General features: G+C 65.0%; 61 protein-coding genes and 1 pseudogene. 34 read left to right on the top strand and 28 right to left on the bottom strand.

Annotation, left to right across the window (positions count from 1 at the left end; genetic code table 11):
• Positions 1–213: 213 nt before the first annotated feature.
• The 4 genes from flgH to flgF are packed head-to-tail and all read right to left on the bottom strand — an operon-like array spanning position 214 to position 3599.
• Entirely contained in the window at positions 214–966 is a 753-nt protein-coding gene (gene flgH, locus Q2M23_RS25260; protein WP_028337175.1) for a flagellar basal body L-ring protein FlgH, read from the bottom strand.
• 5 nt (positions 967–971) lie between these two features.
• A complete protein-coding gene (flgA, locus tag Q2M23_RS25255; RefSeq protein ID WP_316397395.1) occupies positions 972–2027 on the bottom strand; it encodes a flagellar basal body P-ring formation chaperone FlgA in 1056 nt (351 codons plus the stop codon).
• A 2-nt stretch (positions 2028–2029) separates the two neighbouring features.
• Complete coding sequence (flgG, locus tag Q2M23_RS25250; protein ID WP_028337173.1) at positions 2030–2818, bottom strand: flagellar basal-body rod protein FlgG; 789 nt, start codon at positions 2816–2818, stop codon at positions 2030–2032.
• Positions 2819–2834: 16 nt separating this feature from the next.
• Positions 2835–3599 carry a flagellar basal-body rod protein FlgF gene (gene flgF / locus Q2M23_RS25245; protein WP_057018627.1) on the bottom strand — a complete coding sequence of 255 codons (765 nt, stop codon included), beginning with the start codon at positions 3597–3599 and terminating at the stop codon, positions 2835–2837.
• A gap of 382 nt (positions 3600–3981) precedes the next feature.
• On the opposite strand from flgF, the gene fliL reads away from it, so the two are divergent.
• From fliL to Q2M23_RS25225, 4 genes are read left to right on the top strand one after another with little or no spacing between them, the layout of a single operon-like run.
• Complete coding sequence (gene fliL, locus Q2M23_RS25240; protein ID WP_316397394.1) at positions 3982–4470, top strand: flagellar basal body-associated protein FliL; 489 nt, start codon at positions 3982–3984, stop codon at positions 4468–4470.
• Between the two features lie 18 nt (positions 4471–4488).
• Positions 4489–5691, top strand: a complete 1203-nt coding sequence (gene fliM, locus Q2M23_RS25235; RefSeq protein ID WP_316397393.1) for a flagellar motor switch protein FliM — start codon at positions 4489–4491, stop codon at positions 5689–5691.
• Entirely contained in the window at positions 5688–6152 is a 465-nt protein-coding gene (locus tag Q2M23_RS25230; RefSeq protein WP_316397392.1) for a DUF6468 domain-containing protein, read from the top strand. Before fliM ends, Q2M23_RS25230 begins: the two co-directional genes overlap by 4 nt.
• Positions 6149–6961: a flagellar protein FlbB gene (locus Q2M23_RS25225; protein WP_316397391.1), complete on the top strand. Its 813-nt coding sequence runs from the start codon at positions 6149–6151 to the stop codon at positions 6959–6961. Before Q2M23_RS25230 ends, Q2M23_RS25225 begins: the two co-directional genes overlap by 4 nt.
• 39 nt (positions 6962–7000) lie before the next feature.
• Here the strand turns inward: Q2M23_RS25225 and Q2M23_RS25220 are convergent, their stop codons facing one another.
• Positions 7001–8221 carry a glycosyltransferase family 87 protein gene (locus Q2M23_RS25220; protein WP_316397390.1) on the bottom strand — a complete coding sequence of 407 codons (1221 nt, stop codon included), beginning with the start codon at positions 8219–8221 and terminating at the stop codon, positions 7001–7003.
• Between the two features lie 394 nt (positions 8222–8615).
• Between Q2M23_RS25220 and Q2M23_RS25215 the strand changes: the two genes are divergently transcribed.
• The 3 genes from Q2M23_RS25215 (at position 8616) to Q2M23_RS25205 (ending at position 11058) form a co-directional block, all read left to right on the top strand.
• Entirely contained in the window at positions 8616–9833 is a 1218-nt protein-coding gene (locus Q2M23_RS25215; RefSeq protein WP_316397389.1) for a glycosyltransferase family 87 protein, read from the top strand.
• 382 nt (positions 9834–10215) lie between these two features.
• Positions 10216–10440, top strand: coding sequence for a hypothetical protein (locus Q2M23_RS25210; RefSeq protein ID WP_316397388.1), 225 nt, complete (start codon positions 10216–10218; stop codon positions 10438–10440).
• A 90-nt stretch (positions 10441–10530) separates the two neighbouring features.
• Positions 10531–11058, top strand: coding sequence for a c-type cytochrome (locus Q2M23_RS25205; protein ID WP_316397387.1), 528 nt, complete (start codon positions 10531–10533; stop codon positions 11056–11058).
• A gap of 99 nt (positions 11059–11157) precedes the next feature.
• Here the strand turns inward: Q2M23_RS25205 and Q2M23_RS25200 are convergent, their stop codons facing one another.
• Both Q2M23_RS25200 and Q2M23_RS25195 read right to left on the bottom strand, forming a co-directional pair.
• A complete protein-coding gene (locus Q2M23_RS25200) occupies positions 11158–11448 on the bottom strand; it encodes an addiction module antidote protein (protein ID WP_028339801.1) in 291 nt (96 codons plus the stop codon).
• 1 nt (position 11449) lies between these two features.
• Positions 11450–11740 carry a type II toxin-antitoxin system RelE/ParE family toxin gene (locus Q2M23_RS25195; RefSeq protein WP_316397386.1) on the bottom strand — a complete coding sequence of 97 codons (291 nt, stop codon included), beginning with the start codon at positions 11738–11740 and terminating at the stop codon, positions 11450–11452.
• Between the two features lie 186 nt (positions 11741–11926).
• On the opposite strand from Q2M23_RS25195, the gene Q2M23_RS25190 reads away from it, so the two are divergent.
• Complete coding sequence (locus Q2M23_RS25190) at positions 11927–15736, top strand: tetratricopeptide repeat protein (protein WP_316397385.1); 3810 nt, start codon at positions 11927–11929, stop codon at positions 15734–15736.
• A gap of 12 nt (positions 15737–15748) precedes the next feature.
• On the opposite strand, the gene Q2M23_RS25185 is transcribed toward Q2M23_RS25190, so the two are convergent.
• The gene (locus Q2M23_RS25185; protein WP_410469760.1) at positions 15749–16558 is read right to left on the bottom strand and encodes a glyoxalase superfamily protein; all 810 of its coding nucleotides are present in this window, start codon (positions 16556–16558) and stop codon (positions 15749–15751) included.
• Positions 16559–16858: 300 nt separating this feature from the next.
• Here Q2M23_RS25185 and Q2M23_RS25180 point away from each other — a divergent pair, with 300 nt between their 5' ends.
• From Q2M23_RS25180 to Q2M23_RS25160, 5 genes are all read left to right on the top strand, one after another.
• Positions 16859–17095, top strand: coding sequence for a hypothetical protein (locus Q2M23_RS25180; RefSeq protein WP_316397383.1), 237 nt, complete (start codon positions 16859–16861; stop codon positions 17093–17095).
• Positions 17096–17120: 25 nt separating this feature from the next.
• Positions 17121–18086, top strand: a complete 966-nt coding sequence (locus Q2M23_RS25175; protein ID WP_316397382.1) for a LysR family transcriptional regulator — start codon at positions 17121–17123, stop codon at positions 18084–18086.
• Between the two features lie 87 nt (positions 18087–18173).
• Positions 18174–18884, top strand: a complete 711-nt coding sequence (locus Q2M23_RS25170) for an SDR family NAD(P)-dependent oxidoreductase (RefSeq protein ID WP_316397381.1) — start codon at positions 18174–18176, stop codon at positions 18882–18884.
• A gap of 22 nt (positions 18885–18906) precedes the next feature.
• Positions 18907–19158: a 4-oxalocrotonate tautomerase family protein gene (locus Q2M23_RS25165; protein ID WP_316397380.1), complete on the top strand. Its 252-nt coding sequence runs from the start codon at positions 18907–18909 to the stop codon at positions 19156–19158.
• A 121-nt stretch (positions 19159–19279) separates the two neighbouring features.
• On the top strand, positions 19280–20524 hold the full coding sequence (locus Q2M23_RS25160; protein WP_316397379.1) for a YbfB/YjiJ family MFS transporter: 1245 nt from the start codon (positions 19280–19282) through the stop codon (positions 20522–20524).
• Here Q2M23_RS25160 and Q2M23_RS25155 read toward each other — a convergent pair.
• From Q2M23_RS25155 to Q2M23_RS25140, 4 genes are all read right to left on the bottom strand, one after another.
• Entirely contained in the window at positions 20521–21672 is a 1152-nt protein-coding gene (locus Q2M23_RS25155; RefSeq protein ID WP_316397378.1) for an aminotransferase class V-fold PLP-dependent enzyme, read from the bottom strand. The genes Q2M23_RS25160 and Q2M23_RS25155 overlap by 4 nt on opposite strands.
• 55 nt (positions 21673–21727) lie before the next feature.
• A complete protein-coding gene (locus Q2M23_RS25150) occupies positions 21728–22615 on the bottom strand; it encodes a hypothetical protein (protein WP_316397377.1) in 888 nt (295 codons plus the stop codon).
• An 87-nt stretch (positions 22616–22702) separates the two neighbouring features.
• Complete coding sequence (gene fliP / locus Q2M23_RS25145) at positions 22703–23455, bottom strand: flagellar type III secretion system pore protein FliP (protein ID WP_253607883.1); 753 nt, start codon at positions 23453–23455, stop codon at positions 22703–22705.
• Positions 23452–24396, bottom strand: coding sequence for a flagellar biosynthetic protein FliO (locus tag Q2M23_RS25140; RefSeq protein WP_316397376.1), 945 nt, complete (start codon positions 24394–24396; stop codon positions 23452–23454). The genes fliP and Q2M23_RS25140 overlap by 4 nt, the downstream gene beginning before the upstream one ends.
• Positions 24397–24755: 359 nt before the next feature.
• Here Q2M23_RS25140 and flgB point away from each other — a divergent pair, with 359 nt between their 5' ends.
• From flgB to Q2M23_RS25095, 9 genes are all read left to right on the top strand, one after another.
• Positions 24756–25166 carry a flagellar basal body rod protein FlgB gene (flgB, locus tag Q2M23_RS25135; protein WP_076825629.1) on the top strand — a complete coding sequence of 137 codons (411 nt, stop codon included), beginning with the start codon at positions 24756–24758 and terminating at the stop codon, positions 25164–25166.
• Between the two features lie 39 nt (positions 25167–25205).
• A complete protein-coding gene (gene flgC, locus Q2M23_RS25130; protein ID WP_018272466.1) occupies positions 25206–25631 on the top strand; it encodes a flagellar basal body rod protein FlgC in 426 nt (141 codons plus the stop codon).
• Between the two features lie 26 nt (positions 25632–25657).
• On the top strand, positions 25658–25969 hold the full coding sequence (gene fliE, locus Q2M23_RS25125) for a flagellar hook-basal body complex protein FliE (protein WP_057018333.1): 312 nt from the start codon (positions 25658–25660) through the stop codon (positions 25967–25969).
• Positions 25970–26114: 145 nt separating this feature from the next.
• Positions 26115–26378: a flagellar biosynthesis protein FliQ gene (gene fliQ / locus Q2M23_RS25120; RefSeq protein ID WP_016844766.1), complete on the top strand. Its 264-nt coding sequence runs from the start codon at positions 26115–26117 to the stop codon at positions 26376–26378.
• Positions 26379–26396: 18 nt separating this feature from the next.
• Positions 26397–27167 carry a flagellar biosynthetic protein FliR gene (gene fliR, locus Q2M23_RS25115; protein WP_016844767.1) on the top strand — a complete coding sequence of 257 codons (771 nt, stop codon included), beginning with the start codon at positions 26397–26399 and terminating at the stop codon, positions 27165–27167.
• Between the two features lie 11 nt (positions 27168–27178).
• Positions 27179–28252: a flagellar biosynthesis protein FlhB gene (gene flhB, locus Q2M23_RS25110; RefSeq protein WP_316397375.1), complete on the top strand. Its 1074-nt coding sequence runs from the start codon at positions 27179–27181 to the stop codon at positions 28250–28252.
• A 142-nt stretch (positions 28253–28394) separates the two neighbouring features.
• On the top strand, positions 28395–30965 hold the full coding sequence (gene cckA, locus Q2M23_RS25105; RefSeq protein WP_316397434.1) for a cell cycle histidine kinase CckA: 2571 nt from the start codon (positions 28395–28397) through the stop codon (positions 30963–30965).
• A 242-nt stretch (positions 30966–31207) separates the two neighbouring features.
• Positions 31208–32170 (top strand): Tim44 domain-containing protein, encoded by a 963-nt coding sequence (locus tag Q2M23_RS25100; protein ID WP_057018337.1) that lies wholly within the window; start codon positions 31208–31210, stop codon positions 32168–32170.
• A gap of 151 nt (positions 32171–32321) precedes the next feature.
• A complete protein-coding gene (locus Q2M23_RS25095) occupies positions 32322–32999 on the top strand; it encodes a hypothetical protein (RefSeq protein WP_018272461.1) in 678 nt (225 codons plus the stop codon).
• A 119-nt stretch (positions 33000–33118) separates the two neighbouring features.
• Here Q2M23_RS25095 and Q2M23_RS25090 read toward each other — a convergent pair whose 3' ends face one another.
• Complete coding sequence (locus Q2M23_RS25090; protein ID WP_229191792.1) at positions 33119–33526, bottom strand: DUF3606 domain-containing protein; 408 nt, start codon at positions 33524–33526, stop codon at positions 33119–33121.
• Positions 33527–33679: 153 nt separating this feature from the next.
• Here Q2M23_RS25090 and Q2M23_RS25085 point away from each other — a divergent pair, with 153 nt between their 5' ends.
• Positions 33680–34387 (top strand): glutathione S-transferase, encoded by a 708-nt coding sequence (locus tag Q2M23_RS25085; RefSeq protein ID WP_316397374.1) that lies wholly within the window; start codon positions 33680–33682, stop codon positions 34385–34387.
• A gap of 101 nt (positions 34388–34488) precedes the next feature.
• Here the strand turns inward: Q2M23_RS25085 and Q2M23_RS25080 are convergent, their stop codons facing one another.
• A complete protein-coding gene (locus tag Q2M23_RS25080; protein WP_057018339.1) occupies positions 34489–34845 on the bottom strand; it encodes a GFA family protein in 357 nt (118 codons plus the stop codon).
• A 9-nt stretch (positions 34846–34854) separates the two neighbouring features.
• Positions 34855–35529, bottom strand: a complete 675-nt coding sequence (locus tag Q2M23_RS25075; RefSeq protein WP_057018340.1) for a methyltransferase family protein — start codon at positions 35527–35529, stop codon at positions 34855–34857.
• 146 nt (positions 35530–35675) lie between these two features.
• Here Q2M23_RS25075 and Q2M23_RS25070 point away from each other — a divergent pair, with 146 nt between their 5' ends.
• Together Q2M23_RS25070 and Q2M23_RS25065 are read left to right on the top strand one after the other, a co-directional pair.
• Positions 35676–36002: a metalloregulator ArsR/SmtB family transcription factor gene (locus Q2M23_RS25070; RefSeq protein ID WP_316397373.1), complete on the top strand. Its 327-nt coding sequence runs from the start codon at positions 35676–35678 to the stop codon at positions 36000–36002.
• The gene (locus Q2M23_RS25065) at positions 36002–36442 is read left to right on the top strand and encodes an SRPBCC family protein (protein WP_057018341.1); all 441 of its coding nucleotides are present in this window, start codon (positions 36002–36004) and stop codon (positions 36440–36442) included. The genes Q2M23_RS25070 and Q2M23_RS25065 overlap by 1 nt, the downstream gene beginning before the upstream one ends.
• Here Q2M23_RS25065 and Q2M23_RS25060 read toward each other — a convergent pair whose 3' ends face one another.
• Together Q2M23_RS25060 and Q2M23_RS25055 are read right to left on the bottom strand one after the other, a co-directional pair.
• Positions 36443–36898, bottom strand: a complete 456-nt coding sequence (locus Q2M23_RS25060; protein WP_371852106.1) for a hypothetical protein — start codon at positions 36896–36898, stop codon at positions 36443–36445. It abuts the gene before it with no gap.
• A 109-nt stretch (positions 36899–37007) separates the two neighbouring features.
• Positions 37008–37325 (bottom strand): Kazal-type serine protease inhibitor family protein, encoded by a 318-nt coding sequence (locus Q2M23_RS25055; protein WP_057018342.1) that lies wholly within the window; start codon positions 37323–37325, stop codon positions 37008–37010.
• Between the two features lie 231 nt (positions 37326–37556).
• On the opposite strand from Q2M23_RS25055, the gene Q2M23_RS25050 reads away from it, so the two are divergent.
• A complete protein-coding gene (locus tag Q2M23_RS25050) occupies positions 37557–39212 on the top strand; it encodes a fumarate hydratase (protein ID WP_038386003.1) in 1656 nt (551 codons plus the stop codon).
• A 9-nt stretch (positions 39213–39221) separates the two neighbouring features.
• Entirely contained in the window at positions 39222–39893 is a 672-nt protein-coding gene (locus Q2M23_RS25045) for a DUF429 domain-containing protein (RefSeq protein ID WP_316397372.1), read from the top strand.
• Here the strand turns inward: Q2M23_RS25045 and Q2M23_RS25040 are convergent.
• From Q2M23_RS25040 to Q2M23_RS25020, 5 genes are all read right to left on the bottom strand, one after another.
• Positions 39890–40834 (bottom strand): hypothetical protein, encoded by a 945-nt coding sequence (locus Q2M23_RS25040; RefSeq protein WP_057018344.1) that lies wholly within the window; start codon positions 40832–40834, stop codon positions 39890–39892. The genes Q2M23_RS25045 and Q2M23_RS25040 overlap by 4 nt on opposite strands.
• 19 nt (positions 40835–40853) lie before the next feature.
• Complete coding sequence (locus tag Q2M23_RS25035) at positions 40854–41150, bottom strand: hypothetical protein (protein ID WP_028337138.1); 297 nt, start codon at positions 41148–41150, stop codon at positions 40854–40856.
• A gap of 118 nt (positions 41151–41268) precedes the next feature.
• Entirely contained in the window at positions 41269–41823 is a 555-nt protein-coding gene (locus Q2M23_RS25030) for an inner membrane-spanning protein YciB (RefSeq protein ID WP_316397371.1), read from the bottom strand.
• A 46-nt stretch (positions 41824–41869) separates the two neighbouring features.
• The gene (locus Q2M23_RS25025) at positions 41870–42445 is read right to left on the bottom strand and encodes a hypothetical protein (protein WP_176936999.1); all 576 of its coding nucleotides are present in this window, start codon (positions 42443–42445) and stop codon (positions 41870–41872) included.
• A 243-nt stretch (positions 42446–42688) separates the two neighbouring features.
• Positions 42689–44092 (bottom strand): carotenoid oxygenase family protein, encoded by a 1404-nt coding sequence (locus tag Q2M23_RS25020; protein WP_092085002.1) that lies wholly within the window; start codon positions 44090–44092, stop codon positions 42689–42691.
• A 112-nt stretch (positions 44093–44204) separates the two neighbouring features.
• Here Q2M23_RS25020 and Q2M23_RS25015 point away from each other — a divergent pair, with 112 nt between their 5' ends.
• Entirely contained in the window at positions 44205–44927 is a 723-nt protein-coding gene (locus tag Q2M23_RS25015) for a TetR/AcrR family transcriptional regulator (protein ID WP_316397370.1), read from the top strand.
• A 178-nt stretch (positions 44928–45105) separates the two neighbouring features.
• Here the strand turns inward: Q2M23_RS25015 and Q2M23_RS25010 are convergent.
• Positions 45106–45677: pseudogene (locus tag Q2M23_RS25010) on the bottom strand (hypothetical protein).
• Positions 45678–45871: 194 nt separating this feature from the next.
• Here Q2M23_RS25010 and Q2M23_RS25005 point away from each other — a divergent pair.
• A complete protein-coding gene (locus tag Q2M23_RS25005) occupies positions 45872–46543 on the top strand; it encodes an SET domain-containing protein (RefSeq protein WP_057018454.1) in 672 nt (223 codons plus the stop codon).
• A gap of 19 nt (positions 46544–46562) precedes the next feature.
• On the opposite strand, the gene Q2M23_RS25000 is transcribed toward Q2M23_RS25005, so the two are convergent.
• Positions 46563–46853 carry a DUF6522 family protein gene (locus Q2M23_RS25000; protein ID WP_057018349.1) on the bottom strand — a complete coding sequence of 97 codons (291 nt, stop codon included), beginning with the start codon at positions 46851–46853 and terminating at the stop codon, positions 46563–46565.
• Positions 46850–47284, bottom strand: coding sequence for an RrF2 family transcriptional regulator (locus tag Q2M23_RS24995; RefSeq protein WP_057018350.1), 435 nt, complete (start codon positions 47282–47284; stop codon positions 46850–46852). Before Q2M23_RS24995 ends, Q2M23_RS25000 begins: the two co-directional genes overlap by 4 nt.
• Positions 47285–47367: 83 nt before the next feature.
• Here Q2M23_RS24995 and Q2M23_RS24990 point away from each other — a divergent pair, with 83 nt between their 5' ends.
• Together Q2M23_RS24990 and Q2M23_RS24985 are read left to right on the top strand one after the other, a co-directional pair.
• On the top strand, positions 47368–47829 hold the full coding sequence (locus Q2M23_RS24990) for a group III truncated hemoglobin (protein ID WP_283070352.1): 462 nt from the start codon (positions 47368–47370) through the stop codon (positions 47827–47829).
• On the top strand, positions 47826–47984 hold the full coding sequence (locus Q2M23_RS24985) for a hypothetical protein (protein WP_194295321.1): 159 nt from the start codon (positions 47826–47828) through the stop codon (positions 47982–47984). Before Q2M23_RS24990 ends, Q2M23_RS24985 begins: the two co-directional genes overlap by 4 nt.
• 55 nt (positions 47985–48039) lie before the next feature.
• On the opposite strand, the gene Q2M23_RS24980 is transcribed toward Q2M23_RS24985, so the two are convergent.
• The gene (locus tag Q2M23_RS24980) at positions 48040–48438 is read right to left on the bottom strand and encodes a hypothetical protein (protein ID WP_316397369.1); all 399 of its coding nucleotides are present in this window, start codon (positions 48436–48438) and stop codon (positions 48040–48042) included.
• A gap of 31 nt (positions 48439–48469) precedes the next feature.
• Positions 48470–48694, bottom strand: coding sequence for a hypothetical protein (locus Q2M23_RS24975; RefSeq protein WP_076825597.1), 225 nt, complete (start codon positions 48692–48694; stop codon positions 48470–48472).
• Between the two features lie 94 nt (positions 48695–48788).
• Here Q2M23_RS24975 and Q2M23_RS24970 point away from each other — a divergent pair, with 94 nt between their 5' ends.
• The 3 genes from Q2M23_RS24970 (at position 48789) to Q2M23_RS24960 (ending at position 51065) form a co-directional block, all read left to right on the top strand.
• The gene (locus tag Q2M23_RS24970) at positions 48789–49613 is read left to right on the top strand and encodes a helix-turn-helix domain-containing protein (protein WP_038385984.1); all 825 of its coding nucleotides are present in this window, start codon (positions 48789–48791) and stop codon (positions 49611–49613) included.
• Positions 49614–49674: 61 nt separating this feature from the next.
• Positions 49675–50340, top strand: coding sequence for a DsbA family protein (locus Q2M23_RS24965; RefSeq protein WP_168854962.1), 666 nt, complete (start codon positions 49675–49677; stop codon positions 50338–50340).
• Between the two features lie 86 nt (positions 50341–50426).
• Positions 50427–51065: an NIPSNAP family protein gene (locus Q2M23_RS24960; RefSeq protein ID WP_057018355.1), complete on the top strand. Its 639-nt coding sequence runs from the start codon at positions 50427–50429 to the stop codon at positions 51063–51065.
• 278 nt (positions 51066–51343) lie between these two features.
• Here the strand turns inward: Q2M23_RS24960 and Q2M23_RS24955 are convergent, their stop codons facing one another.
• On the bottom strand, positions 51344–52528 hold the full coding sequence (locus Q2M23_RS24955; protein WP_316397368.1) for a GNAT family N-acetyltransferase: 1185 nt from the start codon (positions 52526–52528) through the stop codon (positions 51344–51346).
• Positions 52529–52777 lie beyond the last annotated feature (249 nt).

Below are 52777 nucleotides of genomic sequence, written 5' to 3'. Positions count from 1 at the left end.
CTTTCGTAAAGCGGTATCGGACTGGTGCACGGCGATCGCGCCGGCGCACGCCACCGGTCACAAAAAGCCACGACCCTCGCCAGGGGAGCTAGCGAGGGCCGTGTTGGTACACCGCGCCGCGCCTAGGTTCGCGACGAGATGTGGGAGCTCGTAAAAGTCCTACTCAGGCATGGTCCGTTTCCGAAAACCGGTTTCCACTCTTGGATCATGCCGTTAGAAGGGCAGCAGCACGTCGAGAACCTGCTGTCCGTAGCGCGGCTGTTGCACGTCGGTGATCTGGCCGCGGCCGCCATAGGCGATGCGGGCCTGGGCGATCTTCGAGGAATCGATGGTGTTGTCGCTCTGGATGTCCTCCGGGCGCACGATGCCGGCCACGATCAGCTCGCGGATTTCGAAGTTGACGCGGATCTCCTGCTTGCCTTCGACCACGAGATTGCCGTTCGGCAGCACCTGGGTGACGACCGCGGCGACGTTGGTCTGCAACGCTTCCTGGCGGTTCACCGAGCCCTTGCCGTCGCTGGAGGCGGTGGAGTCGGCGGTCAGGATGCGGCCGGGCAGGATCTTGTTCGGCTGCGTGATGGTCTGCGAGCCCAGGAAGTTGGTGACGCCCGAATCCTCGGAGTTGGTGCGGCTGCGCTGGGTCTCGTTGGCGATCGCGGCCTTGTCGGTGAAGTTCACCGTGATGGTCAGGATGTCGCCGACGCGCGCGGCGCGCTGGTCCTTGAAGAAGGCGCGGGAGCCGCTGCGCCACAGCGAGTTCGGGCTGTAGGAGGCGACCTCGGGCTTCGGCATCGGCATCTGCACCGGCTTGTAGCCGGGCTGGGTGGTCGGATTGTCGATCGACGACAGCTTCGGCTGCTCGCCGATCTGGGAGAGACGGTCGATCGACGAGCAACCGCTGGCGATCGTTCCGAGCGCGAGCAGTGCACCGGTCAGGACGAGGCGGTTGATGCGGTACTGGGACATGAACTTTACTCGGCGTTTGGTGCGACTGAACTCAGCTTGACGGAAGCGGAATTGGATTCGGTGGCGTCGGCGGTCGGCGCCGGGCGCGGGGTCGCGACCGAGATTGAGACCTCGCCGCGGCCGGTGACGACGCCGGAAACGGCGCGCTTCGACTGCATATTCATCACGCTGACGGTGTCGCCCTCGGCGCCGCCATCCATCGCCTTGCCGCGGATCGTCAGGTAGAGGCCGGCGGTGCGATAGATCAGCGTGACGTTCTGGTCGCGGGTGACGAGATCGGGCTTCGCGAGGTCGGCAACGCGCAGCGCCTGGCCGGGGCGGAGCTGGCGGCGGACCTGCATGCCGACGGCGCTGTCGCGCACCGCCGCGTCGTTGCCGATCTCGGCTTTCGGACGGCGCTCGACGATCACGTCGGAGGCCTTCAGCACGTCGCCGCGCTCCACATTGCGCGTCAGCACGGCGGCCTCGATGGTTTCGATCGCGGTTCCGGTGAAGCGCAGCTTCGACGGCGCGGCGCCGGCGTCGTTGCCGATCTCGAAGGTCAGGTCGAAACGCGTCGAGCGCGGGTCGTAGCGCACGGCGATCGGCTGCATCGCGCCGGTATTGGTGGCCTCGAGGCGGATGTCGCCGGGATCGCGGTCGAAGGTCAGCGCGATGTTGCCGGCCCTGCCGAGCCCGTGGCGGCCCTCCAGCGCGCGCGACACCTGCTGCTCGATCTCCTTGCTGTCGATGGTGCGCGCCAGCCGGGTGACGGTGATCTCCTTCAGCTCGCGGGTATCGACGCCGATCACCTGGTGCGAGCGCAACACGTTGAGCACTTGCGCGACCGGCAGCGTGCCTGTCGTGCCGAGGTCCGGCGCGCGGTAGACCGCGACGCTGCCGGCGCTGCCGGCGTTGTCGATGAGGTCGCCGACCCGCACGATGTCGTCGGCGACCGTGATGCTGGCGCGCAGCGTCGGCACCGCGATGGTCTCGCGGCGGCTTTGCGCGGCCGACGGCGCCACGGTGACCGCGAGGAGCGCGGCTGCGATCAGGAGGGAGCGGGCGATCATCGACATCATCCTCAGCGGAACAGGTTGGAGGTCGACTGCATCATCTGATCGGCGGCGGAGACCACCTTCGAGTTCATCTCATAGGCGCGCTGCGCGGCGATCAGGTCGGAGATTTCCGAGACCACCTCGACATTGGCCTGTTCGAGGTTGCTCTGCTGCATGTCGCCATAGCCGTCGGTGTTGGCGGTGCCGTCCTGCGGCTGGCCGGAGGCCGGCGTTTCCTGGAACAGATTGTCGCCGATCGGCATCAGGCCGGCCTTGTTGATGAATCGGGTCAGGCCGATCTGGCCGATGTTGGTCGATGCGGTCTGGCCCGGCAGGGTCACCGAGACCTGGCCTTGCGCATTGATGGTGAGGCCGGACGCGTTCTGCGGGATCGTGATCGTCGGCTGCAGCAAATTGCCCTGCGCATTGACGATGCGGCCCTGATTGTCCATCTGGAACGAGCCGTCGCGGGTGTAGGTGAAGGTGCCGTCCGGCATCAGGATCTTGAAGAAGCCTTCGCCGCGGATCGCGATGTCGAGATCGTTGCCGGTCGGCGACAGCGTGCCCTGGGTCATCATGCGCGGCGTGCCGACGGTCTTGACGCCGCCGCCGAGGTCGATGCCCATCGGCATGATGGTGTTCTGGTCGGAGGCCTGCGCGCCGACCCGGCGCACATGGTCGTAGATCAGGTCCTGGAACGCGGCGCGCTGCTTCTTGTAGCCGGTGGTGCGCAGGTTCGCGATGTTGTTGGAGATCACCTGAACGCTGAGTTCCTGTGCCGCCATTCCGGTCGCAGCTGTATAAAGTGCGCGCATCGGTCAATCCCCTGGATCAGTTCGGCACGTCGGCGAGTTTCTCGATCGCCGATTTGTGCAGGTCGCTCTGCTGCTGCAGCAGCGAGGCGATTTGGGTGTAGGTCCGCGTGATCTCGATCATGCGGCTCATCTCGACGACGGAATTGACGTTCGACTTCTCGATGAAGCCCTGGCGGATCTGGGCCTTGGTGTCCGGCAGCGCCTGCGTGCCTTCGCCCGGCGCGTAGAGGTTGGAGCCTTCCTTCAGCAGGCGCTGGGCCTGCGCGAACGAGACGAGGCGCAGCTTGCCGCGGATCGAGTCGAGACGGGAGGTGCCCTCGAGCACGGTGATGTTGCCGTCGGCGGCGATCGAGACGTCGTGGTCGGTCTGCTGGAAGGTGATCGGGCCGGCGGTGCCGAGCACCTGGTAGCCCGAAGCGGTGACCAACTGGCCGCGATTGTTGATCTGCAGGCTGCCTTCGCGGGTGTAGCGCTCGCCGCCCGGCGTCTGCACCACCAGGAAGGCATTGCCGTCAATCGCGACGTCGAGCGGGTTCTTGGTCTCTTCGGTCGGACCCTGCGCGAAATCGTGGAAGGTCGCGCGGTCCTGCACGAAGGAGACGCGGCGGTCGGAGGAGGCGAAATTGTCCTCATGCGCGTTCGAGGACAGATATTCCTGGAACAGCGACCGGTCGGCCTTGTAGCCGTTGGTGTTCATGTTCGCGATGTTGTTGGAGACGACATCCATCTGCCGTTCCAGCACCATCTGCTTCGATAGGCCGACCAGAAGCGTATTCTGCATCGGTGGTTCTCCCCTGTGAGGCGATCCGAATGCAGGTTCTCCCAAACCTTCACGCCGGACCCGTCGGTAACCATTGGGTTCTCCCAAACCCTCAGGTTACGCCGTCCTCTCAGCGAAAGCCGTGCCAACTTGGAATGGCGTGTTATTTGAACGGCTTAGATGTTTGGCCGTGGCGCGCAAGGGGCGGCAGAAAGGTCTTGTTGACCATGTTTGCCCGGCAGTTTTTTCCTAGTGGATGGTAAATCCTAAGCTTCCGTTAACCATTATGACCCCAGTGTTGCCGGCATTGGGGCGCGTGTGCGCCGGCGGCATTTGTATCGCGTCTTCAGGCCAAGGCTGGGGCAAATCGCGTTCGCATCCTTCAGAGTGAAGCGAGCGGACGATGGCGGACGAGGAAAAGACGGACAGCGGCGAGGGCGCGGCCGCACCGAAGGAGGGCAAGCTCAAGCTGATCATTGCCGTCGTTGGCTTCCTCGTCGTGCTCGGCGCGGGCGCCGGCGGCTGGTTCTTCTTCATGCGCGGCCACGGCGAGGAGCAGCACGCCGAAGCGCCGCCGCCGAAGCCGCCGAGCTTCGTCGACGTGCCGGACATGCTGGTCAACCTGGTCGGCGCGCCCGGCGAGCGCGTGCAATATCTCAAGCTGAAGCTCGTGCTCGAGGTCAAGGAAGAGAAGCAGGTCGAGGCGATCAAGCCGGCGCTGCCGCGCGTCACCGACCTGTTCCAGACCTACATGCGCGAGCTGCGCCCGAGCGACCTCAACGGCTCGGCCGGCCTGTTCCGCCTCAAGGAAGAACTGACCAAGCGCGTCAACCTTGCGCTGGCACCCAACCAGGTCAACGCGGTGCTGTTCAAGGAAGTCGTGATCCAGTGACGGGGTGGATGTAAAGCCATGGCCGGCAACGACCAGATGGACCAGGACGCCATTGCGGCCCAGTGGGAAGCCTCGCTCGATTCCGAGGATCCCGCGGCGGCCACGGCGGAAGCCGCCAAGAACGAGCTCACCGAGAACATGGCGCTGCAATGGGCCGCCATGGTCGAGGACGGCAGCCGCGACTTCGGCAGCAAGAGCACCAATGGCGAGCGCGTGCTGTCGCAGGAGGAGATCGACAATCTCCTCGGCTTCACGGTCGGCGACGTTAGCCTCGACGACCATTCCGGCATCCGCGCCATCATCGATTCCGCGATGGTGTCCTACGAGCGTCTGCCGATGCTCGAAATCGTGTTCGACCGCCTGGTGCGGTTGATGACGACCAGTTTGCGCAATTTCACCTCCGACAACGTCGAGGTCTCGCTCGACCGCATCACCTCGGTGCGCTTCGGCGACTACATGAATTCGATCCCGTTGCCGGCGGTGCTCTCGGTGTTCAAGGCGGAGGAGTGGGAGAACTTCGGGCTCGCTACCGTCGATTCCAGCCTGATCTATTCGATGATCGACGTGCTGCTCGGCGGCCGCCGCGGCCAGACCCAGCTGCGCATCGAGGGCCGGCCCTACACCACGATCGAGACCAACCTCGTCAAGCGCCTGGTCGAGGTGGTGCTGTCGGATGCCGAGCAGGCGTTCCGGCCGCTGTCGCCGGTGACCTTCACGATCGACCGGCTCGAGACCAACCCGCGCTTTGCCGCGATCAGCCGTCCGGCCAATGCCGCGATCCTGGTGCGTCTGCGCATCGACATGGAAGACCGCGGCGGCAATGTCGAATTGCTGCTGCCCTACGCCACCATCGAACCGATCCGCAACGTGCTGTTGCAGATGTTCATGGGCGAAAAATTCGGTCGCGACCCGATCTGGGAAGGCCATTTCGCCACCGAAGTGGCGCAGGCCGAGATCTCGGTCGACGCGGTGCTCTATGAAGCGGACATTCCGCTGAAGGAGCTGATGAAGCTCAAGGTCGGAGACACCCTGCCGCTGGATATCCGCTCCGACGCGCTGGTCTCGGTGCGCTGCGGCAACGTCACCCTGACGGAAGGGCGCATGGGCCGGGTCGGCGACCGTGTCGCGATCCGCGTCACCAAGAATTTGCGTAAACCCCAAACCACCTTCGCGATGTTCGAGAAGGCGGACGAGCGGACCAAGATGATGGAGGCACCATGAGTCATGTGCTTGGACTAGCAATCGAGAGTCTGGTAGCCGTGCTGCTGATGCTGACGATCGGCTATTGCTGGCTGCTCAACAGGCGGCTGCAGCGGCTGAAGGCCGACGAACATTCGCTGAAGGCGACGATCGCCGAACTGATCACCGCGACCGAGATCGCCGAGCGGGCGATCGGCGGGTTGAAGCACGCGGTGCGCGACGTCAACGAGAACCTCGGCAATCAGCTCGATGCGGCGACGCAGATGTCGGCGCTGCTGAAGAATCAGCTGGCGGAGGGTGACCACGTGGTGCGCCGCCTGTCCAAGATCGCGATGGCCGCGCGGCCGTCCGAGCCCGCGCAGGCACCGGTGCAAGCAGCCGCGCCGGTGGCGCCGGCGCCCAGGGTCTCGGCCGCGCACGCGGTTGCCGCGGCGGCTGAAGCCTTCACCGAGCGCAGGAGGGCCGGCGGTCTCGCTGCATGAAGTTGCTTCGTGACATCAGAGTGATGCCCGTGGTGCTGGTCGCGATCTTCGGCCTGATGGTGCTGAAGGTCGCCGGCCTCGTGCTCGATGGCGGTTACGTGTTCGCCGACGATACGCCGCCGGCCGGCCCGGCTGGCCCATCTTGGGCGCAACAGAATTTCAACTTCCCCGGCGCCGGCAAGGCGGTGGTGGACAGCAAGATCAAGGCCGATCCCGGCGACATCACGGGATCGGTCGAGCACAAGGACGCCAAGAAGGACGAGGCGCCGAAGCCGGCCGCACCGGCCGCGGAGCCGTCCAAGCCCGATGGCGTTGTCGTCAACCTGGATGCCCCGGCGCCAGTGTCGGCGTCGGAGCGCGCGATCCTGGAGCGGCTGCAGTCGCGCCGCCAGGAGCTCGAGACGCGCGCGCGCGAGGTCGAGATCCGCGAAAGCCTGCTGAAGGCAGCCGAGAAGCGCATCGAGGCCAAGGTCGAGGAGGCCAAGGCCAATGACGCCAAGACGAATGCCGATGCCGCGGCAAAGGCGGAAGCCGATGCCGCGCGCTTCAAGGGCATCGTCACCATGTACGAGAACATGAAGCCGAAGGACGCCGCGAAGGTGTTCGATCGTCTGGAAATGAACGTGCTCTACCAGATCGCCTCGCAGATCCAGCCGCGCAAGATGTCCGATATCCTCGGCCTGATGCAGCCGGAAGCCGCCGAACGGCTCACGGTCGAACTCGCCCGCCGTGCCGGCGGCGACAAGTCGGCCTCGACCGACGATCTTCCCAAGATCGAAGGCAAGATGCTCACGCCGAAGACGAATTGATGGGAGCTATCTGAGAGTCCGTCAATTGGCGGTGGCCCCTCAGCCGTAAGCCAGATCCGACTTAACACCGGGTTGCCTGCATCGCATCCATATCATCGCGATGAGGGTCGCGCACATGAACGGACCGACGGGCACGAGCGCGACCGGGTAGGTAAACCCCGCCAGGACAAGCACGCCGAACCCGATCCGTAGTTCGGAGCGATTCGAGAGAAGCGCGCCATGTTCGGCCATGGGCGCGTTCATGAGAAAGATGAGCGCGAGAGCCAGTAGCGCCGTATCGTAGATCGCGAAGTAGGGAGAGACGAGCAGGGTCGCGACGAGCAGGCACGCGGCCTTGACGGCGAAGCTGACGTTGCGGCGCCATATGATCAGCGTCCACGTCGCGGCTGCCGCAGCGACCGCGACGTGCAGTGCCATGGCCGATCCATAGCCAAAACCGGCAAACCGAAGCACGCCGTAGACGCTCTGCAGTTTGTACCAAGCCAGCGTGCCGGTGAGATGGAACTGCGTCGTTGCGAAGACGGCGGCCTCACGGAACCCCTCAAAAGTGTCCCAGCCGAAGGTAAGCCCGGTAAGCAGCAAGAGCACCGGTGTCACCAAACTGGCTGTGATGAAGACGGTCCAGCGTCCAGTAGCTATCAAAACGAGCGGAAGCAGGACGCCATATTGCGGCTTGAAGATCAGCAGCGCGATCAGGAAGCCGCTGACGATCGGACGCCGGTCCAGCGTCAGCAGAATCGCGCCGAGCAGCGATGCCGCCAGCAAGGAGCTTTGGCCGACGATGAAATCGTACAGGACGGCCGGCACGGCGAATGCCAGCAGCAGTACGGCGAAGCGCGGCCGGATGGCGGAAACAACGAGCGCCCAGCACAGCAGCTTTGCGGTGCTCCAGATCCAGAACGCGGTCGGAAACGGCAATAGTGCCAGCAGTGCCGCCGCAAAGAGAAAAAACGGCGGGTAGAAAAACGGTATCGGCACCTCGTAAACGGGGAACGGAGCGTCGTTCAAGCTGGGATGTATTTGAATGATCGCTTGCCGCAACCGCGGCCAATCGTAGGCGGTGGCGGCATGGCCATCGAGGGCCATTCTCCCCGCGCTCCAAAAGCACGAAAAGTCGAGCCCGGTCGCGCCGGTACCGTCAACGACTTTCGGTAACACGCAGTACAGGGTAAAGCCCAACACGATGAGGCAGGCGATGGCCAATGCACGGTCGTATCCGCTGCGCTCCGCACGGGCGCGCACCATTCCAAATCCGTTCATGAAACTGCCAGAAACTAAGAATTGCTTGAAATGTAAGCGGTTGTATACCGCAACTGGCGGTGGCGCAAGCGAGTGGCCGATCTCCCTGCGGCGTTGGGTTAATCGCTGGAAGTTCCGCGGATGCCCGGTGGATCGAGGTTAATCCTCTCGTGCAAAGGCCGAAGCCGGCGCCGTCCGGTAGGCGCTGCAGCGCCATGTGCCGGCTGGCAGACGCGGATGTTCGCCGCCTCCGGTGGTGTGGGCTCGACGAGGTCTCCGCGAAGCCAAACGCCTATCGACGCCGAGAAGTGTACGCCGGTTATGGTAGCCTTAAACGGTAGCGTTAAGTTGCAACCGATTTGTCATTCTGGAATTGAAGTCGCTATGTCTCAAGGTGGTGTTTCAGGAATTGCCAATGCTGAAAGACATGCCATGGCTCACCGCGCCGCGCGCCCGATTATACGTGAGTGGCATCGCAATTGTGCTGGTGCTGACCCTTGCGAGGTCGCTTTTGCTGTTTTACCGCGATGGCGGCTATGGCGCGAATAACTTTCTGCTCGGCTCGGACTTTTTGACCTTCTGGGCCGCGTCGCTCCAGGTGTTGGCCGGGCATCCCGCCGAGGTTTATGTGCCCGAATTGCATCTGCTCGCGGAAGCTCCATACCTGCGAGAGGGCTACGAGGCGTTCTTCTATCCGCCGACGATGCTGCTTTTGTGCGTGCCGCTCGCGCTCGCGCCGTATTTCGCCTCGCTGTTCGTGTTCATTGGTATGACGGCGGCGTCGTTCGCCGCGGTGATCTGGCGTATCTTGCGAACGCCTTGGTGCCTGGTCGCGATCCTTGCCTATGCGCCGGTCTATCTTAATGCCGTGGCGGGGCAGAACGCCTTTCTGACGGCATCGATCCTTGGGTGCGGTCTCAACATCATGGACCGGAGGCCGAAGCTCGCGGGCGCGATCCTCGGGCTGATGGTGATCAAGCCGCATTTGGCGCTGGCCGTGCCGATCGCCCTGATCGTCACAGGTCGCTGGCGCACGCTGATCTGGGCAGGCCTGTCGTCGATTTCGCTCGTCGTGCTGTCCGCGCTGCTGTTCGGCCTCGATACATGGCTCAACTTCCTCGACGTCTCTCACTCGGCCCGTCAGGCTCTGGAGAACGGCGACGTCGAGTTTTCATTGCTGCAGAGCGTGTACGCGACAGCGCGCCTGCTCGGCGCCGGCGTCAACACGGCCTTTATCATTCACGGCCTCGTGGCGCTGGGCATGACGTGTGTGCTGGTCTGGATGTTGCGTCAGAAGATCAGTGCTGCGACTGAACGCTCGATCATCGTGCTCACCTGCCTCCTGATTACGCCGTTCTGCCTGTTCTACGACATGCTCATCATGGCGCTGCCGCTGGCCTGGATGCTCAGCGAATGGTTGAGGGTCGGCTTTCCGGCCTGGTCGAAAATGGTCCTTGGCGTGACGTTTCTCGCGCCGATGGTCTTCTACCTACCTGTCCTCTATCAGCTGTCGGTCGTGAAGCCGCTGCCTTTTGGTTCTCCGGTGATCATCTTGTTCTGCTGGTTGCTGGTCCGGGAGAGCATGCAGACGCGGCAAGCGGCGCATGGCGAACGAGAGGTCGCGACGGTCTGAGCTCGGAGTACCTCACTCGGACCTCCGTAACATCGCGGGGAGTGTCCAGCGCTGGGCTGCTGGGCTTTGATCCGGCGGAGCATCCACCGCCGCGATAAATCAGTCGCGTTGCCATTGGCGCGGGAGCAAGGGCGAAGAACAAAGCTGGCGGCGCCAAGGCCATTGCAACCGGGCCATCGCGGACATTGCCAAAGTGCTTGATGCGGGTCTAGCATTGGCGTGAGGAAGGTCAGCGTGACTTCGCTGTTTTGGAGCCTTCCGCGATTGCGATCGCATGGACCGCCGCTTGAGTTGATTGATTGAATGCTCTTGTGCCGGGCGCGAAGCTGCGCCCGATCAGAAATTGAATTTTTCATCACCAAGAAATTTCGAGGAAACCGATATGCGTAGCCTGTTCATGATGCTTGTCGTCATCGCCACCACCAATCTGGCATGGGCCCAATCCGAACTCGTCAAGCGGGGCGATTACCTTGTCAACGGCATTCTGGCTTGCGGCAATTGCCACACGCCCAAGGGACCGAACGGCGATGTTTTGGAGAAGGCGTTCTCGGGCGGGGGATACTGGGACGAGCCGCCGTTCACAGTGCATGCCGCCAACATCACGTAAGACAAGGAAACAGGCATCGGAAGCTGGAGCGACGCCGATATCAAGAAACTGCTGCGCACCGGGCAAACCCCAAAGGGCGTGCATACCGCGATGATCATGCCGACCAGCTTCTATCACATCCTGACGGAAAATGATCTCGACGCGGTCGTCGCATATTTGCGTACGATCACGCCGGTCCACAACAAGGTGCCCGATCCGATCTACAAGGTGCCTCAAGTCGAGAACGTTCCGCCGGGCGGCGAGAACCCATTCGCCGAACCGATGATGAGCGACAAGGTGCAGAAGGAATTCTATCTCGTCACGATCGCGCATTGCATGGCGTGCCATACGCCGATTGGACCGAGGGGACGAGAATACAAGAGCAGTCTTGGCGCGGGTGGCGTCAAATTCTCCGGGCCGTGGGGTATCTCGGTTTCACGCAACATCACGCAGAACAAGACCAATGGGATCGGCGCATGGAGTGACGACGAGATCAAGCGTGCGATCACCGACGGTGTCAGCCGCGACGGCAGCCGTCTCGGTCGACCGATGGGATACCACTACTACGCCCGGATCAGTTCAGATGACCTCGATGCCATCGTGGCGTATTTGCGCACGGTACCCGGCAGCGCGGAGTAAGGCTCGTTGCAAGGCCAATTCCTGTCCGGTCACAGCCGCGCAGCGGGCCCCTGGCTGACTCCAATTCTGCGAGGATAGCGCGCGCCGCTATCTGCGCAGCTAGGCGGCGCTCGGAACAAGCTTCAGCTTCAAACCGAGCGCTTTTGTCGCCTTGTTCAGGGTTTCAATAGTCGGATTGCCGCCGGGCCGGAATGACTTGTAGATCACTTCGCGGCTCAAGCCAGTTTCGCGCGAAAACTGCGATACGCCGCGAGCTCTGGCGATGTCGCCGATAGCTGTCGCGATGAACGAGGGATCGTCCTCTTCCAGCGCCGCTTCGAGATAGGCGATCTGCTGCTCTAGCGTCTTCAGATGATCCTTGATGTCGAACTTGGTGGTCTTGAGCGGCATCTCAAATCTCCTTCACCATCTTCTGGGCCGCCTTGACGTCCTTGCTTTGGGTTCGCTTGTCGCCACCGCAGAGCAGGAGCACGATGGTTTTGCCTCGACGCGTGAAATATACCCGGTAGCCGGGGCCGTAATCGATCCGCATCTCGCTCACGCCTTCGCCCACCGATTTCACATCGCCTGGATTTCCGAGTTCGAGACACCGGATGCGTGCGCCGATCCGGGCGACCGCTTTCATGTCGGCTAGCGAGTTGAGCCAGTGCGCAAAAGTGTCGGTCTGAACGACCTGGATCATGTGTATTATCATACACGACGCGGTCGATTTGTCAACTATAGTACACAGTCATTCCGTGGCAGGGGCCGGTCCGAAACAATCCGTTGACGTTAACAGCTCCTTAACGCCGCCCGATCCAACATCGGGAAGCGTGGGCGAGGGCGCTTCGCGCTTGGTATGGCTGGGGTCCCGAGAAAACGTTTCGAGATGGCGCGAACGGCTGCCGCTGGAACATGGTCGCTAGGCCGCGCCTGGGCGCGGACCGCGCGTCTGTGCCTGCTTGCCACCGCCCTTGCGCTTACAACCCTTACCTATCCGACTGCGGCGCGGGCCGAAGACGCGGTGCCAGGTGAGGCGACATTCTCCGCCGCGAACGGCTATGCCCGGCTGGTGCTGAAGCTGAAGGAGGATGTCGAGTCGGAGGTCACGACCGCCGGCTCGATCATCGTGATCCGCTTCAAACGTCCGGTCGATATCCCCGTCGAGAAACTGCAGGATGCGGTGCCCGATTATGTCGGCGCCGCGCGCCGCGATCCCGACGGCTCGGCGATCCGTCTGTCGCTGGCGCGCCGCGTCTCCGTCAACACCATGACCGCCGGCGAGCGCATCTTCATCGACTTCCTGCCCGACAGCTGGACCGGCCCGCCGCCGTCGCTGCCGCAGGAGGTGATCCGCGAGCTTGCCGAGCGCGCCCGCGCCGCCGAGCGCCTGCTGCGCATGCAGCGTGCCGCCGACGCCGCCAGGAAGAAGCCGCCGGTGCGGGTTCGCGCGCTGGTGCAACCCACCTTCGTCCGTTTCGTGTTCGAGGTGCCCGACGGGGTCAGCGTCTCCTCGGTGCTGAACGAGCAGAAGTTGACACTGTCCTTCAACTCGGTCCTGACCTTCGACCTTGCCGATGCCAAGGTCGCCGCCCCACCGAATGTCGCGTCGATCAGCGCGCGCGCCGACACGGACACGTCGGCAGTCGACGTGTCGCTGATGGGCGATGTCGACGTGCATTCGTTCCGCGACGAGAAGAACTACATCGTCGACGTCGCCTTCCAGCAGAACGAGCAGCAGGCGGCAAAGCCCTCGCTGAGCTCATTGTTGCCGACGCGGGGCAAACCGAAAGGCGCCGCGGCGATCGCGCCGGTGACGTCGGAAAGCATCGCCCAGCAGGCCAAGATCGAGATCAAGCCTGAACAGTCCAAAACCGAACCGCCGAAGTCCGAGCCTGCCAAGTCCGAACCGCCGCGCTCCGAGCCGCTCAAGCCGGAGCAAGCCACGAGCGAGCAACCGGCGGCCGCGCCCGCCAAAACGGAGCAGCCCCGATCGGAACCGTCCGATCCCGAGCTGCCGAAAATCGCGGCGGCAACTGCGGCCAACGCCGAGAACGCTGCTGTGCCGACCCCGCCGCACGAGGGTGGCGCCGGCTCTGTGGCGGAACAGAACGCGGCGCCGTTGACCGATGCGCCGAAGTCGGTGCCCGCTGTCGCCGCCGCGCCGGCGACGGAAGCGCCGAAGGCGGCTGCGGCGCCATCGCCGCCTGCTGCCGAGGCCCGTGCCGGCGGCAAGCCCGCGGTCGAGGCCCAGCGGGATAGCGACGGCTTGCGCGTGACGTTCTCATTCCCCGGCGCGACGCCGGCGGCGCTGTTCCGCCGCGCCGACACGGTTTGGATGGTGTTCGACACGGCTGAGGCAATCGACGTCGATCCGGTCCGCGCCAAGGCCGGCTCGCTGATATCAGATGTCAGCCGGATCGCGCTGGAGAAGGGCCAGGCGGTGCGCTTCCGCCTCAACCGGCCGCAGATGCCGTCGCTCGAAAGCGACGACCGCTCGCGCGGCGTGAGCTGGACGCTGACCTTTGCCGACCGCGTGCAGAAGCCGCCATTGCCGCTCACCGTGGTGCGCAACATCTCGGAGCCCTCGCTCGCCAACGTCAGCGTACCGCTCGCCAATCCCGGCCAGCTGCACAGACTGGTCGATCCCGACGCCGGCGATACGCTCTGGGTGGTGACCGCGCCGCCGCCGACCCGCGGCATCATCAAGCGGCAGGATTTCGTCGAGCTCTCGCTACTGGAGTCGATCCACGGCGTCGTGGTTCATCCGAACGCGGACGACGTCAAGGCCGAGGTCGGCGCCGACAAGGTGATGCTGGGCCGGCCGGGCGGCCTGACGCTGTCATCGGCCGACGTCGCCGCCGAGCGCGCGACCGCGGCGGTGAAGCCGTTGTTCGATCCGGACGAGTGGCGCAAGAACCAGTCAGACACGTTCCTCAAGCAGCTCGACGGTCTGATTGCGGCGACCGCGTCGGCCAATGCCGAGCAGCTGCCGCAGGCGCGGCTCGATCTCGCCGACTTCTACATGGCGCGCGGCATGTACCAGGAAGCCCATGGTGTCGCCAATCTGATCCTGTCCGAGAGCAAGCGCGGCAGCGAGACGGCGTCGGTGGTGATGGTGCACGCGGTCGCCAGCATCCTGATCGGGCACCCGGCGCAGGGCCTCAAGGATCTCGCCAATCCCGTGATCGGCAACGGCTACGATTCCCAATTGTGGAAGGGGCTCGCCTTCGCCCGCGAGGGCAAATGGGCCGAGGCGCGCGAGAAGTTCAAGAACGCCGAATTCGCGGTGGCGACGCTGCCGCCCGATTTGCAGCGCATCGTCACCATGGACTCGATGAAGGCCTCGCTTGAGGTCAAGGACTATGCCGGCGCCGCGCGGCGCAAGAGCGATCTCGACGTGGTCGGCGTTCCCGGCGAGCTGAAGCCCGCGGTTGCGGTGCTGCGCGGCCGGCTCGCCGAGGCCCTCGGCCAGGAGAAGGATGCGCTCGACGCCTATCGCTTCGCCGCCAATTCGGCCGATCGCCAGGCTGCCGCCGAAGGCAGGTTGCTGGAGACGCTGCTCAAGCAGAAGCGCGGCGAGATCGGCCGCGACGATGTGCTGAAGGAGCTCGAGCTGCTGTCGATGCTGTGGCGCGGCGACAATATCGAGCTGAAGACGCTGTATGTGCTGTCGAAGATCTACGCCGAGACGGCGCGCTATGCCGACGCCTTCGCGGTGACGCGTGCCGCGACCCGGCTGCAGCCGAATGCGCCGGAATCGCGCCAGGCGCAGGATGCCGCCTCGGCCTTGTTCGTGCAGCTCTACCTCGGCCCCAGGGGCGACGAGATGTCGCCGATCGATGCGCTCGGCACCTTCTACGAATATCGCGAACTGACGCCGATCGGCCGCCGCGGCGACGAGATGATCCGCCGTCTCGCCGACCGCCTGGTCGGTGTCGATCTGCTCGACCAGGCCGCCGACCTCCTGCAATACCAGGTCGACAAGCGGCTTGAAGGCGCGGCCCGCGCCCAGGTCGCGGCGCGCCTTGCGATGGTCTATCTGATGAACCGCAAGCCCGACCGCGCCATTGCCGCGCTGCGCTCGACCCGGATCGCGGATCTCTCCGGCGAGCTGCGCCAGCAGCGGCTGCTGCTCGAGGCGCGCGCGCAGAGCGACGTCGGCCGGCACGATCTCGCGCTCGACATCATCTCGAACATCACCGGCCGTGAGGCAATCCGGCTGCGCTCCGACATCTATTGGGCGTCGCGGCACTGGCGCGAGGCGTCCGAGCAGATCGAGCTCTATTATGGCGACCGCTGGCGCGACTTCACCCCGCTCAATCCGGGCGAGAAGGCCGATATCATCCGCGCCGTGGTCGGCTACGCGCTTGCCGAGGACGCCATCGGGCTGTCCCGGTTCCGCGAGAAATACGCGCCGCTGATGTCCGGCGATGCCGACAAGCTCGCCTTCGACTCGGCCAGCAAGCCGGTGGCGACGTCCAGCGCCGAATTCGCCCAGATCGCGCGAATGGCCGCCAGCGTCGACACGCTCGACGGCTTCATCCGCGAGATGAAGACCCGCTTCCCCGACGCCACCGCCCGCGCGCCATTGCCCGATCCGGTCGCGACCGGATCGGTGACTGACAAGCCGAAGGTCGCGCCGGTGAGCGCGCTGCCGGCGATCAAGGGCGAGCGCCGCGCCAGCGCGGCGCCGTAGCCGCGCTGGCGCTCACGGCCCGGCAGACACCCACGCGGTCGAAATGATCCCGGTGGCGTCGAGCGCGATCCGCCAATGCGAGGCGCCGTTGGCGTGCCGCACACTGTAGACATCCTCGCCCTGCGCGCCGACGCCGAGGAAGCGGGTGGCTTCGATCGCGCCGAGGTCGGCGAGGAAAGGCTGCAGGTGTGGCAATTGCTCGCGGGTCGCCGCGGCGAGCGCGGGGGCCATGTCCGCATAGTCGGGCTGTCCCGATGCGACCCCCTCGATCAGGCGGCGGAGCGCGGCCTCGGTTCCTGGAGCCGGCGACTGTTTCTTCACACGCTCTGCGGTGCGATCCGCAATCTGTTTCGCGCTTGCAGCGTCAATGCGCGGCATCGGCTTGTCGCCATTTTGATGCAGGATCAGTGACGTCGCCTGACCGTCAGCCGCGATGACAAAGCTGATCTGCGCGTCGACCTCCCTGGCGAAAAACCCGGTCTGGCTCTCCGCAAAGAACGGTACGGCCCGCTGCCCGGTGAGCTGTACAGCCAAGTGGTGATCCTCGCGCATCACACTGAGGACGGCCTGCTCGCTGAGCTGATAGAAGCCGGCATAGCGGTCGAGCACCGCGGCAGCGACTGCGATCTCTTGCCGCACGACGTCCGGCGGCGATCGCGGAGCGGAAGCCGGCACATCGGCGGATCCGCCGGCGGTCTGTATCCGTGCCGCCAGCGTGTTCCAGTCGCGCTGGCCGAACAGTTTGGCGATCAGCTCCAGGCTGTCGCTGTGGGTGAGGGGGATCGATTTGGCGCCGAGCGCTTCGCGCAGCGTCTGCGCCATGGCCTTGGCATCACGAAAGTCGCGCATGGGATCAACCTTTGCATCGACGAACGGAGAGCGTCAGGGGCTTGCGTTGCTGACCCGTTCGTGCGGGCAAAGGAAGCCTGAAACATGGCTTGATACCTTCACCGTCCCCGGGTGGGGTGCAAGCGGCGGGTGGTATCGACCCTGCCAAATGTTCGCCGGGGACGAGCATTTTGTCAATTGCAACTGGTTGTGATCGCACGCGTGCTCTCGACATCCTGCCGTCAAATCGGCAACCATGGCGTCCGTTGCACAGCGCCGGGAGGACGTCGTTACATGAGCAAGCCGATCAAGACCGAAGCCGAACTGATCGCGATGGCGCGGGCAGAGCTGAAGGCCCATGCCGACTGCCCCGACGGCATCGACATCTCCGTGCTGCACGACGGCGACAGCTGGGAGTTTCGCGCCAGCGCCGATGACGCCACGGTGGCGAGGCCCGGCTATCCCGAATGCGTCGCGATGCTGGTGCAGATCGGCGACCATCTCAGCAAGCAGTATGACGTGAAGGAGTAACGGCGACCGCGAAGCGGGGGGATCGATGGACCGCATCGACGCCATGAAGGTCTTCGTTGCGGCGGTCGACGAGGGCAGCCTCGCCGGTGCCGGGCGGAAACTGCGGCGCTCGCCGGCGGCGGTCAGCCGGGCGATCGCTTTCCTTGAGCATCATGTCGGCGCCGAGCTGCTACATCGCACGACGCGCTCGCTGAAGCTGAGCGATGCCGGCCAGCGCTATGCGGCCGCATGCCGTCGTATCCTCGGCGAGCTCGAGGAAGCCGATATCTCGGCGGGCGGCGAGCGGTCAGTGCCGCGCGGCACGCTGACCGTCACCGCGCCCGTCGTGGTCGGCGAGGATTTGCTGCGGCCGGTGCTCGATGCCTTCATGACGGACTACCCGGCGGTGTCGGTGCGGCTCGTGATGCTCGACCGCACCGTCAATCTGATCGACGAGGGGATCGACGTCGCGCTGCGCATCGCCCATCTCGCCGATTCCAGTTTCATCGCGATCAAGCTCGGCGAGGTACGCCGCGTGGTCGCGGCATCGCCCGGCTATCTCGCGCAGCATCCGCTGATCGCCGAGCCGGCTGATCTGGCGAAGCACCAGATCATCGCCATGACGCATTTCGGGCTCGACTCCTGGAGCTTCCCGCCGGCCGCGAAGTCGAAGATCGCGCGCGCGGTCCAGTTCATGCCGCGGCTGGTCGTCAACACCGTGCGCGCGGCGGTGGCCTCCGCCAGCGAAGGACACGGCGTCACCCGGCTGTTCTCGTATCACATCGCCGAGGAAATCCGTGACGGGCGGTTGCAGATCCTGCTCGCCGGCGACGAGCATCCGCCGCTGCCGGTGCATCTTTTGGCGCCGCAGGGTCGCTTCGACGTGCCCAAGGTGCGCGCCTTCGTCGATTTCGCGACGCCGCGGCTGAAACGCTATTTCGAGCGGCTGTCGCGCGAGGCCAGCAGGGCTGGCGCCATTCGTTCGCGTCGCGGAAGAGAGTCTGCCGAATAGCGGGCATTCGCGCGGAAAGCGGATGTAAATAGCTTGCTCTCCATCGAAGCGGCGTTGGGTCGCTTCAGCAACAGATGGAGAGAGATCATGGGTGCAGAGCAGAAGGTTGCCATCGTCACCGGTGCGTCGCAGGGCCTCGGCGAGGCCATCGTCAAGGGCTATCGCGACCGCAACTGGCGCGTCGTCGCCAATTCCCGCAGCATCAAGCCGTCGACCGACAGCGACGTTCTGACCGTCCCCGGCGACATCGGCGATCCCGAAGTTGCCGACCGCATCGTCAAGCAGGCGCTCGGGCGCTTCGGCCGCATCGACACGCTGGTCAACAATGCCGGCATCTTCCTTGCCAAGCCGTTCACCGACTACACCGACCAGGACTACGCGCAGGTGCTCGCGACCAATCTCAACGGCTTCTTCTACATCACCCGCCGCGCCGCCAGGGAGATGGAGAAGCAGGGATCCGGGCACATCGTGCAGATCACGACCAGCCTCGTCGATCACGCCAACAGCAACGTTCCCTCGGTGCTGGCCTCGCTGACCAAGGGCGGCCTGAACGCCGCCACCAAGTCGCTCGCGATCGAATATGCCGCCAAGGGTATCCGCGTGAACGCGGTGGCGCCCGGTGTGATCAAGACCCTGATGCACGCGCCGGCGACGCACGACTTCCTCGCCAAGCTGCATCCGGTCGGACGAATGGGTGAAGCCAAGGACATCGTCGACGCCGTGCTGTTCCTGGAAGGCGCGGGCTTCGTCACCGGCGAGATCCTGCATGTCGACGGCGGCCAGAGCGCCGGTCATTAACGAGCACGATCCGGAGAGTGCCATGCCTATCGTCACCATCCAGGTCACGCGTGAGGGGACGGCGCCGGGGGCGTTGTCTACCACGCCGGAGCAGAAGGCGGCATTGATCAAGGGCGCCAGCGAGCTGCTGCGCGACGTGCTTGGCAAGCCGATGGAGTCGACCTTCGTCATCATCGAAGAAGTCGATACCGATAATTGGGGCTGGGGCGGGCTGCCCGCGCTGGACTATCGCAAGAAGCTCGCTGCCGCTGCGGCGTCCAAATCTTCCCGCTGAAGGCTTTCCCCAAACCGAATGTGCACCTCTCCCGATCGGGAGAGGTGAGCCGTGATCGCTGCGAGCGATTGCTGCGATCGCAACTAATCATTTTTCATGAACGGCCGGAGGGCCTACTGCGATGTCCATGTCAGCCAATGTCGATCATCACAGGCGCCATCATCACGCCGCGCCGGATCGCGATGCGGGCGGGCCGCTGTGGCTGTCCGCGGCCGCGGGGCTCTGCGCCTCGCTGGTCGGGCTCGGACTGGCGCGCTTCGCCTACACACCGTTGATCCCGGCTTTGATCGCCGCAAAGTGGTTCACGCCGGCGGAAGCGGTCTATCTCGGTGCCGCCAACCTTGCCGGCTATCTCGCCGGCGCGCTGCTCGCCCGCGATCTCGGCGCGCGCATCGGCTCGGTGTGGGCGCTGCGCGGCATGATGGTGCTGGCCGCGATCACCTGCTTTGCCTGCGCGGTGCCGATCTCCTTCATCTGGTTCTTCGGTTTTCGCTTTCTCGCCGGCGTCAGTGGCGGCGTGATCATGGTGCTGGCGGCAACGGCGATCCTGCCGCATACCGCACCCAGCAAGCGCGGCCTGATCGGCGGTGTGATCTTCGCCGGTGTTGGCCTCGGCGTCGCCGCGTCCGGAACACTGGTGCCGCTGTTGCTGCAACAGGGCGTCAAGCAGGCCTGGTACGGCCTTGGCGTCCTGTCGGCGGTGCTGACACTGGTCAGCTGGAAGGCGTGGCCCGCCGAAGCTCCCGCCGCACGTGGCGTGGTCGAGCAGCCCGTCGCGTCGCATGGCCTGCGCTCGCCGCTGGTGATCGCGCTCTGCCTGGAATACGGCCTCAACGCGCTGGCGCTGGTGCCGCACATGGTGTTCCTGGTCGATTTCGTCGCCCGCGGGCTTGGGCAGGGGATCGCGGCGGGATCGCATTACTGGGTGCTGTACGGCATTGGCGCCGTGGTCGGACCGTTGCTCACGGGACACCTCGCCGATCGCGCCGGCTTCGCCGCGGCGCTCCGCGCGGCGTTCCTGATCGAGGCGGTTGCGGTGGCGCTGCCGGCCGTGACGACGTCACCGGCAGTGCTGATCGTGTCGAGCCTGATCGTCGGCGGCTTCACGCCCGGCATCGTGCCGCTGGTGATCGGCCGCATCCACGAGCTGATCCCGCATTCCGCGGCGAGCCAGCGTTCAGCCTGGGCGCAGGCCACCACGACCTTCGCACTGTTCCAGGCGGCGGGTGCCTACGGCCTGTCGTATCTGTTCGCGCACAGCGGCGGCGCCTATGCGCTGCTGTTCGTGATCGGCGCGGCCGGAGTGGCCGTCGCGTTAGCGATCGAACTGTTCGGCGTCGTCGGACTGCGGCACAAGTCCGGCTAACCGCGCAGCGCTTTGGTCAAGACCGCGACGAGGCGATCGACATCGGCCTCGTCGTTGAAAACGTGCGGCGAGATCCGCATCCGGCCGAGCCGCAGCGCGACATGGATGTTCTCGGCGGCGAGCCGCGCGATCAGCTCCTTCGGGATGCCGCCGGCCATGCCGAGGCTCAGGATGTGCGGCGCACGTAGGTCGCGCGCCAGCATATCGAGCTTGAGATCACGCACGCCGCCCGCGATCCGCTCGTTGAGCATCGCGAGCCGCGCGCTGACGGCAGCGGCGCCCCATTCCGCCATCATCTCCATGCCGATCGAGGCCATCTCCAGCGTGATGAAATGATCGCGCTCGCCCATGTCGTAACGCGTGGCGTTGTCGACATAGGCGAGATCGCCGAAATAGACCGGATTCTCGGAGTTCACGTTGCGGCGGCCGCTGGAGGTCTGCTCCAGCGGCACGCCGTTCTGGTGGCGTTTTGCAATATAGAGGAAGGCGCGCCCGTAGGGGCCGATCAGCCATTTGTAGGTCGGAAACATCACGGCGTCGGGGTCGAGCCTCGTCACGTCCATCGCCACGACACCCGCACTCTGCGTCGCGTCGATGACGAACATTGCGCCGTGCCGCCGCAGCGCGGCCTGCACCTTGTCGACGTCGATCATGCCGCCGTCCGACCAGTGCACCGAGGAGATCGAGGCGAGGCCGACCGGCGGCGCGCCTGACCGCTCGATCGTTGCCAGCACTGCCGATGTCCAGTCGCCGTCGGCGGGCTGGCGTACGGTGTCGACGACGAACCCCTGCGCCTCGGCGCGGGCGTGCCATTCCAGCACCGGCGAGGAATGGTCGTTCTCCAGCACGATGACGCGTGAGCCGCGCGGAATGCTCAGCGCCTTCGCCACCGACGCGACGCCGTAGCTGATCGCGGGGATCAGCGCGACATCGTCGGGCGCGGCCTTGATCAGGCGGGCGGCCGCGCTACGGGCGCGCTCATGCTGACGGCCGGCAAAGCCTGCATCGATCGTCCAGGGCTGGCCTTTGCGTCCCACCGCCGCGCGGCCGGCCTCGAGCGTCTTCAGCGGCAGCGGGCTGTAGGACGCCGAATTCAGGTAGCAGACCTCGCGTGGAACATCGAACAGATGGCGCTGGGAGGGAAGCATGTCGTCTCGTTTGCTGGAATTTGCGGATCATGACGTGACGCCGAAGAGCGCGCGCTCAGCCGTCATACTGGTCCGGCCCCATCGCCCACGGCGCCTGGTCGTAGCCGTTGGCGAAGGTGCGGTTGGTCTGCGCCGGATTGCGATTGACCAGTGGCCGCAGATACATCGGGTGGGTAGCGCTGCGCACCTCGTGCTCGACGGTGAACAGATGCCGGCCGTCGGCCGGATCGACGATGTCGCAGAAGCGGTACTGGTATTGATTGTCCTCGCGTGAGACCAGATTGCGTTCGCGCAGTCGCCGGTAGGGGCCCGAGAAGTCCGTGATGTAGATCTGGATGTGATGGCCGTCGAATTCGCCCTGCGCAGTGTCGCTCTCGCGGAATTGCAGATACTGATCCTTGCCGACTTTTGCGCGCGCGACGACGTCGTCGCCGTTCACGACGCTGGCGGGGATGCCCATGATCTCAGGATAGAACCGGCTGATCGCCTCAGCCGTGCCGCGCGGCACCTCGAACTCGACATAGGGCATGCCGAGCGCGATGCGCCCGAACCGTTCGGCGTCCGGTTCGAAGCAGCGTAGCCGGTTGCCCCAGGGGCAGGTGGCCTCGACGTGATCGTTGCGCTCGCGATAGCTGAACGCGGTGCCCTCGAGCTTGGGCGCGACCGCGGCGAGCCGCTGCAGCAGGGCCTGCCGCCCGGCGATCACGATGCCGGTGTGGCCGCGCAGCACCTGCTGGCGGCCGCTCGGCAGGTGAAACTGGCTGCGGCCGACATTCACCCACATGTTGCTGTCGGAGACCATCAGATAGGGATCGCGCGTCAGCCCGATGCCGGCGACGTAGAACAGCGTGGCGAGGCGCTGGTCCGGCACCTGCACGTTGACATGTTCGAGATGGATGGCGTTGCCGAGATCTTCTGCGGCGCGGTCGAATGGCTGCTGCACGGCGCGGCTCCCTGGATGCGGTGCCGCGCATGATAGTGCAACGGTGTGGCCGATCCAGCTGACGGGCCATGAATGTTTCGCAGGGCGCTACCCGCCGTAACTCTGCACCAGGCTGCCGGCGACCAGGGCCCAGCCGTCGACCAGCACGAAGAAGATCAGCTTGAACGGCAGCGAGACCACTACCGGCGGCAGCATCATCATGCCCATCGACATCAGGACCGAGGCGACCACGAGGTCGATGATCAAAAACGGCAGGAACAGCAGGAAGCCGATCTCGAAGGCGCGTTTCAGCTCGGAGATCATGAAGGCCGGCACCAGGATGCGCAGCGACATCTCCTCCGGCGTCGCCGGCGGCGGCTCGCCCGAGAGGTCCATGAACAGCTTCAAATCCTTCTCGCGGACGTTCTTCTGCATGAAGCCGCGCAAGGGGACCGAGGCGCGCTGCAACGCGTCCTCAACGCCGATCTGGTTGGCGACCAGCGGCTTGATGCCGTCGTCATAGGATTTCTGCAGCACCGGCCCCATCACGAAGGCGGTGAGGAACATCGCAAGCGCGATCATCACCGAGTTCGGCGGCGCGGTGGCGGTGCCGAGCGCGGTGCGCAGCAGCGACAGCACGACCACGATGCGCGTGAACGACGTCATCATGATCAGGATCGACGGCGCGATCGACAGCACCGTCAGCAGCGCAATCAGCTGGATCGCGCGCTCGGTCACGCCGCCATTGCCGCCGCCGAGATTGATGCTGATATCCTGCGCCACCGCCGGATCAGCGAGGGATCCGGCGGCGATCAGGACAGCGATGAAAAAAACTCTACGCGGGACTGCCCCTGGCCTCACGAAGGATTCTTCGGTCGGCCGAGCAGCGAGGCCATCTCGTCCTCGAGATTTTCGAACCCGCTCTTCTGTCCGCTGGCGGGCGGGGCGGGCGGCTCGCTGCGCTGCGGGCGCGCCGGCGGCGCCTCGGGCGCAACCGGCGGCGCGACGGTCTCGCCGGCGCCGGCCGGGCGGCGCAGCGCCGCTTCGAGCCGTTGCGCCATCTCGGCGAGATTGGCGTCGGCGTTCGATGGAGGCGGCGGAGCCGGAGGCGCCTGCGTTGCAGCCGGCGGCGGTGCCTGGGGAGGCGGTGGCGGCGGCGTCACGGCGCGCTCGGTTGTGCGCAGCGGTGGCGGCGCCTTCGGCGGCTCGGCGGTGCCGCGCGGCGGACGCGGGACGACCGGCTCGGAGCGCGGCGGCAGGCGTGGCGGCATCGGATCGGGCCGCGGCTCGCCGCGTTCGGGCGTGAAGCCCGCGAGCGGATCGCTGCGACGCTCGGCGATCGGCGGCGCGGGCCGGCGCAGCTCGTCGGCGAAGGAGGGCCGTGTCTGACGCGGCGGCAGCTCCGGCTCGGGAAGGTCGAAATTGTCGGAGCGGGCGGCTTCGCTCTCGTTCCAGGCTGCATCCGGAAGCGGCGCCACGCGCGGCGGCGCGGCATCGGCTGCGACCGCGGGGCGGGTCGACATTTGATCGCGCGCGGGCATCGCGCGGACGATATTCGGCTCGACGACGATATCGGTGGGGCCGCCGATCATCAGGAGATGCTCGATGTTGTCGCGGCGGACCAGCACCAGGCGGCGGCGCCCGTCAACGGCGGCAGCGTCGATCACCGCCAGGCGCGGCATGCGCCCGCGGTTGGCGTTGGCCCCGAGGCGGTTTCCGGCGAAGCGGCGGACGAGCCATGCGGTCACGCCGATCAGCGCCAGCACGACAACGAATGCCAAGACGAATGTAATGACCTGCATATTGGAGTCCCCGGCCATCTTGGCCTTCCTCAGCTTTCGCCATCAACGGGCGCGGATTGATAGGTGCGGTTTGCGCAGCGAATCGCGCCCGAGATTCGCCTTATTTCTTAATTCCCAGCGGCTTGCAGCCCACTGTTCTATTAATAAACCAAGAATCGCTTGTCCCAAAACGACTTCTCAGCGCCCCACGCTGTCTTGGTTTGTGCTGGTTAACGCAGCATTCGTGGCGAAAATGCGCTCGCAGGCCGCAGTTGCGGCGTTCTCCACGGATCCGTCCGGCATTTTAACCACCCGTTAACCATACACCGGGCAAATTCTGCCTACCTCGGAAGAGCCCTGAGGTTAACGGAGCCGCGGCGATGGCCATGAACGATCTCCCGATCCTGTCGGCGTTGCGCACCAAGATGCAGTGGCACCAGGAGCGCCAGCGGGTGCTCGCCGAGAACATTTCCAATTCCGACACGCCGAACTTCCGGCCGCGGGACCTGGCCGAGCCGAAGTTCGACCGGGCCGGCGCCACGGTTGGCGGCGGCGTGGGGACGCTGCCGATGATGCAGACCAGCGCTACCCACATGGCGGCGTCCGGCGCGCCCGACAGCTTCGACAACGATCGCGGCAAGAGCGGGTTCCAGACCCGTCCGGCCGGCAACGCGGTCAATCTCGAGGAGCAGATGCTGAAAGTGTCGGCCAACCAGATGGACTATGCGGCCGTCACCTCGCTCTACAGCCGCAGCCTGCATCTGCTGAAGACTGCGATCGGCAAGGGCTAGAGCAAGGGTTAGCCCGCCTGACGGCGGCAGGAGGATCCCATGGCAGATGGAACAAGCGATTTCGCCCGCTCGATGAGCATCGCGACCTCAGGCCTGCGGGCGCAGGCGGGGCGCATGCGGGTGATCTCGGAAAATATCGCCAATGCCGATTCGACGGCGCAGACCGCGGGCGGCGACCCTTACCGCCGCAAGGTGCCGACCTTCTCCTCCACGCTCGATCGCACACTCGACGCCCAGGTCGTGGCGCTGGGCCGGATCCGCCCCGACCAGTCTTCGTTCCGGGTCAAGCACGAGCCGGGCAATCCGGCGGCGGACGCCTCGGGCAACGTCAAATATCCGAACGTCAATGCGATGGTCGAAATGACCGACATGCGCGACGCCCAGCGCTCCTACGAGGCCAACCTCAACATCATCAGCGCGACGCGGCGGATGATCCAGCGCACGCTCGACATCCTCAAGTCCTGACGCAACAAGAACAGGGAACGTAAATCATGGCTTCACCGACAGTCGCCGCCAACGCCTACGCCAATCTCGCCAAGATGATGGAGCGCGGCGGCGCCGAGAAGGCCGGGCAGGCCGTCGCCGGCCCATCCTTCAGCGCGCTGCTGAAGGACTCCGTCGGCAGCGTCCTGGAGGCGGGCAAGAAGTCCGACGCGCAGACCATGGCGATGACCTCGGGCAAGGCGAACGTGATGGATGTGGTGACGGCGGTCGCCGACACCGACGTTGCGGTGTCGACGCTGGTCTCGGTGCGCGACCGCGTGATCCAGGCCTATGAAGACATCATGAAGATGCCGATCTGACGTCGCTTGCGACGTCATCCCGGGGCGATGCGCAGCATCGAGCCTCAGATGTGCAATTGCACATCAAAGATCTCGAGGTTCCGGGTTCGATGCTTTGCATCGCCCCGGAACGACGGTGCAAACAACTGACAGCGAGAACTCAACAATGACCGGCCCCGAAACCCTCGACGTGGCGCGCGATGCGATCTGGACCATCGTGGTGGTGTCGTCGCCCCTGATGGTGGTCGGCCTCGTGGTCGGCGTCGTGGTGTCGCTGTTCCAGGCGCTGACGCAGATCCAGGAGCAGACCCTGATTTTCGTGCCGAAGATCCTCGCGATCTTCGTCACATTGCTGCTGGCGCTGCCGTTCATGGCGGACTCGCTCAGTAGCCACATGATGCGGATTTCATCGCGAATCATCGGCGGTTGATGCACTAATGCCGCAGTCATGCGCATCGATGTCTCCCTGCTGCCGGCGCTGGCCGCGATCTTCGTGCTGGTCTTCGCGCGCGTGGGCGCGATGGTGATGCTGCTGCCCGGTTTCGGCGAGAGCAACATCCCGGCGCGGGTCAAGCTGTCGATCGCGCTATTGCTGACGCTGATCATCCTCCCCCTGCATCGCAACGCCTATCATGTCGACCTGACGTCGATCTCCTCGCTCGGCGTCCTGATGGTGCATGAGCTCATCATCGGCATCGTGCTCGGCGCGACCGCGCGGGTGACGCTGTCGGCGCTCAACGTCGCGGGCTCCGTGATCGCGCAGCAGCTCGGCCTCGGCTTCGTCACCGCGGTCGATCCGACCCAGGGGCAGCAGGGCCAGATTATCGGCAACTTCCTCACCATCCTCGGCCTCACGCTGCTGTTTGCGACCGACAGCCACTATCTCGTCATTGCGGCGCTGAGCGAGAGCTACCGCATTTTCTCGCCGGGCGAGATCATGCCGACCGGCGATGTCGCAGCGCTTGCGACCTCGGCCTTCTCCGCCGCCTTCAAGATCGGCCTGCAGCTGTCCGCGCCGTTCCTGGTGTTCGGCCTGGTCTTCAACATCGGGCTTGGCGTGCTGGCGCGGCTGATGCCGCAGATGCAGGTCTATTTCGTCGGCGTGCCGCTCTCGATCATGGTCGGGTTCCTGATCTTCGGCGTCGTGCTCGCCGCGATGATGAACACCTATCTCGACTATTTCCTCGGCGTCATGCGCCAGCTCGCTCCGATGAATTAGGGGGAGAAGCAGTGGCGGACGATACCGAAGACAAAACAGAAGACCCTACGCAAAAACGTCTCGATGAAGCCCTCGAGAAAGGTGACGTTGCCAAGAGCCAGGAGGTCAATACCTGGTTCGTGATCGCCGGCGGCACCTTGGTGCTGTCGACCTTCTCGGGCTCGATCGGCAGCGGCATCTTGATGCCGCTGCGCAACCTGATCGCTAGTTCATGGATGATCCGCACCGACGGCGCCGGCCTGCTGGCGCTGACCCAGTCGCTCGGCTACGCGGTGGTCGCCGCGATCGGCGTGCCGTTCCTGTTGCTGGCGCTGGCCGCGATCGCGGGCAACATGGTGCAGCATCAGCTGGTGTGGTCGGGCGAGCAGCTGAAGCCGAAATTCTCCAAGATCTCGCCGGCTGCCGGCTTCAAGCGGCTGTTCGGCAAGCAGGCGGTGGCGAATTTCCTGAAGGGCCTGTTCAAGCTGATTGCGCTCGGCGCCGTGATGGTCGCGGTGCTGTGGCCCGACCGGATGCGGATGGAATCCTTCCTGCGGGTCGATCCGGCCGAGCTACTGCCCGCCATCACCGGCATGACGGTGCACCTGTTGGCGGCGGTGGTCGCCATCCTCGCTGCGGTCGCGATCGCCGATTACTTCTTCCAGTACCGGACCTGGTACGAGCGTCACAAGATGTCGCTGCAGGAGATGAAGGAGGAGTTCAAGCAGTCGGAAGGCGACCCGCACGTCAAGGGCAGGATCAAGCAATTGCGGGTCCAGCGCGCCAAGAAGCGCATGATGGCCCAGGTTCCGAAGGCCTCGGTGATCATCACCAACCCGACCCACTATTCGGTGGCGCTGGCCTACGACCGCAGCATGTCGGCGCCGATCTGCGTCGCCAAGGGCGTCGACAATCTTGCCTTCAAGATCCGGGAGATCGCCAAGGAGCACGACATTCCGATCGTGGAGAACGTGGCGCTGGCCCGGGCGCTCTATGCGACGGTCGAGCTCGACCGGGAGATCCCGGTCGAGCACTATCACGCGGTTGCCGAAATCATCGGCTACGTGATGCGGCTGAGGCGCGGCCTGTCCGGCCTGCGGCAGTAAGGGGCGGAAAACCCGCTTGAAATGCGCGTAACTTGCGAAATTGCCGCCTGTTGGACTTGCGTTTTCGGGTCCGATTCAGGCACTCAGGGGCGAGGTGGCCGGCCGGTCGCCTTCGTGATGCAGACGAGCCATGTCTCTCCAGATGACCGCCGATAGCAACGATCCTTCCGTGACCGAGCCTTTCGTGGCCCACGGGCCAGCGCGGCGGAACGGCAGCATCCTGCTGGTGGTCCTGATCGCCGCCGGCATCGTCGCGGTGGCGGTCTGGCTGATGACCATCGGCCGCACCGAGGCGCAGCCCTATATTCTCGGCGTGCTGGCGCTGCTCGCCACCGTCGGGCTGTTCAACCTGTTCGCCCTTGCCGCCGGCATCATCCGCTTCTCCGACCGCGCCACCGATGATCCGGTGATGGCGCGGATCGCCGACCAGGCCCAGGAAGGGCTCGTCGTCACCGACTCCCGCGGCCACGTGGTCTATTCCAACGCCGCCTATCTCACGCTGACCGGCGCGGCCGGGCCGCAGGAGGTCCGTCCGGTCGAGCGCGTCTTCATCGGCAACCCCGACGTCTCCGAGGCCGTGTTCCGCCTTTTGAAGGCTGCGCGCGAGGGCAAGCGGCAGCAGGAGGAGGTCCGCCTCGCCGGTCACGAGGCCGGCCAGGGCCGCTGGCTGCGCCTGCGGGTACGCCCGCTCGGCGAGGGCAAGCGCGATGCGAAATATGCGGTTTGGTCGATCGCCGACGTCACCCGCGACCGCGAGCGCCAGGAAGACGTGTTCCAGGAGCTGCGGCACGCGATCGAATATCTCGATCACGCGCCATGCGGCTTCTTCTCGGTCAATCCGGCCGGCGAGATCGCCTATGTCAACGCCACGCTGGCCAACTGGCTGGACTACGATCTGGCCGAGATCGGCTCGGGCGGCCTGAAACTGACCGACATCGTCTCGGGCGACGGCGCGGCGCTGTTGACCTCGATTGCGGCGGTGCCGGGCGAGGTCAAGACCGAGGTGTTCGACATCGACCTGCGGATGCGCGGCGGCAAGACCGTGCCGGTGCGGCTCTATCACAAGCTCGCTTTCGGCTCCGACGGCGCGGCGGGCGCCTCGCGCACGCTGGTAATTAGCCGCGCCCGCGACGAGCATTCCGATCCGGAGCGCGCCGCCGAGGTGCGCTTCATGCGCTTCTTCGACCATACGCCGATGGCGATCGCGACCGTCGATCGCGGCGGCAATGTGGTCGGCGCCAATGCGCGCTATGCCAAGCTGGCGCAGGGCCTGAACGGCGACGGCGGCGCCGCCAAGTCGATCTTCCGCGCCGTCAATCCGCGCGACCGCGGCCTGCTGATCGCCGCGATCAACCAGGCGGCCGAGGGCCAGGGCGACATCGCGCCGGTCGAGGTGATGCTCGACGGGCCCAAGGAGCGCTTTGCCCAGTTCTTCGTCACCACCGTCGAGAAGGACGAGCGCGACGCCGAGACCGCGATCGTCTACATGCTCGAAACCACCGAGCGGCGCGCGCTGGAAAACCAGATCAACCAGTCGCAGAAGATGGAGATGGTCGGCCAGCTCGCCGGCGGCATCGCGCACGACTTCAACAACGTGCTGTCGGCCATCATGATGGCCAACGACTTCCTGCTGAACGCGCACAAGCCGACCGACCCGTCGTTCCAGGACATCATGCAGATCAAGCAGAACGCCACCCGCGCCGCGACGCTGGTGCGGCAGCTGCTTGCATTCTCGCGCCGCCAGACGCTGCGGCCGCAGGTGCTCGATCTCGGCGATGCATTGAGCGACCTCACCATGCTGCTGCGCCGGCTGATCGGCGAGAAGGTCAAGCTCGACCTCGTGCATGGCCGCGACCTGTGGCCGGTGAAGGTCGACGTCTCGCAGTTCGAGCAGGTGGTGGTCAATCTCGCGGTCAACGCGCGCGATGCGATGCCCGACGGCGGCAAGCTGATCATCCGCACCGCCAATGTACCGACCGAGGAGGCCGCCCAGCTCGCCAACAAGGGCATGCCGGCGGCGGACTATGTGAAGATCGAGATCGCCGACACCGGCACCGGCATTCCGGCCGAGATCATCGACAAGATCTTCGAGCCGTTCTTCTCGACCAAGGAAGTCGGCAAGGGCACCGGCCTCGGCCTGTCCACGGTCTACGGCATCGTCAAGCAGACCGGCGGCTTCGTCTATGTCGATTCCGTGCCGGCCGGCGGCACCACGTTCCGGATCTATTTGCCGCGGCATCGCCAGGAGCAGGAGGTCGCACCTGAGGCCCAGGCCGGCAACGGTGCGGCCATGGAAACCGCCGCCGCCACGGAAGCCGCCAAGCCGAAGCCGGATCTGACCGGGCAGGGCACCATCCTGCTGGTCGAGGACGAGGACGGCCTGCGCTCGCTCAATGCGCGCGGCCTGCGTTCGCGCGGCTACAGCGTGATCGAGGCGGCGAACGGCGTCGAGGCGCTGGAAGCGTTCGAGGAGAAGAACGGCGCTGTCGATCTCGTCGTCTCCGACGTCGTGATGCCGGAGATGGACGGCCCGACGCTGCTGAAGGAAATGCGCAGCCGCAACGCGGAGCTGAAGATCATCTTCGTCTCAGGCTATGCCGAGGACGCCTTCGAGAAGAGCCTGCCGGAGAACCAGCAGTTCGCGTTCCTGCCGAAACCCTTCACGTTGACGCAGCTGGTCGCCGCGGTGAAGGAAACCATGACGGCGAACTAGCCGGTTGCCGCGGCAACCGGCTTTACTTCTCGCAAGTGCGAGGCGAAATTCCGCGGTAACTGTGGTTGAAACCGGGCCTCATCCCGCGGTAGGACGCGCCGTCGCATCCATAAGGACCATAGTGTCACATCTCCGCGACCGAGGGCCGCAGCCGCGGTTCCCGTTTCCCGCTTCACTTTTAACCGTCCCTGCCCATCTTAGGGGCGTTTCCCCATGCCGGGGAATCCTTTGAGGAAACCAACATGAATTTCTCGCAACGCACGCGTGGAATTGTTCGGGCGATCGCCGTCGCGATGGCACTGGCGCTGCCCGTGATGATGACCGTTTCGGCGGCCGACGCCCGCGTTGGCGGCGGCGGCTCGCGCGGCTCGCGGACATTCTCCGCGCCGCCCTCGACCAACACGGCGCCGGGCTCGGTTGCGCCGATGAACCGCACCTTCAGCCAGCCCGGTAGCCCGAACATGGGCTCGCCGGCGGCGGCAAATTCCGGCGGCCTGTTTGGTCGCGGCGGAATGGGCCGCGGCCTGCTCGGCGGCCTGGCCGCGGGCTTCCTTGGCGCCGGCCTGTTCGGCATGCTGTTCGGTGGCGGGTTGTTCTCGGGTCTCGGCGGCTTGTCGTCGATGCTCGGCCTCTTGCTGCAGATCGGTCTGATCGTGCTCGTGGTTCGCCTTGCGATGTCGTGGTGGCAGCGCCGCAACACGCCGGCGGCCGCCTATGCCGGTGGCCCCGACGTCGGCCCCGGTCCGCAGGCGAACGCCCGCTCGGGCTTCGGCTTCGGCCTTGGCGGCGGATCGAATGCGCCGGTCGAGATCGCGCCTGGCGACTATGAGACGTTCGAACGGCTGCTCGGCGACATCCAGACCGCGTGGTCGAACGAGGACATCGCGAAGCTGCACACGCTCGCGACGCCGGAGATGGTGTCGTACTTCTCGAAGGATCTCGAGGAGAACAAGGCGCGCAACGTCACCAACAAGGTGACCAATGTGAAGCTGCTGCAGGGCGATCTGGCGGAAGCCTGGCGCGAAGGCGACAGCGAGTATGCGACGGTCGCGATGCGCTACTCGCTGGTCGACACCACGCTCGAGCGCGGCACCGGCCGTCAGGTCGGCGGCAGCACGCAGCCGGAGGAGGTCACTGAGGTCTGGACCTTCGTACGCCAGCGCGGCGGCAATTGGGAGCTTTCGGCGATCCAGCAGACCAACTGATCGGTTGCCGGAGAATGACAGATACAAGGCGCCGCGGCCTCGTCCGCGGCGCCTTTGTTTTGTGCCTTCATTCACATGTCGCGGCGCCGGAATATCCGGAGGGCCTGCGGGTTGATCTCAGCGGACCATAACAACCATCGGGAGGATTGAGATGAAGATCGTTGCGCAGATCGCGGTTCCGGCCTGTCTTGCGTTCGTCGTCGTGGCGGCGCCGCCGGCGGCGGCGCAGACCGCCGACACCAGCTTCTTCCTGACCAGCAACGGCATCGGCAACGGCGGCAATCTCGGCGGGCTCGCCGGCGCCGACAATCATTGCCAGACGCTGGCGCAGGCCGCCGGCTTCGGCGCGCCGAAGACCTGGCGCGCCTATCTCTCGACTCAGGCGGCCGATGGCAAGGCAGCGGAGAATGCGCGCGATCGTATCGGCAAGGGACCTTGGAAGAATGTAAAGGGGGTCGTGGTCGCCAAGGACGTCGCCGACCTGCACAGCGCCGGCAACAATCTCACCAAGCAGACCGCGCTGTCCGAGAAGGGCGAGGTCGTCAACGGTGCCGGCGACACGCCGAACCGCCACGACGTGCTGACGGGCTCGCAAGCAGACGGTACGGCATTTGCGGCCGGCGAGGACCGCACCTGCAAGAACTGGACAAGCAGCACACAAGGCGCCGCCATGCTCGGGCATTTCGACCGCAAGGGCCTGCGCGACGACGAGCCCTCAAAATCCTGGAACACGTCGCATCCCTCGCGCGGTCCCGACGGCGGTTGCTCCCAGGCTGACCTGAAGAGCACCGGCGGCGACGGCCTGCTGTACTGCTTCGCGGCGAACTGAGAGAGCGCATCTGCTTCGTCATTGCGAGCGCACCGACGCAATCCATCCTGCCGTACGCACGGAGCGATGGATTGCTTCGTCGCCTCGCGCCTCGCAATGACGGGATAGTGCGATCGCGCTCAGCTCTTCCTGCGCTTGACGGTCTTCTTTGCGGTCTTCTTCGCAGCCTTCTTTTTCTTCGCGGTTTTTTTCTTGGCCGCGAAATAGGCTTCGACCTTCTTCGAGGAATGTCCGACGGCTGCGACCGCGGTCTTGAGCCGGGCAGGGGTCACCTTGAACTTCTTCGACCAGTAGCGGACCTCGTAGGGCTCGCTGATCGCGATCCGCGCGCGGTCGGCGGCCTTGTGGCGCTGCTCCTTGAAATAGGCTTCCATCTTCTTGGCCGAATGCCCGACCTTCTTGACGGCAGCTTTCAGCTTCGCCGGCGTGACCTTGAACTTCTTGGACCAGTACGCAACTTCGTAGGACTCGCTCAACGCGATCAGAGCGCGATCTGCCGCGCCCCGCTTCTTCTTGCTGTCCGCCATAAGATGATCCCTCATCGAAAGATTCGACGTTGGAACCTTAGCAGCCTCGGTGCGGTTCGCACAGGCAGCGATGCGCGATGGACGATCTGACCGCGGCGTGGCTACGATCGAGGTGAAGCGAACCGATGCGGCGAAGTTTTCGGAGGTAAGTGCATGCACTATCAGCTTTACTACTGGCCGATGATCCAGGGCCGCGGCGAGTATGTCCGCCTCGCGCTCGAGGATGCGGGCGCCGGCTACACCGATGTCGCGCGCGCCAAGGGCGGCATGGGTGCCATGACGAAGATGATGGAGGCACACAAGGGCGCGCCGCCCTTCGCGCCGCCGTTCCTCAAGGCCGGCAGTCTCACGATCGGGCAGACCGCCAATATCCTGCTCTATCTCGGCGCGCGCCACGGCCTGGCGCCGAAGGCGGAGGGCGGAAAGCTCTGGGTGCACCAGCTGCAGCTGACGATCGCGGACTTCGTGGTGGAGATCCACGATACCCATCATCCGCTCGGGCCATCGCTGTATTACGAAGACCAGAAGGCTCCGGCGAAGAAGCGCGCCGAGGAGTTCTGGGATTCGCGGGTGCCGAAATATCTCGGCTATTTCGAGGATCTCGTGCAGGCCAACCGCGGTGCGTTCGTCACCGGCCGTCGGCTGACCTACGCCGACCTGTCGCTGTTCCAGATCGTGGACGGCCTGCGCTACGCGTTTCCGAAGCGGATGGCGACGTTCGAGAAAAAGATCCCGCGGCTGATCGCGCTGCGCGATCGCGTCGCCGAGCGGCCGAACATCCAGACGTATCTGGCCAGCGAGCGGCGGATTCCTTTCAACGAAGAGGGCATTTTCCGGCGCTACAAGGCGCTGGATTTGTGATCGCCGTCATTCCGGGGCGCGAAGCGAACCCGGAATCTCGCGCCACAATCTCTGGATTCCGGGTTCACGCTCCGCGTGCCCCGGAATGACGGCGTGGAAGGCTACCGGCTCCGCCCATCCACCGGCGTCATCGCGATCTTCGACAGATCGATGCCATCGATGCAGCTGACATTCAGCGCCACGATGTCGGTGCCGTCGGGCTTCTTGCCGCGCGCGAACACGTCGACGCCGCAATCGACGCAAAGTTGATGGCGGATCGCATGGCGGTTGAAGAGATATTCCTTGAGGTTCTCGGCGCCGGCGCGAAGCTGGAAGCTCGACGGCGGCATGAACACGAAGTGCAGGCCCTTCTTGGTGCAGATCGAGCAGTTGCAGGCCGTCACCATGGCCATATCGGTGGTGCATTCGAAGCGGACCTGTCCGCAATGGCAACCGCCGGTGTAGGTCTTCTCCGCCATGATGATCCCTCACCACAGCCCGGGCACGAGGCGGTAGCGCACCCGTGCCGTATAATCGGCGTAGCCTGACAATCCCGTCACCAGCGTGCGCTCCTCAATCCGGGTGCGGATCGCAAACATCACGAAGAACACCGGCACGAAGGCGAGGCCCCACCAGGAGCCGAGCGTCAGCGGCACGCCGATGAAGAACAGCATCACGCTCGTATACATCGGATGGCGGACCAGCGCGTAGGGACCGGTCGAGATGACGTGATGGTCGCGCTCGGTCTGCACCTTCACGACTGGCGCGGCGAACGAGTTGGTGCGGAACACCCACAGGATCGCCACGGTCGAGACCAGATACAGCACAAGGCCGAGCACGATCAGCGGCACGCCGTCATTGACGCCGCCAAAGCGCCGCTCGAGCCCCATCGCGACGAACCACAGCACGGCAACGACCAGGAACACCAGCATGAACCGCTTGTCCTCGGTGGGCTGGCCTTCACGCGCGGTGAGGCGCATGCGCTCGGCCAGCAGCCCGGGATCGACCTTGGCGAGCCAGAGCCCGCAGGCCGGGCCGATCACGGCCGAGGCGATCAGATAGACCCACGCGCCGGGCCAGTGCAGCGTACCTGCGAAGGCAAACAGCAGCACGGCCATGGTGATGACGAAGAAGGTATTCTGCAGAAGGAGCTTTGCGATCATGAGCGGCTCCGCGCGATTCCAGTCGTTATTATCGCACCCTTTTCCCGGCAAACATGCGACCGCAGCGATCAACTTTCGGAGCAGGCGAGACGTTCCAGCGTCGCGACTGTATTGACAATCATATAAGCAATTGCTTATATATTTTCATGCCCGCCGCCACGCAGCTGACCGATGTGTTGAAGACCCTCGCGGACCCGACGCGGCGGGCAGTGTTCGAGCGGATTGCGCGGGAAGGCGAGATCGCCGCGACCGGCCTGGTGCAGGGTTCAAAGGTGTCGCAGCCGGCGGTGTCGCAACATCTGCGCGCGCTGCGCGATGCCGGGCTGGTCGCCGAGCGGCGCGAGGGCCGGCATATCCATTATCGCATCGCGCCGAAGGGGCTCGGTCCGCTGATCGACTGGCTCGGCCACTACGAGACGTTCTGGGTCGAGCGCTTCGCAAATCTGGAACGGCTGTTGAAGGAGAGTGAGTGATGGGTGAGACGCACGCGATCACGGTCGAGAAGGTGCTGCCCTACGCGGCCGAGAAGATCTGGCGAACGCTGACGACGAGCGATCGGATCGCGAAATGGCTGATGCCGAACGATTTCGTGCCGGCCGTTGGCCATCGCTTCAATTTCCACACCAAGCCGATGGGCGACTGGGACGGTGTCGTGCATTGCGAGGTGCTGGATTGCGATCCGCCGCGCCTGTTGCGCTACTCCTGGAAGGGCGGTGCTGATACCAATCCGGAATACGGCTCGAAGCTCGACACGATCGTCACCTGGACGCTGACGCCGGTCGAGGGCGGCACCCATCTGCGGATGGTGCATGACGGCTTCGTGCTGCCGGGCAACCGCTTCGCCTTCGACATGATGAGCCCGGGATGGGGCCGGGTGCTCGACGCCATCGCGCGCATCACCAGCGAAGGCTGATCACTCGTTGTTGCCGCGGCGAACCGTGATCGAAGCGTCGGTCTTGTTGCGGGTGCATTCGAGGTTGAGGCGGCGATAGCGCATCGTGATGGTGTTGCCGCGCAAGATGCCCATGCGCTTCAGGCAGCGCGAGGTGCCGGTGACGGCGTCGTCCTTCGGCACGGTGAAGATCAGCGCGGTGGCGGAGCCGACCAGGTTGAAGAACTCCGGCTTCATCTTGCGATCGGTCTTGGCGTAGAGCTCGATCGAATAATCCTTGCCGCGGCAGCCGAGCGACAATTCCTTTGCCGCCGGATGCGTGAGGTAGGTGATGTTGGCGGCGCTGAAATTGACCTTCAGTCCGTCGATCTGGCCGGCGAGCTGCTTGGCGATATCAACGCAGGGATCGGCATGCGCGGTCGCTGCGACGAAAACCGTCGCCAGCGCGATCAGCGCGGCCGGCAGAGTGGAGCGGATGCTCAAAGGCAAGCGTCGGCGCAACGATGCTGTCACGAAATACCCCCCGCGGTATGAAAGTACGCGAAGCTACATGCAGGCTCCCGCGGAGCGCGTCAATATGGCCACGTCAGGACGCGCACCTGCCGTCCTGCGCTTTGGAAGCCCCGGCGGCCCGGCGCTCGCAATCATTGCCATAGGTCTTGCCGTCGCAGCCGCATACGGGCTTGAAGATCTTGTTGCAGATCGTCGGGCGGAACGCGCAGGTGCCGGTCTGGTCGAAGCGGCCGCAGGTCCCGGGCTTGAACTGGCAGAACTGGCCGCGACTGCCGCATTGCAGTCCGGCAAGGCCGCCGCAGGGCCTGCCGAGGCGGGCGGCATCGGCGCCGGTCGGGATCGCGATCAACAAGGCCAGCGCCGCGAACCAGACGAAAAGCGCTGTCTTCATGAAGGTCTCCTGATGGCTTCCTGATGGTTTCCTTGGCCGTTCCGCGGCTTGCCGGCGTTGTGGCAACTTGGGATTACGATGGCATGAAACATAGCACGTGGATTGCCGGTCCCGCGCATGGCTGGAAGGCGGCCCGCTTCCCTTTCCTTTGTCGGAAAAAGGCTTAGAACGGCTCTACATTGCCGGCGGCCTCGCGGCCGGCACCGGCCTTTCGAAACCGACGAGCAGCTCATGAACGCCCCCTCAGCTTTTCCCGACCAGCAGAAGCCCGTTCCGCCCTACAAGCACACGCCTCTGTTCCCGCTTGGTGCCGACACCACGCCCTACAAGAAGGTCACGAGCGAGGGCGTCCGGGTCGAGAAGGTGTTGGGCAAGGACATGCTTGTGGTGTCGCGGGAGGCGCTGCGGGCGCTTTCCGAGGCCGCCTTCGGCGACATCAACCACTATCTGCGGCCGGGCCACCTGAAGCAGCTCCGCTCGATCCTCGAGGACAAGGAAGCCAGCGACAACGACAAGTTCGTCGCCTTCGACTTCCTGAAGAATGCCAACATCGCGGCCGGCGGCGTGCTGCCGATGTGCCAGGACACCGGCACCGCGATCATCATGGGCAAGAAGGGATGCAACGTCATCACCGACGGCGACGACGAGGCCGCGCTGTCCGAAGGCGCGCGCGATGCCTATCTGCGCCGCAATCTGCGCTACTCGCAGGTAGCTCCCTTGTCGATGTATGAGGAGAAGAACACCGCCAACAACATGCCGGCGCAGTGCGAGATTTACGCCGAGGGCGATGATGCCTACAAGTTCATGTTCATGGCCAAGGGCGGCGGAAGCGCCAACAAGAGCTTCCTGTTCCAGGCGACGCCCTCGGTGCTGACCAAGGACCGGCTGCTGGCCTTCCTGAAGGAGAAGGTGCTGACGCTCGGCACCGCGGCGTGTCCCCCGTACCACCTTGCGATCGTGATCGGCGGCACCTCGGCCGAGCTCTGCATGAAGACCGTGAAGCTCGCCTCGGCGCGCTATCTCGACGCGCTGCCGACCCACGGCTCGGCCGACGGCAATGCGTTCCGCGATCTCGAGATGGAGCAGGAAATCCTCAAGATGACGCAGTCGCTCGGCGTCGGCGCGCAGTTCGGCGGCAAGTATTTCTGCCATGACGTGCGCGTGATCCGGATGCCGCGTCACGGCGCCTCGCTGCCGATTGGGCTTGGCGTGTCCTGTTCGGCGGACCGCCAGGTGCTCGGCAAGATCACCAGGGACGGCGTCTATCTCGAGGAGCTCGAGCACAACCCGGCGCAGTATCTGCCCGCGGTGGAGCAGTCGCTCGGCGGTGAGGTCGTCAAGATCGACCTCAACAAGCCGATGAAGGAGATCCTCGCAACGCTGTCGCAATATCCGATCAAGACCCGCGTCTCGATGACCGGCACCATGATCGTGGCGCGCGACTCGGCGCACGCCAAGCTGCGCGAGCGGCTGGAGAAGGGCGAGCCGTTGCCGGATTATTTCAAGAACCATCCGGTCTATTACGCCGGTCCCGCCAAGACGCCCGATGGCTACGCCTCCGGTGCGTTCGGCCCGACCACGGCGGGACGCATGGACTCCTTCGTCGACCAGTTCCAGGCGGCCGGCGGCTCGATGGTGATGGTTGCCAAGGGCAACCGCGCGGTCGCTGTGCGCGAGGCTTGCAAGAAGCATGGCGGCTTCTACCTCGGCTCGATCGGCGGCGCCGCGGCGAACCTCGCCGAGCACTGCATCAAGAAGGTCGAGGTGGTCGAGTATCCCGAGCTCGGCATGGAAGCGATCTGGCGCATCGAAGTGGTCGACTTCCCGGCCTTCATCATCATCGACGACAAGGGCAACGACTTCTTCAAGGAATTGAATCTCGGTTGAGGATCGGGGTTGATTGCGGTCGGCCTCGACGGGTTCTCCAAGGGCTGGGTCGCCGTCACCATCGACGGCGACCAGCGTACGATTTCCTTTCACAGCGACATTGCGGACGCGCTTTCGCGTCCGTTCGATCGCGCCGGGATCGATATCCCGATCGGTCTGACCGATGACGGCGAGCGCGATTGCGACCTTCTCGCGCGCGTAAGATTGCGCCCGCACAGCTCGCGCGTCTTCACCGGCGCGCGGCGCTGGCTGTGGCAGGAGTTTGATGATCCGGATGCGGCGAACGAGGAAGCGCGGCGCCGCGGCCAGACCCGTGTGTCGCGCCAGCTCTGGCACATTGGGCCGAAGATCATGGAGGTCGATGCGTTCGTGCGCGCGAACGCCACGCGCGATATCCGCGAGGTGCATCCCGAACTGGTGTTCCTGCGGCTGAACGGCGATGCGTCTCTGCCGCGCAAGAAGTCGGAGGAGGGCGATGCGCTCCGACGCAGGCTGCTGAAGCGATCAGGCTTCCGCGAGATCGATCGCTGGCTGACGGAAGTTCGGACCGGCACCGGCGCGAAGCGCGACGATGTGCTGGATGCATGTGCAGTGGCGCTGGCTGCGCGCGAACCATGCGGAAGCGTTCCCGAAGCGCCGCAGCGAGACGCGTACGATCTGCCGATGCAGATCTGGTTCTAGCTGCAGTTCGTCACCTGGTTGGAGCACAGGCTGCGCCACCAGCCGCGCACGCCGTCATGGCTCTCCACCAGCGCCCAGTGCCCGCTGCAGGCGAGGATGCGTTTCGGACCATCGTCGGTATCGAACTCACCGCCGAGCTTGCGCAGCGCCGGCGTCCACTTGGCGTCGACGAAGGGGGCCTGGAACAGCCCGCCCATGCGGGTGTAGCCGTTGGCGTAGCTCGCGCCGACCTTGTTGGCGGCAACCCATCCGCGCCCGGCATAAGGCTTTGGCGCGTTGCGCGGATAGCGCTTGTCATCTTCATAGGCCTTGCCCGGCGGCATCGCGCCTTCGATCAGAAACCAGCCGTCCTTGAAGCCGATGATACGAAACTCGGTGAGCCAGCCGCCCTCCGGCGTGTTCTCGGCCCCGCCCATCTTGAGATGGTAGGGTGGCGGCAGCTTGCCGAGCACGCGTGCCTTCACCGACGGCTCGGCGCGCACGTTGAGGCCTGCGAGGTCCTTGTCCTCCGACCAGGCGCCGAGGTCGCATGGCTCGGTGCCAGCGGGCAGTGCGTTTCGGTTCGCGTCAAGCTCGGCCTGGCGCGCGGCAAAGTCATTGTCCGCCCCGTCGGCATTTCCGGTCGCGATGTCGCTCGGACCGCGCGGCTTCAGTTCAGCCGACAGCGCGCGCGTGCCGTCCTTGCTTAGCGTCACGACCATCATCTGACGCGGCGCGAAGACGCTTGCCGGCGTCTTCGGGTCGTCCGCGCTCGCGGCATAGACCGCGAGGTAGCCGGTGGTACCGGCGGTATCCGTGGTGGAAGAGGTGCCCGCAACATATCCGGTCGGCACCAGCGCGACCGCGCTCGCGCGCCACGCCGGTTCGGCTTCGCTTGCCTGCTGCGCGGAAGCCGTCGTGGCTGATAACGCCATGATGGCAACGGATGCCAGGATGCGCATGCGTGTGCGTGTGCCGCGGTTATGCCCGCGTGCCGGTGAAAGGGAAGCTGCCCATTGGGCCGATGCCCATCTCGCCGGAGATGCCGTCGCCGGAGACCTTGCCGGTGAATTCGAGCGTCAGCGGCATCGGATTGGTGATGGAAACCTTCCAGGCGACGTCGTCGCCGTTCACGGTGCCGTCGAAGATTTCGGTGGAATTGCCCTCGGCGCCCTGCGTGCCGGTGAGCGTGCCGCCGGAGCTTGCCAGCGACAGCGTCGCCTTGCGCTCGCCCATCGGCGTCGTCATCGTGAGATTCCAGTTTCCGTCCACCGCCATTGATGTCTCCCCTCCAGGTAAGGCGCTTTCAAGCGAGATGGCTACCGTTCGCGCGAAGAAAACGCGTGCGCGGGTATAGCCCATCTTGCCTTGCGCGCCTAGTTCGCGGCTGCGGCGATCAGGCGCGGGCGGCGGCGCGCAGCCGGCTTCCGACCAGGACGCGGAAGGCGACATACTGGATCGCGAAGGCGGCGATCTTGGCGCCGACCAGCACCACCGACACGTAGAATGCCCACAGCTTCATGTCGCCGGTCGCCGCGATCGCAATGGTGCCGGCGGCGAGGATGAACATCAGCCCGGCCCAAGCGTAGCCGGCGAGGGTGGCGTATTCCGGAATCGTCTCGGTCACGATCGGCGGCAGATAGCGCAGCATCCAGCCGCGCTTGAGCATGATCGCGCCAATCGCGATGTGGCCGATGGCCGGCTTCGCCAGCACGAAGCGCGGATCGTTGGTGAAAAGCGTCGCGCCGCCGAGCACGATCACCAGCCCAAGGCTCGCCCAGGTCATGTAGCCGAGCGCCTGTCCCTTGACGCGCGCATAGACCACTTGGGCGATCGCGCCCGCGATCGCAACGCCGGTGGCGATCAGGACATTGTCGGTGGCGAAATAGACCACCAGGAAGACGATGGTGGAGAGGAAGTCGCTCGCAAGCCTGGCAAATACGCTCTTCATCGTGGTTTCCGTTTCCTCGGGATAATGGTTGTGATGATGGCAGCGTCTAGCGTGAGGGCAGCGCGCCGGCCGGCGGCGTCGCGTCCTTGACCGCGCGATAGTGCGGATACCAGTGGGTAAAGCCGACCGCGGCATTGCGTGCGGCGAAGGCGATCAAGAGGCCGGTCCACAGCGGCAGCGCCGGCACGTATAGCACCGCAACGTTGCCGATCAGCATGAGCAGCATCGCGACGGTCCAGGCTCCGGTGATAAGGTAGTTGGCATGGAGGAAGCCGGGCAGCTTCGCGGTCTCGGCATCGACCTGCTCCAGCGCATATTGCCGCGTGAAGGGACGGCCGATCATGATCGAGCCGAGCGACACCAGCAGGATGCCGGCATCGACTGCGATCTTCACCGCGGTGTTGCTCAGCGTCGCATCGACGAAGGTGAGGTAGGAGCCGATCGCGGCGAAGATGACGACCGAACCGACGCCGAGGATCTTGATGCTGCGGCCGCGCGCGACATCGAACGCGATGGCAGCGAGGCAGATCAGGGCGGCACTGAGCAGGCTCACCGTGGCCGAGGTCACCAGCATCAGCATGGCGAAGGCGCCGTAGGGAGCGAGGATCAGGAAGATCGTCATGGTGAGCCTCATCGGCTTTATCTTTACAGTGTAAAGATATACTAATGGTGGGCAACGGAGGCGTCAAGCGAAATCTTTACAGTGTCAAAATCGTGAGGTGGCAGAAAAATCCAAGATTTGCCAATAACATAAAGTGGCGACCGCTCGTTTTCGGTCAGCGGCGACAAAGACGTGGATGCCCGGGACAAGCCCGGGCATGACGCGTGGAGAGGCTGGCGCACTGACGTCCGGAGTGGTCGTTGGCTACTCCGCCCCCACCCAATTGCCGTGGAATCCATCCGGCACGCGGTGGCCGAGATGGACCAGCGCGGTCGGGCCCGCTTCAACATCTTGCGCGTTGAACACGGCGAGGTCGCTGCGGTTTTCGCGGGCGCGCCAGACCACCGCGAGCAGCCAGCCGTCGCCTTCTGCGGCGTCAGCGCTGCGCTCGACGAACACAGGCTCGGAGATCGTATCGCCGGCGGGCAGCAGATAGTGGCCGAGCCGCTTGCCACGGCCGTCGACATGTACGATGCCCGACAGCGCGCCGAACATCGGCAGATCGGGGTTGGCGCAGGCGTACCAGCCGTGATTGCTGGCAAATCCGGCGCGGCGATCGTCGACGCGGGGGAATTCGCCGGTGAGGTCGTCGAGATAGGTTTGCGTGAAGCGGTCGGTGTTGCCGGAGAGGTCGAAGGTCCAGCGGCAATAGCGCGCGCGGTTCTTCTGCGGATCGGTCGGCGAGCCGTCGGGATGATTGAACAGCGGCGCTTCCTCGAACTGCATCACGTCGGCGATGATGCGGTTGCCGTCTTCCCACGCGTTCATCACGTGGAAAACGTAGCAGGTCTCGGCGCGGAACCAGACGATGTCCTTTGACGCGCCGCTGCGCCTCATGACGCCGACATAGGCGCCTTTCTCCGGCTCCCAGGCGTAGGGCGCCTGTCCGCGCATCGCGCGCTGCATGCTGCCGGTGATCGGCAGGATCGGAAACAGCACATGATTCTCGGTGACGATGAAGTCGTGCACCATGCTGGCATAGGGCGCCTCGAAGCGTTCGAACCGCGTCACCACGCCGGACGAGCTCACCGCGCCGAACGACAGCGCCGGCGTCAGCGGACCCGCGGCGTTGTAGCCGAAGAACACCATTTCGCCGGTCGCCGGATCGATCTTCGGATGGGCGGTGAAGGGGCCTGTGATCGCGCCCTTGTAGTCGCAATAGCCGAGGCGATTGAGCGTGCCGGGTTCGATCTCGGTCGGCAGATGGCCTTCCTCGAGCGCGAGCAGGCGGCCGCCATGGAAGATGATGTTGGTGTTGGCGACGCCGCCGTCCGTCGTTGTGGTGGCCGGCGCATCCGGCATCTTGCGGCCGAAGCCGCCGAACAGCGCGCGACCGGCATCGTGCTCGGCCTGCCATTTCGGCGTACGGACCCAGCGGTTGCGGTAGCTGGCGCGGCCGTTCTCGAGATGGAAGGCGTGCAGCATGCCGTCGCCGACGAACCAGTGCGCACCCGGCGCCTCGAACTGCGGATTGGGGCCGTTGCGATAGAGCGTGCCGTTCAGCTCGCGCGGCAATTCGCCCGAGATCTTCAGGAACGGCGCGTCGGCTTCGAATGGGATGGGCGCCAGATTGGTGCGCGCCGCGTTGGATGTGACCTGGTCGAGCATTCCGCATCTCCCTGCATTATGATCTTTACATCGTAAAGATATCAGTAAGGATGACGCCGCCGATCGTCAAGCAAAATCTTTACAGTGTAAAAATTGCGACCTATAAGGCCGCATGGCAAGAATCTCCAAAGAAAACAAGGCGACTCCGGCACAGGCTCCGACCCGCCGGGTTGCGCGGACTACGGCAGCTCGTCCGGTCCAACGGCGCCGCGCCAACGACACGCCGTATCATCACGGCGATCTGCATGAGGCACTGTTGAAGGCCGCCGAGCGCGTGCTCGAGCGTGATGGATTGGCGGGGCTGACATTGCGTGCGGTGGCGCGCGAGGCCGGCGTATCGCACGCCGCCCCGACGCATCATTTCGGCGATCTAACCGGTTTGCTCAGCGAACTCGCGGCGATCGGTTTCCGGCAATTCGGCCTGGCAATGGCGGCTGCGGACGCTTCGGCGGCCACGACGCCCGAGAAGGGCGTGGCGAGCGCCAAGGCTTATGTTGCCTATGCCCAGGCACATCCCGGCATGTACGGGCTGATGTTCCGCAGCGAGCGGCTTGATCACTCGCGCCCGTCGCTGCACGAGGCGTCCGAGGCTTCGTTCGCAGGGCTGACCCGCGGCGTCGGCGCTAGCCGGCACGAGCAGATTTCCAAGGAGCAGCTTACGCTGGATCAGGCCGCCGCGATCGCGTCGGCCTGGTCGCTGGTGCATGGTTTCACCATGCTGCTGCTCGACGGACGCCTCAAGACGATTCTGGATCGGTCGCCCGAGGGCACATCCGCGGAAACGCTATTGACCGCGATGCTGCGATTGTCCGCGGGCCGCTCGGCGCGGCAATAACCAGTGCTGCCCCTGGGCTAGTGTCCCGAATCCGAAGTTCGCATCATTTGCCGTACCTTCGGAGCGAACTTCGGATTCGATAAGGACACTAGCAAACTTATGATTCTAGTGTGCTTTATGAATGCGAAGTTCGTGAAAGTGGCTGCCGCGAAATCGCACGAACTTCGCATTCAGCACACTAGCGCCTCACAAGCGACGTGGTCCGGCCGCTCTGTCCGATCGTCTTCACCGTATCCGTGCCGCATTTGAAATCGCGGGCGAAATCATCGGCAGCCTGCCGCGCCAACTCGTTGGCGTTGGGATTGGCCGCGACGTCGACATAGGCGACATGACAGACATCGCCCGGCGGCAGCCGGGTCACGGCGAGCATTGCCCGCGAGACAGGACCGCCGCGCTTGTCCAGTTCGCTGTTGTCGGCGATCTGCCAGCGCTGATGATCGCAAACGGTTTGCCGCCGGCTGCACGCCATTCGACCCTGTCGCCGGTCGAACTGAACGGGCCGAACCAGGCCCGCGCGGCCGGTTCCCTGGCTGCTGCCTCGCGGTTTCGGCCGACCGAGACCACTTCGCGCAGGTCGCCCTCGTTGATCAGCACCACAAGCCCGGATTTTCCCGGACAGACCCTGGTGGTGCTGCCGTCCTCTTCGCTGGGCTTGCCGATCATGCGGCAGGCCTTCGGCGCGGTCGATGAGTAGCTGCTGCTGATCGCCACAGAGCCGGCATGGCCGGGACTTGCGCCGGCAGCCGTCATAAAGACTGTTGCAAAAGCAAGGTATTTCATCGGGGGAAACCTGCGATCCGGACGTTACTTTGTCTCTGACATATGCAATCTGGGGAAGGTTCAATAGACATGCGGGAAACACCTGACAGGCGCGCGGAATCGTCCTAGAAGGGCGGCTTCGCAACTTCTGTCGCGTGCACCTGCGTGCCGTAACCTCGATCGTCATGCCCACGATATCATCCAACAAGCCCTATCGCGTCGGCCGTTCCCGTACCGGTCTTGGCCTTTTCGCCACCAAGCCGATCAAGAAAGGCACCAAGATCATCCGTTATTTCGGGCCGTTGCTCGACTCGAAGAAGAAGGATGAGGACGCGATCGAGAACAAATATCTGTTCGAGCTCACCAACCGCTGGACCATCGACGGCTCGATCCGCGAAAACGTCGCCCGCTACATCAACCATGCCTGCAGGCCGAACGCGGAATCCGACGTTCGCCCACGCAAGCGCAAGGTGTTCATCCGCGCCATCAAGGACATCGAGCCGGGCGACGAAATCAATTACGACTACGGAACCGACTATTTCAAAGCCTATCTGAAGCCGATCGGCTGCAAGTGCGATGCCTGCGAGAAGAAGCGCAAGAAGAAGCGCGCGGAGGCGAGGGCGGAGCGGGTGCGGCTGAAGGAAAGAGCCGAGCGGAAGGCACAGCGCAAGGCCGAGAAGCTCGCCGAGGAGCGGGCCAGACAGCGGAAGGCGAAGAAGGCTGCCAAAGCAATCGGCAAGCTCGCCAACGGCACGGCGCTGAACGGCAGTCACCTCAATGGCCATAGCCTGATCAACACGGCGGGCAAGAAGGCTGCCTCGTCGAAGCGCGGCACCGCTCGGGCGCTGAACGCCTGATATCCGGGACGAGGTCTCTCTAGCCGCTCGGCCGGTGCGCCGCGCGTGGCAACGGGGAATTGCCGAAATCCAGCGTCGAGCGCTGGATGATCGTGCCGTGCTCGTCGATAACGAGACGGAAACGCTTGCTCCCCGAGAAGAATGTGAGGCGATGGCGCCCCTGATCGGCGTCGAGCCCGCGCTCCGAGCGCGTCGTGATTGCGCCCGAGCGCATCCCGGCCTGCAGCAGCGGAACCGCGATGCCGAGGCCTTCGGCGACGATGTTGGCGTCGACCTCGAACGCGCCGTCCGAGAATGTGATCGTCGTCATGATGCCCTCGCGGGATGGCGGACGGGACGCGGCAGGTAGGCGCATTCGGCGAGCGTCGTACCGTCGAGCTCGCGCATGAAGGCCTCTCGCGCCGCCGCGAGCTTCGCCTTCAGCCGGCAGCGCGGCAGCAGCAGGCAATCTCCGCCATCATCCCTGAAACATTCGACCAGCGCGCTGTCGCCTTCCAGCGCACGCACCACCTGGCCGAGAGTGATGGTCTCCGCCGGCCGCGCCAGCGAGAACCCGCCGCCCGCGCCGCGCTGGGTGGCAATGAAGCCGGCGTCGGCAAGGTCGCGCACCACCTTGGCAAGGTGATTGCGGGAAATGTCGAACTCGGCCGCGATCTCGCTGGTCGCAAACGATCGGTCCGGCTCGCCGGCCAGCCGCATCAGGGCGCGGAGCGCAAAATCCGTGAACGATGTCAGGCGCATGGAAGCCCTTCGAAATCAGCACTTGGCGGATCAGCTATAGCAGGCTAAATAGGCATTTGAAATGCCTATTTAGGGTGTATGCCATGACAGCAGCAGAGCGCCGCGAGCAGATCACCGCCGGGATTGTCGCGCGGACCGGGATCACCGAGGCCATGATCGAGCAGCTGGTGCATGCCTTCTACGCCAAGGTCCGCAAGGACCCGATGATCGGACCGGTGTTCGAGACCAGGATCAGCAATTGGGAGCCGCATCTGGCGCAGATGTGCGCGTTCTGGTCTTCGGTTGCGCTGATGACCGGGCGCTATCACGGCACGCCGATGGTCAAGCATATGCCGCTGCCGATCGACGCCGCGCATTTCGACCGCTGGCTCGAACTGTTCGAGGCGACCGCGGCCGAGCTGTGCCCGCCTGACGCGGCGGCGCATTTCATCGATCGCGCGCGGCGCATCGCCTCGAGCCTCGAGATGGGCGTCGCCGGCGGACAGGGCGTGATGCTGGCGGTCGGCGAGCGTTACAGGCGAAGCGAAGCAGGAGCAGTGCAATGAGGAACAGAGCGAAAGCGATCGCGCGTGCCATCGACGGCGCGTGGTTTCATCAGGATCAGGCCGATCCGTTTGCCGGCAGCAGTCTGGTGCCGATGCTGATCATCGGCCTGGCGCTGACCTTTGCCGGTATGATCGTCGCGGTCGTGCTGAGCTGACGGAAACGGCCGCCGCGTTTGCCGCGACGGCCGCTCGTCACATCCGGCATTCGATTTACGCCGCGACCGTCTCGCCGCTGCGGCGCAGCCCGACATATTGCAGCTCGGCGAACACGCCGGTGGCGATCGCCTGGGCCAGGATCACGAGGGTCCCGAAGAGGTTCGGCGACACCGCGCCCGACAGCAGCAGCGCGATGCTGGCGAGCGTCCAGGCCGCGTTGCCGACGACCACCAGCATCACCAGCAGCTTCGGCACCGACATGCGCGTGCCGAGCCAGCCGACCAGCGCGGTATAGGCGATCAGGAACAGCCCGGTCTCGCGCAGCAGCGCTTCCGGCAGGCCGAGCAGCGATGCCAGCGCGCCGGCGTCGAGCACCATGGCTATGGCGGATACGCCGCTGAAGACGGCGTCGGCAAGCAAGGCGTGGCGCAGCAGCTGGGACGAATGGATCATGGCAGTGTCTCCTCGGGTTGGGATGGGGTGGTCAGCGGAACAGCGACTGCAGCTGACGCCACAGCCGGAGCGGACACAGCGCCTTGCCGACCCTCATCTCGGCCGCATAGACGTGCGCGAACACGAACACGCCGGTCGCGTGCACGAGCGGCTGCGGCATGTTGAGCGAGCGCGCCAGCAGCCAGGTGGCCAGATGGACCAGCCACGGCAGCAGGACGGCGAGGGCGCGGACAAGGGATAGCATCAGCATGGTCATCTCCTGTGCCGTGGAGGATGAGCCGGCCAGCGCGCCAATTCGATTACCTCAGGCGTAATGGAACGGGCGAATTCCGCATGGTAGGTTTCGCATCATGAACGCACATGCATCCATGGCGCGGGCCGAGCCCGCAAAACCCGTTCCGATCGGCGAACACCTGCGCGAGTGGCGGCAGCGCCGTCATCTCAGCCAGCTCGACCTTGCCGTCGATGCCGAGATCTCGGCGCGGCATTTGAGCTTCGTCGAGACCGGCCGCTCGGCACCGTCGCGTGACATGGTCCTCAAACTGGCGGAGCGCCTCGACGTGCCCCTACGCGAACGCAACGTGCTGCTGGTCGCCGCGGGTTTCGCGCCCGCATTCCCGCAACGCTCGCTGGATGATCCGGCGCTGAAATCGGCGCGCGAGGCCATCAACCTGGTGCTGAAGGCGCACGAGCCCAATCCGGCGCTGGCCTATGACCGGCACTGGAATCTGGTCTCCGCGAATCGCATGGTGGCGCCGCTGCTCGAGGGCGTGCCGCAGCGGCTGCTCGGCCAGCCCTTCAACATCCTGCGGCTTGCCTTCCACCCCGAGGGCCTCGCCCCGCGCACCGTGAACCTCGCGGAATGGGCCGCGCATCTTCTGGAGCGGCTGCATCGGCAATGCGAGGCAACGGCCGATCCGGAGCTGCTCAAGCTCTATCAGGACCTCAAGTCCTATCCGATCCCGGCGCGGTCGGCCCCGATCACCACCGACAACAACGTCGCGCTCCCCTTCAAGCTCCGCCTCAATGGCGAGATCCTGAGCTTCATCTCGACCACCATGGTGTTCGGCACGCCGGTCGACATCACGCTGCAGGAACTGGCGCTGGAGACCTTCTTCCCGGCCGATGAGCTGACCGCCGAGCGGATGCGGCAGATGGCAGCCAGTATGAAATAGCGGCTTGTCTCGGAGCGCTTTCGGCCTACCTTTGGGGTTCCATTTCTGCCGGGAACCCGCCATGAGCGATCTGAAGCCACTTCGCCTCGACATCGTCTCCGATGTCGTTTGCCCCTGGTGCTATATCGGCAAGCATCGGATCGAGGATGCGCTCAAGCTGGTGCCCGATGTACCGGTCGAGGTGCATTGGCGGCCGTTCTTCCTCAACAACTGGGTGCCGCGCGAAGGCATCAGCCGCGAGGAATATCTCACCGCCAAGTTCGGCTCGGTCGAGGCCTACAAGGGCATTGCCGGCCGCGTGGTCGCCGCCGCCAATGAGGAGGGGCTCACCTACCATCCCGAGCTCGTCAAGCGGCAGCCCAACACGATCGACTGCCATCGCCTGATCCACTGGGCCGAGGCCAGGGGCAAGGCGGCCGAGATGAAGCAGCGGCTGATGGAGCTGTATTTCCGCGACGGCGGCGATCTCACCGACAGCAACGTGCTGGTGCAGGCGGCAAGCGATGTCGGGCTCGATGTCGACGACGTGCGCAAGCGTCTTGCCACCGACGAGGATGTCGCCCTGGTCTCGGCGCAGGCCCAGGAGGCCGCCGAGAAGGGTATTTCCGGCGTGCCGACCTTCGTGTTCGCGCAGAAATACGCGGTGTCCGGCGCCCAGCCGGCCGAGCAGCTCGCCCGCGCCATCCGCCAGGTCTCGGCCGAGATCAACACAGAGGCTGCGGAGTAGTCCACAATCCCTATCGAAAGCCCGGCTCATGCCGGGCTTTTTCGTTTGCCCACATCATCCATCGGAAACAATCAGGGGAGACCACCATGATCTATGAGCTGCGCACCTATACGGTCCGTCCAGGCGCCGTCGGCGAGATGGTGAAGGCGGCGAGCACGATCTCGCGCGATATCCGCGCCGACAATTTCGGCAAGCTGGAAGGCTACTGGATCACGGAGATCGGTCCGCTCAATCAGGTCATGCACATGTGGAGCTACGCCGATCTCAACGAGCGGACGCGGCTGCGCGCCGAGCTCGCCAAGAACCCGCGCTGGACCGGCGAGTATATTCCGGTGATCCGTCCGCTGCTGGTGCGGCAGGAGGTGCGGCTGCTCAATCCAATCATCCCGCCGGTGGCGCCGGCGACATCAGGCAACATCTACGAATTCCGCAACTATCGTGCCAAGCCGGTCGGCGGCGCCAAGCAATGGCTCGATCTGATCACCGGCGTGATGCCGGAGCGCGAGAAATACTCCAAGATCGTCGGCCTCTGGACCACCGAGGCCGGGCAGCCCAACGAAGTCTGCCACATCTGGGCCTATCCCGATCTCAACGCCCGCGCCGCCGCACGCGGCAACGCGATGAAGGATCCGGCCTGGCTGGAATTTTTGAGCAAGGGCACGCAGGTGCTCGAGGAGATGCACTCGACCATCATGCTGCCGGCACCGCACTCGCCGTTGCAGTAAGGGGAGGCGCTGGTCGCGCCGCGTTTCCCAATGATGCGCCGAGCGCGAGACAGAGAGGCCGCCGGTTGAGGCGGCCTTTTCGTTTGCCGTCAGGATGTCGCGAGCGCCGGCAAAAAGCCCCATCCGATGTTTCCATCAGATGAGGCTTTCGAAGCAAGGGCGCGCGCCGTCTGAGAACCAGCGCGCCGCAACGCTAGTCGGGCCAGCTGACACCAACCTGACGGCAGCAGTCACTTGTTTCCCGATGTGTCTGCATGCCTACGAAAGGGTAAACCGCATTATCCGGGCTTGCCGCGCCGGCTGCGGATGAAGCGGACGGCGCCGCGCGCCGCTTCGTAGGCGAAGTTGTTCAGGGTCAGCGCGGCGTGAATGGCCGGCACCAGCGGATCGCGGCGCCGCAGCGGCAGCAAGACGTCGCCGATCGCGAAGCGGCCGCGCCAGATCGGGTCGATCATGGGGTGGCCGGGCGCCGCGGTGGAATCGGCCGAATTGATCGCGGGATCGGCGCAGAGATGGCGCGTCAGCTCCAGCGTCAACTGCGTGCCGGGCGAATGTTTCGCAAAGCGCTCATCGACGCCGATCTTGAAGAAGAAGGCGCGGTCCTGGTGACGCACCACGATGCCGCCCGCGACCGGCGTGTCGCCCGCATGCAGCGTGATGATCTCGCAGCGGCCGGCTTCGGCCATTGCCGACGTCGCGCGGCGGATGAAGGCTGCATCGCCGGCATGCTGGCTCAGCGCCGTGCCGCGCTTTCCCTTCCAGCCACCGGCTTCGAGGACAAGGAAAGTCTCGAGCGCCGTCGCAACCTCGCGCGGCGTGCAGGCGACATCGAAGCGCACCGCGCCGTGGTCGGACAGGCGATGATGCTGGCGGCGCAGCTCCTTCAGCTTCTTGGGCCCCAGCGCGTCGCGCAACAATTCGTCGGCATCGCGCGTCGCATCCAGCTGGGCGCGCTGGTAGGCGCTCACTATTCGCGGCTGCAACCCGTCTCGTGCCAGCACCGCGCGGATCGCCGCCATGGCCGGCCCCTCGAGCGACATGGTGCGCAGGATCAGCGCATGCGCGCCCGCATTGCGCGCCTGCCGCAGCATCTTGTCGACCGCTTCCTCGGCGGCGTCGCGGTCGAGCAGCGGCGTGCACAGCGTGCCATAAGGTTCGGCGCCGACCAAAGCGGGCAGGGGAATCCGGTAGATCCGCCGCATCGGAACGACCGGCAACAGCCCGATCAGTTGCCCGGCATCGCCGGCGGCACTGAGCAGCGCCGCGCCGGTGCGGCCGCGCGCGGAGGCATCGACCGCCAATTCCCAGTCCGCCTGATAGTAGCCATTGGCCTCGATCGCGCGCGCGGCAAGCGCGCGCCATGCATTGAGCGGCGCGGCCGACAGCGGCGGCAAGGTGCGATCGTCCGTGGCATCCTTGCGCGATGCACGGTGGATCATTGCCCGGTCAGCAATATCGGCCACGTCCCTGTTTCCCCACTCCGCGAAGCTGATTGGCCTTGCGTTCGTCAGGGCAACGCTAGCGGAAAGAAATGGAAAATGCCGTTGAGGCCACCGCGCAATTTGAACGGTCGTGTTAACGGACCGTTCAGCATACCCGGTGCGCAGCGGCTTGGCCGGCTCGCCGGTTCAAGCGCTAGGTGGTGTGGACACTAGCGCATCCATAGAACAATGGCAGCGAGAGTGACGACGGCCCGGTAATTCCGGGCCGTT

Origin of the sequence: Bradyrhizobium sp. 33ap4 (genome assembly GCF_032654765.1) — a bacterium.
In the GTDB taxonomy this organism is placed as follows: Bacteria; Pseudomonadota; Alphaproteobacteria; order Rhizobiales; family Xanthobacteraceae; genus Bradyrhizobium; species Bradyrhizobium australafricanum.
This window is presented reverse-complemented; position numbering and strand designations above follow the sequence as displayed.

Coding starts and splice junctions, on each gene's coding strand:
- flgH (WP_028337175.1), bottom strand. CDS start 966: ATGTCCCAGTACCGCATCAACCGCCTCGTCCTGACCGGTGCACTGCTC.
- flgA (WP_316397395.1), bottom strand. CDS start 2,027: ATGATGTCGATGATCGCCCGCTCCCTCCTGATCGCAGCCGCGCTCCTC.
- flgG (WP_028337173.1), bottom strand. CDS start 2,818: ATGCGCGCACTTTATACAGCTGCGACCGGAATGGCGGCACAGGAACTC.
- flgF (WP_057018627.1), bottom strand. CDS start 3,599: ATGCAGAATACGCTTCTGGTCGGCCTATCGAAGCAGATGGTGCTGGAA.
- fliL (WP_316397394.1), top strand. CDS start 3,982: ATGGCGGACGAGGAAAAGACGGACAGCGGCGAGGGCGCGGCCGCACCG.
- fliM (WP_316397393.1), top strand. CDS start 4,489: ATGGCCGGCAACGACCAGATGGACCAGGACGCCATTGCGGCCCAGTGG.
- Q2M23_RS25230 (WP_316397392.1), top strand. CDS start 5,688: ATGAGTCATGTGCTTGGACTAGCAATCGAGAGTCTGGTAGCCGTGCTG.
- Q2M23_RS25225 (WP_316397391.1), top strand. CDS start 6,149: ATGAAGTTGCTTCGTGACATCAGAGTGATGCCCGTGGTGCTGGTCGCG.
- Q2M23_RS25220 (WP_316397390.1), bottom strand. CDS start 8,221: ATGAACGGATTTGGAATGGTGCGCGCCCGTGCGGAGCGCAGCGGATAC.
- Q2M23_RS25215 (WP_316397389.1), top strand. CDS start 8,616: ATGCTGAAAGACATGCCATGGCTCACCGCGCCGCGCGCCCGATTATAC.
- Q2M23_RS25210 (WP_316397388.1), top strand. CDS start 10,216: ATGCGTAGCCTGTTCATGATGCTTGTCGTCATCGCCACCACCAATCTG.
- Q2M23_RS25205 (WP_316397387.1), top strand. CDS start 10,531: ATGATCATGCCGACCAGCTTCTATCACATCCTGACGGAAAATGATCTC.
- Q2M23_RS25200 (WP_028339801.1), bottom strand. CDS start 11,448: ATGCCGCTCAAGACCACCAAGTTCGACATCAAGGATCATCTGAAGACG.
- Q2M23_RS25195 (WP_316397386.1), bottom strand. CDS start 11,740: ATGATCCAGGTCGTTCAGACCGACACTTTTGCGCACTGGCTCAACTCG.
- Q2M23_RS25190 (WP_316397385.1), top strand. CDS start 11,927: ATGGCGCGAACGGCTGCCGCTGGAACATGGTCGCTAGGCCGCGCCTGG.
- Q2M23_RS25185 (WP_410469760.1), bottom strand. CDS start 16,558: ATGGCGCAGACGCTGCGCGAAGCGCTCGGCGCCAAATCGATCCCCCTC.
- Q2M23_RS25180 (WP_316397383.1), top strand. CDS start 16,859: ATGAGCAAGCCGATCAAGACCGAAGCCGAACTGATCGCGATGGCGCGG.
- Q2M23_RS25175 (WP_316397382.1), top strand. CDS start 17,121: ATGGACCGCATCGACGCCATGAAGGTCTTCGTTGCGGCGGTCGACGAG.
- Q2M23_RS25170 (WP_316397381.1), top strand. CDS start 18,174: ATGGGTGCAGAGCAGAAGGTTGCCATCGTCACCGGTGCGTCGCAGGGC.
- Q2M23_RS25165 (WP_316397380.1), top strand. CDS start 18,907: ATGCCTATCGTCACCATCCAGGTCACGCGTGAGGGGACGGCGCCGGGG.
- Q2M23_RS25160 (WP_316397379.1), top strand. CDS start 19,280: ATGTCCATGTCAGCCAATGTCGATCATCACAGGCGCCATCATCACGCC.
- Q2M23_RS25155 (WP_316397378.1), bottom strand. CDS start 21,672: ATGCTTCCCTCCCAGCGCCATCTGTTCGATGTTCCACGCGAGGTCTGC.
- Q2M23_RS25140 (WP_316397376.1), bottom strand. CDS start 24,396: ATGCAGGTCATTACATTCGTCTTGGCATTCGTTGTCGTGCTGGCGCTG.
- flgB (WP_076825629.1), top strand. CDS start 24,756: ATGGCCATGAACGATCTCCCGATCCTGTCGGCGTTGCGCACCAAGATG.
- flgC (WP_018272466.1), top strand. CDS start 25,206: ATGGCAGATGGAACAAGCGATTTCGCCCGCTCGATGAGCATCGCGACC.
- fliE (WP_057018333.1), top strand. CDS start 25,658: ATGGCTTCACCGACAGTCGCCGCCAACGCCTACGCCAATCTCGCCAAG.
- fliQ (WP_016844766.1), top strand. CDS start 26,115: ATGACCGGCCCCGAAACCCTCGACGTGGCGCGCGATGCGATCTGGACC.
- fliR (WP_016844767.1), top strand. CDS start 26,397: ATGCGCATCGATGTCTCCCTGCTGCCGGCGCTGGCCGCGATCTTCGTG.
- cckA (WP_316397434.1), top strand. CDS start 28,395: ATGACCGCCGATAGCAACGATCCTTCCGTGACCGAGCCTTTCGTGGCC.
- Q2M23_RS25100 (WP_057018337.1), top strand. CDS start 31,208: ATGAATTTCTCGCAACGCACGCGTGGAATTGTTCGGGCGATCGCCGTC.
- Q2M23_RS25095 (WP_018272461.1), top strand. CDS start 32,322: ATGAAGATCGTTGCGCAGATCGCGGTTCCGGCCTGTCTTGCGTTCGTC.
- Q2M23_RS25090 (WP_229191792.1), bottom strand. CDS start 33,526: ATGGCGGACAGCAAGAAGAAGCGGGGCGCGGCAGATCGCGCTCTGATC.
- Q2M23_RS25085 (WP_316397374.1), top strand. CDS start 33,680: ATGCACTATCAGCTTTACTACTGGCCGATGATCCAGGGCCGCGGCGAG.
- Q2M23_RS25080 (WP_057018339.1), bottom strand. CDS start 34,845: ATGGCGGAGAAGACCTACACCGGCGGTTGCCATTGCGGACAGGTCCGC.
- Q2M23_RS25075 (WP_057018340.1), bottom strand. CDS start 35,529: ATGATCGCAAAGCTCCTTCTGCAGAATACCTTCTTCGTCATCACCATG.
- Q2M23_RS25070 (WP_316397373.1), top strand. CDS start 35,676: ATGCCCGCCGCCACGCAGCTGACCGATGTGTTGAAGACCCTCGCGGAC.
- Q2M23_RS25065 (WP_057018341.1), top strand. CDS start 36,002: ATGGGTGAGACGCACGCGATCACGGTCGAGAAGGTGCTGCCCTACGCG.
- Q2M23_RS25055 (WP_057018342.1), bottom strand. CDS start 37,325: ATGAAGACAGCGCTTTTCGTCTGGTTCGCGGCGCTGGCCTTGTTGATC.
- Q2M23_RS25050 (WP_038386003.1), top strand. CDS start 37,557: ATGAACGCCCCCTCAGCTTTTCCCGACCAGCAGAAGCCCGTTCCGCCC.
- Q2M23_RS25040 (WP_057018344.1), bottom strand. CDS start 40,834: ATGCGCATCCTGGCATCCGTTGCCATCATGGCGTTATCAGCCACGACG.
- Q2M23_RS25035 (WP_028337138.1), bottom strand. CDS start 41,150: ATGGCGGTGGACGGAAACTGGAATCTCACGATGACGACGCCGATGGGC.
- Q2M23_RS25030 (WP_316397371.1), bottom strand. CDS start 41,823: ATGAAGAGCGTATTTGCCAGGCTTGCGAGCGACTTCCTCTCCACCATC.
- Q2M23_RS25025 (WP_176936999.1), bottom strand. CDS start 42,445: ATGACGATCTTCCTGATCCTCGCTCCCTACGGCGCCTTCGCCATGCTG.
- Q2M23_RS25020 (WP_092085002.1), bottom strand. CDS start 44,092: ATGCTCGACCAGGTCACATCCAACGCGGCGCGCACCAATCTGGCGCCC.
- Q2M23_RS25015 (WP_316397370.1), top strand. CDS start 44,205: ATGGCAAGAATCTCCAAAGAAAACAAGGCGACTCCGGCACAGGCTCCG.
- Q2M23_RS25005 (WP_057018454.1), top strand. CDS start 45,872: ATGCCCACGATATCATCCAACAAGCCCTATCGCGTCGGCCGTTCCCGT.
- Q2M23_RS25000 (WP_057018349.1), bottom strand. CDS start 46,853: ATGACGACGATCACATTCTCGGACGGCGCGTTCGAGGTCGACGCCAAC.
- Q2M23_RS24995 (WP_057018350.1), bottom strand. CDS start 47,284: ATGCGCCTGACATCGTTCACGGATTTTGCGCTCCGCGCCCTGATGCGG.
- Q2M23_RS24990 (WP_283070352.1), top strand. CDS start 47,368: ATGACAGCAGCAGAGCGCCGCGAGCAGATCACCGCCGGGATTGTCGCG.
- Q2M23_RS24985 (WP_194295321.1), top strand. CDS start 47,826: ATGAGGAACAGAGCGAAAGCGATCGCGCGTGCCATCGACGGCGCGTGG.
- Q2M23_RS24980 (WP_316397369.1), bottom strand. CDS start 48,438: ATGATCCATTCGTCCCAGCTGCTGCGCCACGCCTTGCTTGCCGACGCC.
- Q2M23_RS24975 (WP_076825597.1), bottom strand. CDS start 48,694: ATGACCATGCTGATGCTATCCCTTGTCCGCGCCCTCGCCGTCCTGCTG.
- Q2M23_RS24970 (WP_038385984.1), top strand. CDS start 48,789: ATGAACGCACATGCATCCATGGCGCGGGCCGAGCCCGCAAAACCCGTT.
- Q2M23_RS24965 (WP_168854962.1), top strand. CDS start 49,675: ATGAGCGATCTGAAGCCACTTCGCCTCGACATCGTCTCCGATGTCGTT.
- Q2M23_RS24960 (WP_057018355.1), top strand. CDS start 50,427: ATGATCTATGAGCTGCGCACCTATACGGTCCGTCCAGGCGCCGTCGGC.